Origin of the sequence: Terrabacter aeriphilus (assembly GCF_039542985.1) — a bacterium.
GTDB lineage: Bacteria > Actinomycetota > Actinomycetes > Actinomycetales > Dermatophilaceae > Terrabacter > Terrabacter aeriphilus.
The window spans coordinates 54,113-110,980 of sequence record NZ_BAABIW010000018.1; the positions used below are offsets into that span (position 1 = coordinate 54,113).

Annotated in this window: 50 protein-coding genes (1 of these 50 running past the window's edge); 19 read left to right on the top strand and 31 right to left on the bottom strand. The window is 74.2% G+C overall.

Going from position 1 to position 56,868, the window contains the following annotated elements:
• Positions 1 to 603, top strand: partial view of a signal peptidase I gene (locus ABD979_RS14165; RefSeq protein ID WP_345508132.1) — the 3' portion only. It extends 411 nt beyond the left edge of the window; only the last 603 of its 1,014 coding nucleotides appear in the window; its start codon lies beyond the left edge, outside the window; the stop codon is at positions 601 to 603.
• 2 nt (positions 604 to 605) lie between these two features.
• Positions 606 to 1,031, top strand: a complete 426-nt coding sequence (locus tag ABD979_RS14170) for a hypothetical protein (RefSeq protein ID WP_345508133.1) — start codon at positions 606 to 608, stop codon at positions 1,029 to 1,031.
• A gap of 118 nt (positions 1,032 to 1,149) precedes the next feature.
• Here the strand turns inward: ABD979_RS14170 and ABD979_RS14175 are convergent, their stop codons facing one another.
• The 3 genes from ABD979_RS14175 to ABD979_RS14185 form a co-directional block, all read right to left on the bottom strand.
• Complete coding sequence (locus tag ABD979_RS14175; RefSeq protein WP_345508134.1) at positions 1,150 to 1,695, bottom strand: NADPH-dependent FMN reductase; 546 nt, start codon at positions 1,693 to 1,695, stop codon at positions 1,150 to 1,152.
• Positions 1,696 to 1,860: 165 nt separating this feature from the next.
• Positions 1,861 to 5,355 carry a hypothetical protein gene (locus ABD979_RS14180; protein ID WP_345508135.1) on the bottom strand — a complete coding sequence of 1,165 codons (3,495 nt, stop codon included), beginning with the start codon at positions 5,353 to 5,355 and terminating at the stop codon, positions 1,861 to 1,863.
• An 85-nt stretch (positions 5,356 to 5,440) separates the two neighbouring features.
• Positions 5,441 to 6,262: a helix-turn-helix transcriptional regulator gene (locus tag ABD979_RS14185; protein ID WP_345508136.1), complete on the bottom strand. Its 822-nt coding sequence runs from the start codon at positions 6,260 to 6,262 to the stop codon at positions 5,441 to 5,443.
• 210 nt (positions 6,263 to 6,472) lie between these two features.
• On the opposite strand from ABD979_RS14185, the gene ABD979_RS14190 reads away from it, so the two are divergent.
• Positions 6,473 to 7,369: a hypothetical protein gene (locus ABD979_RS14190; RefSeq protein WP_345508137.1), complete on the top strand. Its 897-nt coding sequence runs from the start codon at positions 6,473 to 6,475 to the stop codon at positions 7,367 to 7,369.
• 63 nt (positions 7,370 to 7,432) lie between these two features.
• Here ABD979_RS14190 and ABD979_RS14195 read toward each other — a convergent pair whose 3' ends face one another.
• Entirely contained in the window at positions 7,433 to 9,247 is a 1,815-nt protein-coding gene (locus ABD979_RS14195) for a DEAD/DEAH box helicase (RefSeq protein ID WP_345508138.1), read from the bottom strand.
• Between the two features lie 62 nt (positions 9,248 to 9,309).
• Positions 9,310 to 9,645 carry a hypothetical protein gene (locus ABD979_RS14200; RefSeq protein WP_345508139.1) on the bottom strand — a complete coding sequence of 112 codons (336 nt, stop codon included), beginning with the start codon at positions 9,643 to 9,645 and terminating at the stop codon, positions 9,310 to 9,312.
• Between the two features lie 60 nt (positions 9,646 to 9,705).
• On the opposite strand from ABD979_RS14200, the gene ABD979_RS14205 reads away from it, so the two are divergent.
• Positions 9,706 to 10,947, top strand: coding sequence for an HNH endonuclease signature motif containing protein (locus ABD979_RS14205; protein WP_345508140.1), 1,242 nt, complete (start codon positions 9,706 to 9,708; stop codon positions 10,945 to 10,947).
• Between the two features lie 200 nt (positions 10,948 to 11,147).
• Here ABD979_RS14205 and acs read toward each other — a convergent pair whose 3' ends face one another.
• On the bottom strand, positions 11,148 to 13,142 hold the full coding sequence (acs, locus tag ABD979_RS14210) for an acetate--CoA ligase (protein ID WP_345508141.1): 1,995 nt from the start codon (positions 13,140 to 13,142) through the stop codon (positions 11,148 to 11,150).
• A 277-nt stretch (positions 13,143 to 13,419) separates the two neighbouring features.
• Here acs and ABD979_RS14215 point away from each other — a divergent pair, with 277 nt between their 5' ends.
• Positions 13,420 to 14,199, top strand: a complete 780-nt coding sequence (locus tag ABD979_RS14215) for a lysophospholipid acyltransferase family protein (RefSeq protein ID WP_345508142.1) — start codon at positions 13,420 to 13,422, stop codon at positions 14,197 to 14,199.
• Here ABD979_RS14215 and trpS read toward each other — a convergent pair.
• Positions 14,193 to 15,377 carry a tryptophan--tRNA ligase gene (gene trpS, locus ABD979_RS14220; RefSeq protein ID WP_345508143.1) on the bottom strand — a complete coding sequence of 395 codons (1,185 nt, stop codon included), beginning with the start codon at positions 15,375 to 15,377 and terminating at the stop codon, positions 14,193 to 14,195. The two genes, ABD979_RS14215 and trpS, sit on opposite strands and share 7 nt — an antisense overlap.
• Positions 15,378 to 15,619: 242 nt before the next feature.
• On the opposite strand from trpS, the gene ABD979_RS14225 reads away from it, so the two are divergent.
• The 8 genes from ABD979_RS14225 to ABD979_RS14260 all read left to right on the top strand — a co-directional run bounded on the left by ABD979_RS14225 (position 15,620) and on the right by ABD979_RS14260 (position 22,235).
• Entirely contained in the window at positions 15,620 to 16,507 is an 888-nt protein-coding gene (locus ABD979_RS14225; RefSeq protein WP_345508144.1) for a hypothetical protein, read from the top strand.
• A 663-nt stretch (positions 16,508 to 17,170) separates the two neighbouring features.
• Positions 17,171 to 17,950, top strand: a complete 780-nt coding sequence (locus tag ABD979_RS14230; RefSeq protein WP_345508145.1) for a nucleotide-binding protein — start codon at positions 17,171 to 17,173, stop codon at positions 17,948 to 17,950.
• A gap of 112 nt (positions 17,951 to 18,062) precedes the next feature.
• Positions 18,063 to 19,322: a TadA family conjugal transfer-associated ATPase gene (locus tag ABD979_RS14235; RefSeq protein WP_345508146.1), complete on the top strand. Its 1,260-nt coding sequence runs from the start codon at positions 18,063 to 18,065 to the stop codon at positions 19,320 to 19,322.
• Positions 19,319 to 20,287: a type II secretion system F family protein gene (locus ABD979_RS14240; protein ID WP_345508147.1), complete on the top strand. Its 969-nt coding sequence runs from the start codon at positions 19,319 to 19,321 to the stop codon at positions 20,285 to 20,287. Before ABD979_RS14235 ends, ABD979_RS14240 begins: the two co-directional genes overlap by 4 nt.
• A 212-nt stretch (positions 20,288 to 20,499) precedes the next feature.
• On the top strand, positions 20,500 to 20,934 hold the full coding sequence (locus tag ABD979_RS14245) for a type II secretion system F family protein (RefSeq protein WP_345508148.1): 435 nt from the start codon (positions 20,500 to 20,502) through the stop codon (positions 20,932 to 20,934).
• A gap of 127 nt (positions 20,935 to 21,061) precedes the next feature.
• Positions 21,062 to 21,340, top strand: a complete 279-nt coding sequence (locus tag ABD979_RS14250; RefSeq protein WP_345508149.1) for a DUF4244 domain-containing protein — start codon at positions 21,062 to 21,064, stop codon at positions 21,338 to 21,340.
• An 8-nt stretch (positions 21,341 to 21,348) separates the two neighbouring features.
• Positions 21,349 to 21,822, top strand: a complete 474-nt coding sequence (locus ABD979_RS14255; RefSeq protein ID WP_345508150.1) for a TadE family type IV pilus minor pilin — start codon at positions 21,349 to 21,351, stop codon at positions 21,820 to 21,822.
• Between the two features lie 38 nt (positions 21,823 to 21,860).
• Positions 21,861 to 22,235: an Rv3654c family TadE-like protein gene (locus tag ABD979_RS14260; RefSeq protein ID WP_345508345.1), complete on the top strand. Its 375-nt coding sequence runs from the start codon at positions 21,861 to 21,863 to the stop codon at positions 22,233 to 22,235.
• Positions 22,236 to 22,288: 53 nt separating this feature from the next.
• On the opposite strand, the gene ABD979_RS14265 is transcribed toward ABD979_RS14260, so the two are convergent.
• The 6 genes from ABD979_RS14265 to ABD979_RS14290 all read right to left on the bottom strand — a co-directional run bounded on the left by ABD979_RS14265 (position 22,289) and on the right by ABD979_RS14290 (position 29,204).
• On the bottom strand, positions 22,289 to 22,753 hold the full coding sequence (locus ABD979_RS14265; protein WP_345508151.1) for an RrF2 family transcriptional regulator: 465 nt from the start codon (positions 22,751 to 22,753) through the stop codon (positions 22,289 to 22,291).
• Between the two features lie 73 nt (positions 22,754 to 22,826).
• Positions 22,827 to 23,834, bottom strand: coding sequence for a sulfate/molybdate ABC transporter ATP-binding protein (locus tag ABD979_RS14270; RefSeq protein ID WP_345508152.1), 1,008 nt, complete (start codon positions 23,832 to 23,834; stop codon positions 22,827 to 22,829).
• Positions 23,831 to 24,637, bottom strand: coding sequence for a sulfate ABC transporter permease subunit CysW (gene cysW / locus ABD979_RS14275; RefSeq protein ID WP_345508153.1), 807 nt, complete (start codon positions 24,635 to 24,637; stop codon positions 23,831 to 23,833). Before cysW ends, ABD979_RS14270 begins: the two co-directional genes overlap by 4 nt.
• Complete coding sequence (gene cysT, locus ABD979_RS14280; RefSeq protein ID WP_345508154.1) at positions 24,634 to 25,575, bottom strand: sulfate ABC transporter permease subunit CysT; 942 nt, start codon at positions 25,573 to 25,575, stop codon at positions 24,634 to 24,636. The genes cysW and cysT overlap by 4 nt, the downstream gene beginning before the upstream one ends.
• 42 nt (positions 25,576 to 25,617) lie before the next feature.
• Positions 25,618 to 26,652, bottom strand: coding sequence for a sulfate ABC transporter substrate-binding protein (locus ABD979_RS14285; protein ID WP_345508155.1), 1,035 nt, complete (start codon positions 26,650 to 26,652; stop codon positions 25,618 to 25,620).
• 158 nt (positions 26,653 to 26,810) lie between these two features.
• Positions 26,811 to 29,204: a DEAD/DEAH box helicase gene (locus tag ABD979_RS14290; RefSeq protein ID WP_345508156.1), complete on the bottom strand. Its 2,394-nt coding sequence runs from the start codon at positions 29,202 to 29,204 to the stop codon at positions 26,811 to 26,813.
• Between the two features lie 149 nt (positions 29,205 to 29,353).
• Between ABD979_RS14290 and ABD979_RS14295 the strand changes: the two genes are divergently transcribed.
• The 5 genes from ABD979_RS14295 to ABD979_RS14315 all read left to right on the top strand — a co-directional run bounded on the left by ABD979_RS14295 (position 29,354) and on the right by ABD979_RS14315 (position 36,084).
• Positions 29,354 to 29,722, top strand: a complete 369-nt coding sequence (locus ABD979_RS14295; protein ID WP_345508157.1) for an anti-sigma factor antagonist — start codon at positions 29,354 to 29,356, stop codon at positions 29,720 to 29,722.
• Positions 29,719 to 31,341, top strand: coding sequence for a DUF7059 domain-containing protein (locus tag ABD979_RS14300; RefSeq protein WP_425583984.1), 1,623 nt, complete (start codon positions 29,719 to 29,721; stop codon positions 31,339 to 31,341). The genes ABD979_RS14295 and ABD979_RS14300 overlap by 4 nt, the downstream gene beginning before the upstream one ends.
• A gap of 167 nt (positions 31,342 to 31,508) precedes the next feature.
• Entirely contained in the window at positions 31,509 to 32,204 is a 696-nt protein-coding gene (locus ABD979_RS14305) for a TetR/AcrR family transcriptional regulator (protein WP_345508159.1), read from the top strand.
• Complete coding sequence (locus ABD979_RS14310) at positions 32,198 to 33,928, top strand: ABC transporter ATP-binding protein (protein WP_345508160.1); 1,731 nt, start codon at positions 32,198 to 32,200, stop codon at positions 33,926 to 33,928. The genes ABD979_RS14305 and ABD979_RS14310 overlap by 7 nt, the downstream gene beginning before the upstream one ends.
• On the top strand, positions 33,928 to 36,084 hold the full coding sequence (locus tag ABD979_RS14315) for an ABC transporter ATP-binding protein (protein ID WP_345508161.1): 2,157 nt from the start codon (positions 33,928 to 33,930) through the stop codon (positions 36,082 to 36,084). The genes ABD979_RS14310 and ABD979_RS14315 overlap by 1 nt, the downstream gene beginning before the upstream one ends.
• A 117-nt stretch (positions 36,085 to 36,201) precedes the next feature.
• Here the strand turns inward: ABD979_RS14315 and ABD979_RS14320 are convergent, their stop codons facing one another.
• The 4 genes from ABD979_RS14320 to ABD979_RS14335 form a co-directional block, all read right to left on the bottom strand.
• Complete coding sequence (locus tag ABD979_RS14320; protein WP_345508162.1) at positions 36,202 to 36,372, bottom strand: hypothetical protein; 171 nt, start codon at positions 36,370 to 36,372, stop codon at positions 36,202 to 36,204.
• Positions 36,373 to 36,450: 78 nt separating this feature from the next.
• Positions 36,451 to 39,576: an AfsR/SARP family transcriptional regulator gene (locus ABD979_RS14325; protein ID WP_345508163.1), complete on the bottom strand. Its 3,126-nt coding sequence runs from the start codon at positions 39,574 to 39,576 to the stop codon at positions 36,451 to 36,453.
• A 257-nt stretch (positions 39,577 to 39,833) separates the two neighbouring features.
• Positions 39,834 to 40,304: a hypothetical protein gene (locus ABD979_RS14330; RefSeq protein WP_345508164.1), complete on the bottom strand. Its 471-nt coding sequence runs from the start codon at positions 40,302 to 40,304 to the stop codon at positions 39,834 to 39,836.
• Between the two features lie 48 nt (positions 40,305 to 40,352).
• The gene (locus ABD979_RS14335; protein WP_345508165.1) at positions 40,353 to 40,940 is read right to left on the bottom strand and encodes a C39 family peptidase; all 588 of its coding nucleotides are present in this window, start codon (positions 40,938 to 40,940) and stop codon (positions 40,353 to 40,355) included.
• 215 nt (positions 40,941 to 41,155) lie between these two features.
• On the opposite strand from ABD979_RS14335, the gene ABD979_RS14340 reads away from it, so the two are divergent.
• The gene (locus ABD979_RS14340) at positions 41,156 to 41,725 is read left to right on the top strand and encodes a VldE C-terminal domain-containing protein (RefSeq protein WP_345508166.1); all 570 of its coding nucleotides are present in this window, start codon (positions 41,156 to 41,158) and stop codon (positions 41,723 to 41,725) included.
• 72 nt (positions 41,726 to 41,797) lie between these two features.
• Here the strand turns inward: ABD979_RS14340 and ABD979_RS14345 are convergent, their stop codons facing one another.
• The 14 genes from ABD979_RS14345 to ABD979_RS14410 all read right to left on the bottom strand — a co-directional run bounded on the left by ABD979_RS14345 (position 41,798) and on the right by ABD979_RS14410 (position 56,830).
• Positions 41,798 to 41,989, bottom strand: coding sequence for a hypothetical protein (locus tag ABD979_RS14345; RefSeq protein WP_345508167.1), 192 nt, complete (start codon positions 41,987 to 41,989; stop codon positions 41,798 to 41,800).
• A gap of 10 nt (positions 41,990 to 41,999) precedes the next feature.
• Complete coding sequence (locus tag ABD979_RS14350; protein ID WP_345508168.1) at positions 42,000 to 42,269, bottom strand: hypothetical protein; 270 nt, start codon at positions 42,267 to 42,269, stop codon at positions 42,000 to 42,002.
• 112 nt (positions 42,270 to 42,381) lie between these two features.
• Positions 42,382 to 42,813, bottom strand: a complete 432-nt coding sequence (gene soxR / locus ABD979_RS14355; protein WP_345508169.1) for a redox-sensitive transcriptional activator SoxR — start codon at positions 42,811 to 42,813, stop codon at positions 42,382 to 42,384.
• Position 42,814: 1 nt separating this feature from the next.
• Entirely contained in the window at positions 42,815 to 43,378 is a 564-nt protein-coding gene (locus ABD979_RS14360) for an AAA family ATPase (RefSeq protein ID WP_345508170.1), read from the bottom strand.
• A gap of 95 nt (positions 43,379 to 43,473) precedes the next feature.
• Positions 43,474 to 44,391 carry an FHA domain-containing protein gene (locus tag ABD979_RS14365; protein ID WP_345508171.1) on the bottom strand — a complete coding sequence of 306 codons (918 nt, stop codon included), beginning with the start codon at positions 44,389 to 44,391 and terminating at the stop codon, positions 43,474 to 43,476.
• Positions 44,388 to 45,677, bottom strand: a complete 1,290-nt coding sequence (locus tag ABD979_RS14370; protein WP_345508172.1) for a VWA domain-containing protein — start codon at positions 45,675 to 45,677, stop codon at positions 44,388 to 44,390. The genes ABD979_RS14365 and ABD979_RS14370 overlap by 4 nt, the downstream gene beginning before the upstream one ends.
• A complete protein-coding gene (locus ABD979_RS14375) occupies positions 45,670 to 46,935 on the bottom strand; it encodes a protein phosphatase 2C domain-containing protein (protein ID WP_345508173.1) in 1,266 nt (421 codons plus the stop codon). Before ABD979_RS14375 ends, ABD979_RS14370 begins: the two co-directional genes overlap by 8 nt.
• Positions 46,932 to 49,523, bottom strand: a complete 2,592-nt coding sequence (locus tag ABD979_RS14380; protein WP_345508174.1) for a serine/threonine-protein kinase — start codon at positions 49,521 to 49,523, stop codon at positions 46,932 to 46,934. Before ABD979_RS14380 ends, ABD979_RS14375 begins: the two co-directional genes overlap by 4 nt.
• A complete protein-coding gene (locus ABD979_RS14385; RefSeq protein WP_345508175.1) occupies positions 49,520 to 50,755 on the bottom strand; it encodes a hypothetical protein in 1,236 nt (411 codons plus the stop codon). The genes ABD979_RS14380 and ABD979_RS14385 overlap by 4 nt, the downstream gene beginning before the upstream one ends.
• Positions 50,752 to 51,810, bottom strand: coding sequence for a glutamate ABC transporter substrate-binding protein (locus ABD979_RS14390; RefSeq protein WP_345508176.1), 1,059 nt, complete (start codon positions 51,808 to 51,810; stop codon positions 50,752 to 50,754). Before ABD979_RS14390 ends, ABD979_RS14385 begins: the two co-directional genes overlap by 4 nt.
• Entirely contained in the window at positions 51,807 to 53,159 is a 1,353-nt protein-coding gene (locus ABD979_RS14395) for a hypothetical protein (protein ID WP_345508177.1), read from the bottom strand. The genes ABD979_RS14390 and ABD979_RS14395 overlap by 4 nt, the downstream gene beginning before the upstream one ends.
• Positions 53,156 to 54,814 (bottom strand): AAA family ATPase, encoded by a 1,659-nt coding sequence (locus ABD979_RS14400; RefSeq protein WP_345508178.1) that lies wholly within the window; start codon positions 54,812 to 54,814, stop codon positions 53,156 to 53,158. Before ABD979_RS14400 ends, ABD979_RS14395 begins: the two co-directional genes overlap by 4 nt.
• Before the next feature lie 3 nt (positions 54,815 to 54,817).
• Positions 54,818 to 55,381: a hypothetical protein gene (locus ABD979_RS14405; RefSeq protein ID WP_345508179.1), complete on the bottom strand. Its 564-nt coding sequence runs from the start codon at positions 55,379 to 55,381 to the stop codon at positions 54,818 to 54,820.
• A 189-nt stretch (positions 55,382 to 55,570) separates the two neighbouring features.
• Positions 55,571 to 56,830, bottom strand: coding sequence for a toxic anion resistance protein (locus ABD979_RS14410; protein ID WP_345508180.1), 1,260 nt, complete (start codon positions 56,828 to 56,830; stop codon positions 55,571 to 55,573).
• Positions 56,831 to 56,868 lie beyond the last annotated feature (38 nt).

Sequence of the window (56,868 nt, forward strand, 5' to 3'; positions counted from 1 at the left end):
GCCAAGGCCGACCCCTGGGTCGCGACCCTCGAGGGTGACACGGTGTGGCAGACGCGGGCCGTCATCCCGCACGCCGGCACGGTGATCCGGGCCCTGCGCGAGCCCTTCGTGCAGACCTACGTCTTCTGGGGTGCGCTCGCGCTGCTGCTCGTCGTCGCACTGCGTCGCATCTGGTCGCCCGTCCCGGTCCTCGACGACGAGGCGCTCGAGGAGCTCGTCGAGGAGCTGGGCAGCGCGGACGCGGCCCACGCCTTCGCCCGCACCTACACCGAGCTCATCGGGGCGCGCGTCGAGCGCATCGAGCACGCCGTGCTGCGCGACGACGTCCAGGCCGCCGTCGAGGCGGGGCTGAGCCTCGAGGTGACCTCGACCACCGTCGGTGCCGCACGGGTCGCCGCCCGGACGCACGCCGTGACCGAGGCCATGGAGGCCGGCCGCCCGCGTCGCGCCCGCCGGGCCCTGCGGGCGCTACGGCGCGCGACGGCCCCCACGGCACAGGCGCTGCGGCACGCTGCGTGCGACGGGCCCGCCGGACCCGCCGAAGCGATGCGGGTCGCGGACGGCCGCACCGTGGCTGCCGCGCACCGACGGGTGGGGGTGTGACCATGCGGTCCACCCGACGTGTCGTCGCGGCCGTGGTGCTCGTCCTCGTCGCCTACGGGGCGCCGTCGGCGGCGTGGGCAGCCTTCGGTGCCAAAGCATCCGGCAGTCTGCGCGTCTCCACGCTCACGCTCAGGGCGAGTGCCGACGCCTACGGCACCTTCACCTGCCCGTCGAACGCCAACAACGCCCCGCTGCCGCGCGGCGGCGTCAGCCTGACCGGGTGGGAGCCCGTCGCGGGAGCCGACTCCTACACCCTGGTCCTCGACCCGCCGCCCAACGCCAGCAACGTCGTGCGCACCGTCACCAGCCCGTCGCGCCTGACCATGACGCCGACCACGACCCCGAAGTCGGGGACGTGGAAGATGTCGATCGTCGCCAACGCGGGCACGTGGACCGGGGCGGAGTGGTCGCAGACCTTCACCTGCTGAGTCGGCCGCGCACGGCCGCCCGAGAGCACTCATGGCCCGACCCTGCGAAACGGGTCGGGCCATGAGGTCGTGCGGGCTCGGCCCCGAGGAACCGAGCCGTGGTGCGTTCGGAGGCGGGTCAGGCGCTGGCGCCGACCGGGGCGTCGACGCGCGCGGCGAGGTCGCGGAGCAGGCCGTCGAGCTCCACCCGGCGCTCGTCGGTGATCTCGATCTGACCCTCGGGGCTCACGTCCTGGGTGAAGACGAGCCCGACGTCGCCGACGACGTCGGCCTTGACGTGGCCGAGCACCTTGGTGAGGTCGGCCGTCGCGTCGGAGGCGCCCGTCCAGCCGTAGCCGACGAGCGCAACCGGCTTCGCGTCCCACTCGGCGAACAGGTAGTCGATGGCGTTCTTGATCGGCGCGGGGAAGCTCCGGTTGTACTGCGGCGTCACGACGACGATGGCGTCGGAGCCGAAGACCTGCGACGCCCACTCCTTGGTGTGCGGCTTGGCGTAGTTGCCGTTGCGCGGCATGTCCTCCTCGTCGAAGAACGGCAGGGACGACAGGTCGAGCAGCTCGACCTCCCACTCCTCGGTGGAGGCCTGCTCGGCCACCCACTGGGCGACCTTGGGCCCGATGCGGCCGGGACGGGTGCTGGAGACGACGATTCGAAGTTGCTTCACGATTCAACCAACTATCACGAGTCCCGGGTCATTCCCCGACCCGTCGTGCTCGTGGTGTGGCCGGTCTCACACGGCCCGGCCACCGCGCCTCTCGCCCGGTGGGACGCGGCCGGATGCGGTGTGCACCCTCGAGCGGACGGGGGCACACCGCATCCGGCCGGGGTGTCAGGCGCGCGGGTCCAGGACCTCGCTGTCGCAGGGGGAGCGGTCGAACGAGCCGAGGTAGTGGCCCTGGACGAGCCAGGAGTCGTCGAGGTCGCCCAGCTCGACGCGGGCGTCGCCACCGACGGCCTGGCCCTGCCGAACGACGCCCTTCTCCGGCGCCTCCTCGGGCCACACCGTGACGAGCACGGTTCCGTCGCAACCACTTCCGTCGTCGACGGCCTCGATGCGGCCGAAGGCGAGGCCGCCGTCGCGGCCGAAGCGCACCCAGCGGGTCGCGCGGGCGGAGCGCACGAGCACGTGCGCGCCCCCGGTGACGAAGCCCTCGCAGGTCTCGTGGTCGTCCGCGATGCCCGTCAGGCGAACACTGTTGGGCTCCTTGTAGATCCGGTCGCGGCGCTCGCGCGTCTGCGTGCCCCACGTGGGGTCGCCGACGAGCGACTCCGTGAGGAACATGACGTCGCGCTCCTCACCGGCCTGGAGGTGCACCCACGCGTGCTCGACGTAGGTGCGGGCGAAGTCGCTCGTCTGACGCACCTGGACGCGGCAGTCGGCCGCCCGGGGCAGGGGGTTGGTGACCTTGACGAAGCCGATCTCGCGGGTCGAGGGCGAGGCGCTCACCGAGATGAGCTGCGTGTGGTTGGACTGGGCCTCGTTGTTGTCCCGGGTGATCTCGCGGATCGTCGGGTCGACCGGGTCGTGGTACTCGGCGATGCGCGCGACGACGCAGTAGTGCGGCTGGACGTGGAGGAACGGCACGGCCGAGAGGGGCGGTGGCACCCACGCGACACTCGAGTGGAACTCCACGGTGGCGCCCGTGGGCACGTCGTGGGTGTCGCTGCCGAGGGCCGTCTCTGCGCCGCCGCCGAGGGTGAAGTCCTTGACGAAGAAGTCGACCCGCACGGTGCGCGCGTTGAGCAGTCCCGGGTTGCGCACCGTGGCGACGATCCGGTTGTCGTGGCCCTCCCAGGGGATGTCGGTGAACCGGCTGTCGGCGAGGTTGCGGGCGTTGGTCACGCGCAGGTCCGGGCTCTTCCAGTTCGTGCTCGGCGCCCACGGCCTGATCTGCGGGTCGGGCTTGGAGTCGCCGTACTGGATGCGGATCCGGGCCGAGTCGGCGTCGGTGCTCACCACCGACATGCGGAAGTCGTTGGGGTAGCCGGGATCCGAGGTGTCCTGCTCCCGGTAGTCGTCACCCGCCTGGAACTCGCCGGCGTCGTTGTCCGCGTCGTTCTTGATGCGCAGGATGTTGCGCCGGTCGGCAGGCTCGGCGCCGGAGCGGCAGTCGACCCCGACCACGGTGCGGTCGGCGGGCACGTCCTGGTCGCTCGTGGTGGTGGGCAGCTCGCGGCGGTACTCGAAGTAGTAGTTGAGCCCGTCGGCGATGCGGATCTCGGCCGCCGAGAAGCGGCCCGGGGGCGGGGGCCCGAGGTCCGACGCGTGCAGCACGACCTCCTCGTCGACCGGTCCGAGCGTCGCGAAGCTGAGGTTGCGCACGTGCGGGGCGTCGACCCAGCCGAGCTGCATCTTCTCCACCACGGTCGTCTGCGGGAACTGCTCCTCCCACGACATGAGCGACCAGCTCGCGCCGGCGGACGTCGAGCCGGCGAGGTCACGGTCCTTGGCCCACTGGGGGTGGCTCGAGCGGGCGTACTCGTCGGGCAGGCCGAGGTTGTGCCCGAGCTCGTGCGAGGCGGTCTCGCCGCGCACCCGTCCGCTGGAGTCACGGGCCTCCCAGTCGTCCGGCATGGCGAACATCTGGATCGTCCGGTTGATCGGCACCGTCACCTCGATCGATCCGAACGGCACCGGGACCGTGAAGGTCTGGCGGGCGACCTCGAACGCGAGCTGGTAGCCGCCCGGACGCGTCGCGCTCGGCCACACGAAGCGACCCGGGCTCGCGCCCGCGGCGGGCACGGAGCGCACGACGAGGATGATCGAGTCGACGCTCAGCAGGTCGAGCACGGGCGGGTCGCCGGCGGCTGCGGCCGCGTCGTTCCGGGTGCGCAGGTCGGCGATCGCGGCTCGTGCGAAAGCCTCCCAGCCGTCGGTCTTGCCGGTCGTGGCGTTGACGGAGGTCGCGTACGAGCCCCAGCCGTTCGCCAGCCGCAGGGGGCCGACGACGCCGGCGTCCGCGAGGTCGAGGCGGCCCTCCGACACGTCACGCCAGTAGGCACGGGTCGACTCGACGACGCCGCCGCGCGTGACGCCGTCGAAGACCTCGTCGCGCCACTCGGTGCGCAGCGCGCCCTGGTCGGTCGCCGACAGCGCTGCGGTGTCGGTCGTCTCGAGGATGACGACCCCGACGTTCTTCGTCCCGAGGGCCGGGGTGACGCCGAGGTTCTGCGGCTGGAAGGGGTCGCCACCACCCCAGGCCGGGTCGGGGGCGTCGACCCCGACCGCCCCGACGTGGCTCACGGGCGGGCCGTCGACGCCGTCCCAGACGTCCGTGATCTCGAAGGGCTCGGCGGCGAGCTCGTCGCCCGTCGCGGCGTCGTGCGCCACGAGCGTGTAGGAGCCGACCACGGCACTCGCCGAGAGCACGACCGATGGCCGGTGCGCGAAGGTCGCGTCCCGCGACTGCGACACGAGCCCGCCCTCGGGCGGCTCGACGCGGAAGACGAGGTCGTCGAGGCCGAGGCCGCCGGTGAGCGCGATGCCGACCCGCGCCCACCCGGAGAGGTAGAGCGGCTCCGCCGGCACCTCGAGCTGCACGCTCGGCGCCGGGGGCAGGTCGACGAGGGTGAGCGCGTCGCCGGTGCCCGCGACGAGGGCTCCCCCTCCGCCCGGGCCGGGGGTGGCCGACAGGTCGATCGACCAGACGCGGGGCAGGCCGTCCTCGAGCACCGTCGGCGGGTCGGCCGGCCGGCGCACGTCGACGAGCAGGATCCGCCCCGCGGCGTCGGCGACGGCGAGCTGCCCGCCCGCGACAGCGGCCCAGGTGACGCCGCGCGCCGTGCCGAGGCCGCCGACCACGTCGCCCGCCGCCCCCGTGCCGAGGTCGTATGCGGTGAGCTCGGCACCCGCGCCGCCGCGCAGCACCCAGGCGGCGGGGTCGCCCATCCGGCGGGCGATCGCGGTCGCCCTGCCGAGCCCGGTGGCGAGCACCTGCACGGTGCCGGTGCCGGTTCCGGTGACGGGGACACGGCACAGCGTGCCGCCCTTTCGAGTCGTCACGACGAGCAGGGACGCCGTCGCCACGTCGACGGCCAGACCGCGGGCGCCCTTGAGGGCGTGCAGGTTCCGCACCGCCGGGGTGGACCCGAACAGCACCTCCCACACGCCGGAGGATGCGCAGGCCGCGAGGACGCCGTTGCCGGTGGGGTGTGCGGCGAGGCCGCTCACGACCCCGCCGACCGAGGTCGACTCGATCGCCGCTCCGGCGTCGTCGTAGCGGGTGAGCAGCCCCGGGCCCGAGGCGACGACGAACGTCCCGTCGGGCAGGCCGCAGACCGCGGTCCCTCCGGTGATGCCGGTGGCGAGCTTGGTCACGGTCATGGTGCACCCACTTCGATCAAGGGGCCGCTCCCGCTTCTCGGGGTGGCTCGTCTCGAAGAGGTCCGAGCGACCGCCGGTGATACCGCTACGGGTTCCAGAGCGTCTGGTGCCGCTGGGCCCACCACGCCGCGGCCGCAGCGCGACTGCGCTGCCCTGAGCCCTCGTAGACCGACCCCAGGTGCTTGCGCACGGTCCGCTCGCTGATGCCGAGCCGACGCGCGATGCGGCGGTTCGTCCACCCGGCCGCCGCGAGGGTGAGCACCTCTGCCTCGCGGGCCGTCGGCCGGTAGTCCCCGCAGAGCGTCAGCAGCGGCGCGGCCCTCGCCGCGGGCGGTGAGTCACCCGGGCCGGCGGGCAGGCGTCCACCCCGCAGCAGCGCGGTGGTCTCGTCGAGGGCCGACCGGAAGGCGAGAGCCGCCACGAGCGGGCGCTGCACCTGCTCGAGGAGCCGCACGTCGTCGTCGTCGAAGTCGCGGCGCGACCGGTGCAGGCCGACGAAGAGCAGCCCGTCGGCGGAGCCGTGCAACAGGGCTGCGAGGGGGTAGCGGCCGTCGGCGTGACCGTGCATGCGCTCGTAGACCTCGGTGCACCAGAAGTCGGGCAGGTGCACGAGGTCGCTCAACCGCGTCGGGCGGGCCGTGGACAGGTGGAGCAGACCGGGGTGACGGCCCGCGACCTCGAGGGCGCGGCGACCCATCTCCTCGGTGAGCGGGGGAGCGCCGCTCACCCTCACCGACACCTCGCTCCGCTGGTCCCGCCGTACGAGTCGGGCGAGGCCGATCCCGGCATCGGCTCGGAGCACGTCGACGACGGCGGGCAGGAGCGGCTCGAGGGGCTCGGCGCGGGAGGCCGCGACGGCGAGGTCACGGGCGACCGACGCCGCTGCCTCCAACCGCCGTGCTGCCACGACCGCTCCTTCACCGGCGGGCGGAGCGCCCGCCGTCCCCTGCCGACGGATGGGTCGGTGCGGCTGCGTCAAGGTGGCGCAAGAGGCACTCGACCGTCGTGCGTTGCCCTCCCAGAATGGCACGGACGGCAGCGGTGGTGGGCGGTCGCGCCGGGCGACGGTGGTCCGTCGGCCGGCGCGACCGGTTCACGGGACAGCGGAGGATCGGACATGCACCGGAGGACGGGACGACTCGTGGCCACGGCCCTGCTCATCGCCTCGGGGGGTGGTGCGGCCCCGGCGCTGGCGGTGGGTGACGGCGGCGCCCCGGCATCGGGACCGCACCCCCACGGCGAGCCGGCGCGGGGGTCGCTGACGACCCACGAGTCCGGTTGCGTCGAGGTGGCGGTTCCACGAGCCGTGACGGCCGCCGGGGCACGAGCGCTCGTGCCCGCCCGCTACGTCCCGTCGGTCACGACGGTCCCGCTCGAGGCGTCGCGCTTCCAGATGTGGGACTACGTCTGCGACGACATCTCGGTCGACCGGCGCCACGGCGGGAACAGCGGGGACGACGGCGACCGGCGCGGTCACGGCGACCGGCGCGGTCACGACGACCGGCGCGACCGGCGTACGCAGGTCTCGATCGGTGCGGTGGCTCTCGCCTCTCGGGACGGTCAGGCCGTCGACGGTGCCTTCTACGTCACGTCCATCGCGACGGACGACGCCGGGCTCGCCGCCCGGTGGCGCGGCCTCGGGCTGCCCGCCCGTTTCGTCCCGGCGCTCGCGGCGACGGTGTCCGACCTCGCCGGGTCGCCCGTCACCGCCTCCCTCTCGGTGCCGCGGCCGGACGAGCACACCGTCTCGTCGGTGGCGCAGGCGGCGCCCACGGAGGTGCCGGCGGCGGGCGGACCGGTGCTCTACCACGAGGGCCGCGGCGGCGAGACGGTGCTGCGCTACGACAACGAGAGCCTCGGCTCCGTGCCGGCCGCCGTCACCGCGGACTACCGGGCGCACCGGACGGTGGCCCCGATCGTCGTGCTGCCGCGGCTCGTGCAGATCCTCGGCGTCACGTTCCCCGAGGGTCTGACGACCGGGAGCTGGTCGGCGACGGTGACCCGGAGCCGCTGACGCGCCCGGCAGGCGGCACGACCTGCCGACCCGGGGTGGGGTCGAGCTCGCCGCGCGTCGACGTCAGTCGCGCCCTCGCGTGTCGCGCGGTCCCCGCGAGGGCCCGCCCGCGCCGCGACCACGGTCCTCGGTCAGCTCGATGAGCTGACCGGAGATGCGGGTCGTCCGCAGCTTGTCCCACGTGCCCGGTGGCAGGGTCGCGGGGAGCTCGACGAGCGAGTGGTCGGTGCGGATGTCGATGTGGCCGAAGTCCGACCGGCCGAGGCCGCCCTCGTTGGCGAGGGCGCCGACGATCTGGCGCGGCTCGACCCGGTGGCGGCGCCCGACGGCGATCCGGTAGGTGGCCATCGGGCCGGACGAGCCACGGCGGGGCCCACGGTCGCCACGGTCGCCGCGGTCGTTGCGGTCACCACGGCCCGCGCGCGAGCCGTGGTCGTCGCGTCGGTCGTCGCGACGGTCACGGGAGCCGCGGTCGTCGAACGTCCGTGCGGGGCGGGCGGGCTCGGGGTCGAGCAGCATCGGCTCGTCACCCTGGAGCACGACCGCCAGGGCCGCTGCGACGTCGGCCTCGGGCACGTTGTGCTCGCTCACGTAGTGCGCGATGACGTCGCGGAAGAAGTCGACCTTGTCGGTGGAGAGGGCCTCGGTGATGGCGTCGTCGAAGCGCGTCAGGCGGGTGGCGTTGATGTCCTCGACGCTCGGCATGCTCATCGGCACGAGCGACTGGCGCGTCGCCTTCTCGATGGCCTTGAGCAGGTGGCGTTCGCGGGGCGTGACGAACGAGATCGCGTCGCCGCTCCGGCCCGCTCGGCCGGTACGCCCGATGCGGTGGACGTAGGACTCGGTGTCGGTCGGGATGTCGTAGTTGACGACGTGGCTGATCCGGTCGACGTCGAGGCCTCGGGCGGCCACGTCGGTAGCGACGAGGATGTCGAGCTTGCCGGACTTCAGCTGGTCGACCGTGCGCTCGCGCTGGTTCTGGGCGATGTCGCCGTTGATCGCCATGGCCGAGAAGCCACGGGCGCGCAGCTTCTCCGCCAGCGTCTCCGTCTCGTTCTTCGTGCGGACGAAGACGATCATGCCCTCGAAGTTCTCGACCTCGAGGATGCGGGTCAGGGCATCGACCTTCTGCGGGTAGCTGACGGTGAGGTAGCGCTGCGTGATGTTCGGGGCCGTCGAGGTCGTCGACTTCACGGTGATCTCGACGGGGTCGTGGAGGTACTTCTTCGAGATGCGGCGGATCTGGGAGGGCATCGTCGCCGAGAAGAGGGCGACGTGCTTGTCGTCCGGGGTGTCCGCCAGGATCGTCTCGACGTCCTCGGCGAAGCCCATCTTGAGCATCTCGTCGGCCTCGTCGAGCACGAGGAAGCGCAGCTCGCTGAGGTCGAGGGTGCCCTTCTCGAGGTGGTCCATGATGCGGCCCGGGGTGCCGACGACGATGTGCACGCCGCGGCGCAGGGCGCTCAGCTGGACGCCGTAGGCCTGCCCGCCGTAGACGGGGAGCACGTGGACGCCCTTGAGGTGGGCGGCGTACCGCTCGAACGCCTCGCAGACCTGCAGGGCGAGCTCCCGGGTGGGTGCGAGCACGAGCGCCTGCGGCTTCTTCTGCCGCAGGTCGAGCCGGCTGAGGATGGGCAGCGCGAAGGCCGCCGTCTTGCCGGTGCCGGTCTGGGCGAGGCCGACGACGTGACGACCGTCGAGCAGGGCGGGGATCGTCGCGGCCTGGATCGGGGACGGGTGCTCGTAGCCGACGTCGCGCAGGGCCTTGAGCACCTTGTCGTCGAGCCCGAGGTCGGCGAAGCTCGTGCGGTCGGGTGCCGGGTCGTCGCTGCCCGGGGCGGCGGGGGTGGTGTCGCTGGTGCTGCTGTCGTTGCTCACCCTGAAGACGCTAGTGCCTCGGGCGCCGGGGTGAATACGGCACGGACGTGGGGGCCGCGGGATCAGGTGGCGCGCTGCTGCCCGGCCGCGCGCTCGAGGGCGTCCACGCGCGCCTCGACCAGCGCGAGGCGCGCATCGACGCTCGTATCCGGGCGGGCGTGGAGGTCGGGCTCCGGGCGGAGGGCGGCCTCGAGGGCCGTGAGGTGGCTCGACGTGCGGTCGTGGGTCGTCGCCGGGGCGAGGGCCCGCCGCACGAGCGTGCGGGCGAGGGTCGACGGACCGATGCCGAGCTCGACGGCCCGTGACGAGAGCGCCGCGAACTCCTCCTCCGTCAGCCGCACGGAGAGGACCTTGGTGCGGTCGGCGGCGCCGGTGCCGGGTGGCTGCTGCTGGCTCACGATTACTCCTGCGTATGACGAAGTCATGCATTGTCGGTGGTCGACCCTATCGTGGTCTGCATGAGCACCGCACTGCACACCGAGGCCGAGCGCCCGGTCGCCGTGCTGGACGAGATGGTGTGCACGGTCCGGTCGCTGGCCCGCGGCTGCCCGACCTGGGCGCTGTCGGAGGGCGAGGTCTCCGCCCTCGTCGGGCGCGCCCAGGAGCTGCGCGAGCTGTGCCAGACCCTCACGGCCGTGCTGGCCAGCGAGGCGCACTCCCGCGGGCTGGGCGCGGACGACGGGTTGTCACGCGCCGACTGGCTGCGGGGGCAGGCCGACGGGCTCGGCGCCACGCGCTTCGACGGGGCCGCGGCTGCCGCCGTGGCCAGGGTGGGGGCGGCCCTGCGCGACAGCCGCTGGGAGCGCCTGGCCGAGCGGGTGGTGGAGGGAGAGGTGGGCGTGGGGGCGGCCGCGGCGATCCTGCGGTTCCACGACGACGTGGCGCCGGTCGCCGACCCCGCGCACCTCGCCGGCATCGTCGACGCGATGGTCGAGGCCGCCGACGTCCTCACCGCGCGTGAGCTCGCCCGCCTCGTCGCCCACGCGCGAGCCACGGTCAAGCCTCCAGCCGAGCGCGACGCGGAGGAGGCCGGGCTGCGCGCCGGGCGTTCGCTGAGCCGGGGGCGCACGACCGCGGCCGGGTTCACCGACTACCGGATGCGCCTGGACCCCGAGGGGGCGGCGATCGTCGAGGCGGCCATCGACCCGCTGTCCCGCCCCCGGCCGGACCTGTCGCCCGACGGTGTCGACAGCCGGTCGGCGGGCACCCGCCGGGCCGACGCCCTGATCGAGATCATCGGCCGAGGCGTGGCGGCGCCCGAGGGCGTGACCCGGTCGCCGCGCGCCACGCTCGTCGTGACGATGACCCTCGAGGCCCTCACGGACGCGCTCCGCGGCGTCGGGGTGCTCGACACCGGCGGCGTGGTGACACCGTCGACGGTCCGGAGGCTGGCGTGCGAGGCCGGCATCGTGCCCATGGTGCTCGGATCCCCGTCCGAGGTGCTCGACCTCGGCTACACCAGACGGCTGTTCGGTCCGGCCCAGCGCCGGGCCCTCGCCGCGCGCGACCAGGGCTGCAGCTTCCCGGGCTGCACGGTGCCCCCGGCGTGGTGCGAGGCGCACCACGTCGTGCACTGGCTGCACGGCGGGCGCACCGACGTCGGCAACGGGGCGCTGCTGTGCGGCCGCCACCACACCGTCGTGCACCGACGCCAGCTCACGGCCACGGTCACGGCGACGGGTGTCACCTGGCACCTCTAGCTGCCGCGCCCCGGTTCCCGACCCCTCCGTCGATGCGAGGGCGGGAGCAGGCGGCGTGCCGCCGCGATGCCGGCAGGACCGGAGCCGGTGGCGCGCTGCACGTGGGCCCACCACGTACGCCGCCCGCCTCCCCACGAGGGGGGCGGGCGGCATACGTCCTCGGGTGCGACGTGCGTGCGACGGGCGACGTGAGGCGTCGGTCAGCCGGAGGCCATGCCGGTCTTGATGAGGTCCATCACCGAGCTGTCGGCGAGGGTCGTCACGTCGCCGACCTCGCGGCCCTCGGCGACGTCGCGCAGCAGGCGCCGCATGATCTTGCCGGAGCGCGTCTTGGGCAGCTCGCTGACGATCATGATCGAGCGCGGCTTGGCGATCGGGCCGATCTCCTTGGCCACGTGGTTGCGCAGCTCCTTGACGAGGTCACCGCCTTCGCCCGGCTCGTCCGCCTCCTCGACGAACTCCTGGCGCAGGATGACGAAGGCGCAGACGGCCTGTCCGGTCGTCTCGTCGGTGGCGCCGACGACGGCCGCCTCGGCGACCTTCGGGTGCGACACGAGGGCCGACTCGATCTCGGCCGTCGAGAGCCGGTGGCCCGAGACGTTCATGACGTCGTCGACGCGACCGAGCAGCCAGATGTTGCCGTCGGCGTCGTACTTCGCGCCGTCGCCGGCGAAGTAGTACTTCTCTCCGAACCGCGACCAGTACGTCTCCTTGTAGCGCTCGGGGTCGCCCCAGATGCCGCGCAGCATCGACGGCCACGGCTTGGTCAGCACGAGGTAGCCGACCTGCTCCGGCGTCGTGAAGGGCTGGCCCTCGTCGTCGAGGATCTCGGCGCTGATGCCGGGGATCGCCTTCTGCGCCGAGCCCGGCTCGAGCGTCGTGACGCCCGGCAGCGGGCTGATCATGATGGCGCCCGTCTCGGTCTGCCACCACGTGTCGACGATCGGGGCGCGGCCCCCACCGATGTGCTTGTGGTACCAGAGCCAGGCCTCGGGGTTGATCGGCTCGCCGACCGAGCCGAGCAGGCGCAGCGAGCTCATGTCGAACTTCGCCGGGACGTCGGAGCCCCACTTCATGAAGGTGCGCACCGCCGTGGGGGCGGTGTAGAGGATCGTCACCTTGTAGTCCTGCACGATCTCCCACCAGCGACCCTGGTGCGGGGTGTCGGGCGTGCCCTCGTACATCACCTGCGTCACGCCGTTCGTGAGCGGGCCGTAGACGATGTAGGAGTGGCCCGTCACCCAGCCGATGTCGGCCGTGCACCAGTAGACGTCGGTGTCGCGGTGCACGTCGTGCACGACGGCGTTCGTGTAGGCGGCCTGCGTGAGGTAGCCACCCGTCGTGTGGAAGATGCCCTTCGGCTTCCCGGTCGTGCCGGACGTGTAGAGGATGAAGAGCGGGTGCTCGGCCTCGAAGGCCTGGGCCTCGTGCGTCGGCGCGGCCTTCTCGAGGGCCTCGTGCCACCAGACGTCGCGGTCGTTCCACGCGGTGTCCTGACCCGTCCGGCGCACGACGAGCACGTGCTCGACCGACGTGTCGCCGTGGTCGAGCGCCGCGTCGACGGCCGGCTTGAGCGCCGAGGGCGCACCGCGCCGGTAGCCGCCGTCGGCGGTGATGACGACCTTGGCCTGGGCGTCGTCGATGCGCGAGTGCAGCGCCTCGGCCGAGAAGCCGCCGAAGACGACGGAGTGCGGGGCGCCGAGGCGGGCGCAGGCGAGCATCGCGACGGCGGCCTCGGGGATCATCGGCAGGTAGATGGCGACCGTGTCGCCCGTGCTGACGCCGAGGTCGGCGAGCGCGTTCGCGGCGCGCTGGACCTCGGCGTGCAGGTCGGCGTAGGTGATGTCGCGGGTGTCGCCCTCGGGCTCGCCGACGAAGTGGATGGCGACCTTGTCGCCGCGGCCGGCCTCGACGTGCCGGTCGACGGCGTTGACGCACGCGTTGAGCTCGCCGTCGGCGAACCACTTCGCGAAGGGCGGGTTGCTCCAGTCGAGCGATTCGCTGAAGGGAGTGCTCCACGTGAGGTAGGTGCGGGCCTGCTCGGCCCAGAACCCCTCCGGGTCGGCTGCCGCCGCGTCGTAGAGGTCGGCCGTGCCGTTCGCCTGCGCGGCGAACTCGGGCGGCGGCGGGAAGGTCAGTCCCTCGTGGACGAGGTTCTCGAGCGGCTCTTCGCTCACGGTGTCACCCTTTCGCATCGACGATGGTGCGGTCGTGCCGTCCGCGCGTCAGGCAGTCAGGCGCGGCGGTCGCCACAACTCAAACGCAGGCTAGTTCGCCCTTCAAGGCCGGAGTGAGGCGGGTCTCATCCCTACCGGCCAGTAGCCGGTCCAGCGGTCCCGCTCCGAGGACGAGCGGTCAGGTGCCCCTTCGACCGCGGCCGTATGCCGGACGCGGGGTCGCGCTTGCCCGCGCCGTCCTCGGCCACGACGCCCGCCTCCCATCCGTGGGCGCCGTCGTCGTCGAAGATGAGGTGTGACCGACCTGACGTACCGCCTCGTCGTCCGGGCAGCCCGGGGACTCTTCCGGCTGCTCGGCCTGCGCATCGAGGTCCGTGGGGCCGAGCACCTGCCGACCCGCGGCGGCGCGGTGCTCGCGAGCAACCACGTGAGCTTCCTCGACTTCCTCTTCGTCGGTCTCGTCGGCACCCGTCGCGGACGGCTGGTCCGGTTCCTCGCCAAGCAGGGCGTCTTCACGCCCCCGCTCGTCGGCACCGCGATGCGCGCCATGGGCCACATCCCCGTCGACCGGGCCCACGGCGAGATCGCCCTGCGCCGCGCGGTGGCCGCCGCCCGGTCGGGCGAGGTCGTCGGGCTGTTCCCCGAGGCGACGATCTCGCACGCCTGGACGCTGCGCCCCTACCGTCCCGGAGCCGCCGCGGTGGCCACGTGGTGCGGCGTCCCGCTCCTGCCCGTGGTCGTCTGGGGCGGCCAGCGCGTGCTCACGGTGGGTGCGCGCGTCGGGCTGCGGCGCGGCACGCCGGTGACCGTTCTCGTCGGCGAGCCGCTGCACCCGGAGCCCGACGCCGACCCCCGCGTGGTCAGCGAGCAGCTGCGCGAGGCGACCGCCGCGCTGCTCGAGCAGGCGATGGACGACTACCCCGGTCGCCCGCGCTCCGCGGCCGACCGGTGGTGGCTGCCGGCGTCGCGCGGTGGCACGGCGCCGACCCCCGAGGAGGGGGCGCGCCTCGACGAGGAGGGGATGCGCCGGGCCGACCTCGCCGCGTCGGGGCGGGCCCGGCGCCGCGGTCAGTAGCTCATCCCCATCACCGCCCGCACGGTGGCGAGCGTCCGGTCGGCCACCGCCGCGGCCCGCGCGTTGCCCTCGTGCAGCACCGCGGTCACGTATGCCGGGTCGCGCGCCAGGTCGGCCCGTCGCCTCCGGTGGTCGGCGAGCGACTCGTTGACCGCCTCGGTCACGAGCTCCTTGAGCGCTCGGGCCCCGCCGTCACCCACCCGCTCGGCCAGCACCGCGGGGGACTCGTCGAGGAACAGCCCCGCGATGGTGAGCAGGTTGGCGACGGCCGGGCGGCGCTCGGGCTCGAAGGTGATGCGGCGCTCGCCGTCCGTCACGGCCGCCCGGATGCGCGCCGCCGTCTCGTCGGCGGTGTCGCGGAGGTTGACGACGTTGCCCCGGCTCTTGGCCATCTTGGTGCCGTCGGTGCCGAGCAGCAGCGGCACCTCGCCGAGCAGGGCCTCCGGCTCGGCGAACACGCCCTGGCCGCCGGCATACCTCTGGTTGAAGCGGCGGGCGATCGCCCGGGTCAGCTCGAGGTGCGGCAGCTGGTCACGCCCCACCGGGACGACGCGGCTGTGGCAGAAGAGGATGTCGGCGGCCTGGTGCACCGGGTAGGTGAGCAGCAGCCCCGACAGGGGGCGGCCACCGGAGAGCGCGAGCTCGTCCTTGACCGTCGGGTTGCGGCGCAGCTCGGCGTCCGTGACGAGCGAGAGGAACGGCAGCATCAGCTGGTTGAGCGCCGGCACCGCGCTGTGCGTGAAGATCGTCGTGCGGGCGGGGTCGATGCCGGCCGCGAGGTAGTCGACGACGAGACCGTGGACGTTGTCGCCGATCGCGCCGACGGCGTCGCGGTCGGTCACGACCTGGTAGTCGGCGATGACGACGAAGGTCTCGGCTCCCTTGTCCTGCAGGCGCACCCGGTTGCGCAGGCTCGCGAGGTAGTGACCGATGTGCAGCGGGCCGGTGGGGCGGTCACCGGTGAGCATCCGGAAGCGGGCGGGCTCCCGGGCGGCGTGCGTGTCGATGAGCTCGTCGAGCACGCGGCTGCGCTCGCGGGCCACGGCGTAGGTGGCGCTGGCCTCCGTCTCGGCCGCCTCGGGGCCGGCTGGGACGGCAGCGGGAACGGCGGGCGTCGTGGTGGGGACGGTGGTGGGGACGGTGGTGGGGGCGGTGGTGGACGCCGGGGTGTGGGACATGGGTCTCTCCTGTCAGGGTCGAGAGCCCACGGGAGGAGCCGGTGCCGGCCAGGGCACGCGCACGGAGCCGCCCGTGGGCGGCTCCGGATGTCGGGATGGGTTCGATGGGCCGCCTCAGCTGGGCAGCCACCACGCTCCGGTGAGGGCGGGTCGGGTCATCGAGCTCATGCCGTGAGTGTACTCACGCCCCCGGGGGCGCCGGGCGGTCCCGGACAGCGGACCGGCGCTCCTAGGCTGGGCTGGTGCCCGAGCCCAGCCCCGCCCAGACCGCGCTCCTCGACCAGCTCGAGCTCCTGCTCGAGCTGCCCGACGTGCGGGCGCGCGCCGACGACGCCCGCGAGGCGTGCACCCGGTTGCGCTTCCACGAGGCGCTGCGGCGACGGATCCCCGAGGCCGCGGCCGAGTCACGTGTGCGCGGCGCGCGCGCCAGCGCCGCCCTCGACGGCGCCGACTTCCCGGTCGAGCTGGTGCGGGAGCTGATGAGCGGCGCCCGGGACTGGCCGCTCGACCCCGACCCCGGCCTGCAGGTGCTCCGGGGAGCGATGGCGGCGACGGCCGAGAGCGAGCGGGTCGTCTCGCTCGTGCGGACGGCTCCGCTGCAGGCGCTCGCCCGGCTGCACGTCGCGGCCGCCGGCCCCGGCCTGACGGCGGGCTCGCAGGACGCCGCGGCCCTCGGCCGGCCGCGGGTCGGCGACGAGGGCTGCTCCGAGCTCGTCGACCTCGGGCCCGCCCCGGCCGCCGCGACGGTCGCGGCGCGGCTCTCCGGCCTCGCCGAGCTCGTCGTCGCGACGGCCGGCAGCAGTCGCGTGCCCGCCGTCGTGGTGGCTGCGCTCGTGCACGCCGAGGTGGCCGCGATCCGGCCGTTCGTGCACGGCAACGGGCTGGTGGCCCGCGCGATGGAGCGCGCGGTCGTGCAGGCATACGGCCTCGACCCGACCGGGGTGGCGGTGCCGGAGGCCGGCCACGTCGCCCACGGCGGGCCCGCGTACGTCGGCTCGCTGGCCGCCTACGCCGGCGGCGGCACCCGGGGCGTGGGCCTCTGGCTCGTGCAGGCGGGGGAGGCGCTGACGACGGCGGCGGGGGAGGGCGAACGGATCAGCGACGCCGTGCGCGCCGGTCGGCTGCGCTGACCCGACGATCCGTGCGGGGTGTCCACCACCATGGACAGTTTCTCGGCGCCGGACAGACCGGACAGCCCGTGGGGCTGTCGCCACGCCGACGCCGTGGAGTAGAACGGAACCAGGAACCACATCGCCGAGAGGCGTAGATCCGGATCCACGCAAGACAGAACGACTCGAGAAGAACCCGCGTACCCACGCGAGAGCAGTTCCCTTGGAACCGTCCACCCCCGGTCGCACAACCGGGGCGACACTACGAGATTGCACGCTTGGTAGCACGGTCCTTCTCTGGAGGCCTTCCGACCTCGGTCGGGAGGCCTCCGCTCGGTTCGGACGACGGCCCCGTGAGCCGGATCTGCGGGGTCCATTCGGGCGTGGCGACAATTCAGAAGAAATCACCGCGTGTCGGGACATCTCGGTTTGCAATCCGTGGGGGGAGCGTCCACAGTTGACGGTGGTGCTCCCCGTGAGGGTCGAGCGCCGCGCGATCTGGCTCCTCCCCCCCGGTGCCAGTCTCGTGAGGTGGCCTCCGTCTTCCCCCGGACGGAGGCCACCGCCATGTCCGGACGCTGCCCCGACGTGGTCGTCCACACCCCCTGGCGCGGAGCGCCGGTTGTCCACCGGTGCAGGCCCGTGGGTGTCGCCGCGCGGGTGCCCCGCGCCACCGTGGGACGCATGGGAAACGTCATGGTGTGCCTGCCCGCCTCCGGGGGCGTCGGCTCCACCACCCTCGCGGCCGCCGTCGCCGTGCGAGCCGCCGCCGCGGGCCTGGGCGTGGTCGCGCTCGACCTCGACCGGGCCGCGGGCGCCCTCGACGTCGTCTTCGGGGTGGAGCAGGACCCCGGCTGGAGGTGGGCCGACCTCGAGGACGTCTCGGGCGTCGTCGACGGGGCCGCGCTCGCCCGCCGCCTCCCGAGCAGCTGCGGCGTCGCGGTGCTGTCGGGTGCGCGGGACGACGGGTGGCGACCGCCCGCGGAGGACCCCTGGCTCGACATCGTCCCCGACGTCGTGGCAGGGCTGTGCGAGAGCCACGACCTGGTCGTGGTCGACCTGGCCCGCGACGTCGGCGTGCTCGCGGCGATCGGGCTGCTGGTCGACGCGGCCGTCGTGGTGCTCGGCTCGGGCGTCGCCGAGCTCGCGGCGGGAGCGGTCGTCGTCCCGGGCGTCCGGCGGGTGCTGGCGACGGCCCGCGACGCCGGCCGCCCGTGGCAGGAGCAGCCCCTGCTCCCGATCGAGCCGTGGGCCGTCATCCGGGGGCAGCGGGTCGAGCCCGACCTCGAGGAGCTCGTCACCGACGAGCTCGACGTGCCGGTCGTCGCCGTGGTCGGCAACGACCGGCGCCTGCGGGCCGAGCTGGCCCACGGCCTGCCGCCCGGGGCCCGCGGTCGCGGCGCGGTCGTCCGCGCCGCTGACGAGCTCCTGCTGCGGCTGACCGCCCAACGGGCCGCGGCATGAGCCGGGGACGCCGGTCCGGGCGTGGGGCTGGTCGCGATGGCGCTGACCTCGCCCGGGTGGGAGGGGTGGTCGCGATGGCGCTGACCTCGCCCGCGTGGCAGGGGTGGTCGCGATGACGCTCACCCCGGCGATGTGGCAGCGGGTGCGCGACGGAGTCGGCCCCGACGGGGCGGCGGTCGCGGGGGTGGCGGCCGAGGAGCTCGGGCCACTCGGCGCCCAGCGCGTGGCGGCCTCCCACGCTGCCCTGTCGTCGCGGGTGCTGGGTGCGGGTCCGCTCGAGCGCTGGCTCGTGGAGCCCGGCGTCACCGATGTCGCCGTCAACGGCGACGGCCGGGTCTGGGTCGACCGGGGCCACGGCATGGAGTGGGTGGGCGACCGACTCCGCCCCGACGAGGCGCGCACCCTCGCCGTGCGGCTCGCCGGCCTCGCCGGACGCCGACTCGACGAGTCGAGCCCGTGGGTCGACGGCCAGCTGCCCGACGGGGCGCGGTTGCACGCCGTGCTGCCCCCGCTCGTCGACGGTGGGCCGCACATCACGATCAGGGTGCCTCCGCGCCGACCCGTCGACCTGGCCGAGCTGCGAGCCGGGGGCATGCTCTCGCCCGAGACCGAGGTGGTGCTGCGGGCTGTCGTCCGCCACCGACTCGCCTTCGTCGTGTCCGGCGGCACGGGCGCCGGCAAGACCACCCTGCTCGCGGCGCTCCTCGGTTGCAGCGACCCGTCGCAGCGGATCGTCGTCATCGAGGACGTCCGCGAGCTGAGCATCGACCACCCGCACCTCGTCCGGCTCGAGGCGCGACCACCGAACGTCGAGGGCGCCGGCGAGGTCACCCTGACCACCCTCGTGCGGCAGGCCCTGCGGATGCGTCCCGACCGCGTCGTCGTCGGCGAGGTGCGTGGGGCCGAGGTGCGCGAGCTGCTCGCGGCGCTCAACACCGGGCACGAGGGCGGCTGCGGCACCGTGCACGCCAACGCCCCCGCTGACGTCGTGGCCCGGTTCGAGGCGCTCGGTGCCCTCGCCGGCCTCGGCCCCGGAGCGGTCCGGTCGCAGCTCGGGGCGGCGATCGACCTCGTCGTGCACGTGACGCGGGCCGAGGGCCGGCGGCGAGTTGCCGCGGTGGCGGCGCTCTTCCGGCGTGACGGCGAGCCGTGCGTCGTGCCGGCGCTGGAGTGGGACGGCCGAGGCCGGCCGGTGACGGGTGCCGCCTGGCCTGCCCTCGCGGCCCGGCTCGGGCTCCCGACCGACCCCGACCGGGTGCCGGCCACGGGCGAGGTGGGTGGGCGGGGTGAGGTGGACGTGGTGGCAGCCGGGGGCCGGGCGAGCGAGCCCGGGGCGGCGGGTGCGCCGTGGGACCCGGGGGCGACGTCGTGAGCGTGGGGCCGGCCGAGGTCGTCTCCGCTGCGCTGCTGGCCGGATGCGTGCTGCTCTGGCCGTCGCGCCCGCGGCCGTGGCAGGCCGGCGCGCTCGGCTCGCCCGGGCCGGTCGCCCGGCCGGACTCGGAGGAGCCCCCCGGCGGCTGGCGTCGCGTCTGGCACGAGGACCCGGTCGAGCTGTTCCGGCGCTGGCAGCTGCGGCGTCGCAGCGACGCCGTGACCGATGCCGTCGTCGAGCTGCTGCGCGGCATCGGCCCCGCGCTCGAGGCCGGACTGCCGCCGGCCCGGGCCCTGGCGCTCGCCGCCGAGGCGCTGCTCGGGCCGGGAGCCGTTGCGGGGTCGGGAGCTGTCGCGGGGTCGGGAGCTGTCGCGGGCTCGGGAGGTGTCGAAGGGTCTGGAGGCGTCGAAGGGGCGGGAGTCGTGGTCGGGCCGGGTGCCGGGCTTGGTGCCGGGGCGGGGTCGGGAGCCCCGGCCGGGGCGCATCGCGTGGTGGGCGGTGGACGAGCGGGGACGGGCCGCCCGGCAGAGGCGTCGGTGCGACTGCTCGTCACGGAGCTCGTCGAGGCGACCGGTCGCGGCGAGTCGGTGGCGGCGGTGTGGAGTGGGTGGGCGGCCCGGACCTCGTCGCCCTCGCTCGCCCTGGTCGCCTCTGCGTGGCAGCTGTCCGAGTCGACGGGCGCACCGCTCGCGCTGGCCGTCGAGCGGGCGACCCGTGGGCTGCTCGATGCCCGGTCCCGTCGTGGCCGCGTCGCCGTCGCCGTTGCCGGGCCCCGCGCCTCGGTCACGGTGCTCACGCTCCTGCCGCTCACAGGACCGCTCGTCGGCCTCGCGTGCGGCATCGACCCCCTCACGCTCTATCTCGGTTCGCCGCTGACGGTCGCCTCCCTCGGGCTCGGACTCGCACTCGTCGGAGCCGGCCGCGTGTGGTGCACCCGGATGATCCGCACGGCGGTACGCGCATGAGCTGGGCGGCCGTTCCGGCACCGGATGCCTGGGCTGTGGTTGCGGCTGGGCTCGTCGGCCTGGCCGTGCTCGTGCTGCTCGGCGGGCCGGGTCCGCGCTGGTGGCACGACGCACCCGGCAGGCAGGGCAGGCATGCCGCCGATGACACGGACGGCGCGGGGCGGCGGCCTCTGTCGGGCGCCCCGAGGTCGGGGCGCTCGGGAGCCCGGCCGGTGACGGACGACGAGGTCGCGAGCGCCCTGGCCCTGCTCGCGCTCGCCTACCGGTCGGGCCTGCCGACGTGGGACGTGCTGGATGCGGTGGCAGCAGGGTCCACGGGGCCCGCCCGGACCGACCTGCGCCAGGTCGCCACGGCGTTGCGCTGGGGAGCGACCGAGGCCGAGGCCTGGGACTCCGTCGGGCCGCCCTGGGCGGCGGCGGCGCGGGCGCTGGCCGTCGCGCACTCGGCGGGAGTGCCGCCGGGCCCGCTCCTGCTCTCGGCCTCCGACGACCTCCGAGCAGTCGAGCTGGAACGGGTCGAGGTTGCGGGGGCGAAGGTCGGCGTGCGGCTCGTGGCTCCCCTCGGGCTCGTGCTGCTCCCGGCGTTCTGCCTGACCACCGTCGTGCCGCTCGTGCTGGCGCTCGCGGGCGACCTGCTCCGGCCATGAGGAGCCGTGACGAGGGACGCGACGGGGAGGCAGGTCCGCCGGGGCGCCTCGCTCGCCCTCGATCGTGCCGCCGACGACGACCACCCGTTCCCGAGGCGAAGGGCCCCGGGACAGAGAGGAGAAACCGATGAAGCACGAACTGGCTCGGCTCGAGGTGGCGCTGCGCCGCCTCCGGGCGCGACGGCCCGACCGGACGCGGCGCCGCCACGTCGGGATGGGCGGTGGAGCGGGACGAGGAGGTGGAGCCCGCCGGAGGTGGGAGGCCGGGATGACGACGGCCGAGTACGCGGTCGGGATCATGGCGGCCTGCACGTTCGCCCTCGTCCTGCTCGGCGTCGTCCGGTCCGACGCGGTGCGCGGCGCCTTGGCCGGGATCGTCCAGAGCGCGCTCCGCCTGGCCGGCTGAGGCGCGCGATGGGCAGGAGGGCATCGGTCGCCGCGCGCCGGGGCCCCGTCGGGGCGCCGCTCGCGGCGAGGCTGGGGCACGGCAGGGCGGGGGCCCCGGTCCGGCGTCGCGAGACCGGGATGGTGACGGCCGAGCTGGCCGTCGCCATCCCGGGCGTCGTCCTCGTGCTGGCCCTGTGCCTCGTCGCGGTCGGGGCAGCGGTCGACCAGATCCGCTGCGTCGACGCGGCGCGGCTCGCCGTCCGGGCGGCGGCCCGTGGCGACACCGCTGCCCACGTGCGTGCGCTCGCGGTCGAGGCGGCTCCCGTGGGTGCGACGGTCGAGGTCTCCGCCCGAGCGGGTGCGGTGCGCGTGTCGGTGCAGGCGCGCGCCCGGTCGTGGGTGGGCCTGCCCACGTGGCAGGTCGTCGCCAGCGCCGAGTCGCCCGTGGAGTCCTCCGCGTCGGCCGTGCCTGCCGCGCCGGACCATGGTGGCCGGGCGTGAGGGCGGGTGCGACGGCTGAGTGGTCGGGGCCGTCGCCGGTGGCCGGGCGCAGCCGTTCGAGACCGCCGGCCTCGCGGCGTGACCGCGGCGCCGCGACCGTGCTGGCCGTCGCCGTCGTCGCCGTCGTCATGGTGCTGGGCACGGGCTGCCTCGTCATCGCGTCCGCCGTGCTGGCGAGCGGTCGGGCTCGGCTCGCCGCGGACGTGGCCGCGCTGGCCGGTGCGGGTGCGGCCCGCGACGGTGCCGACGCCGGCCGGGCGTGCGCGCTGGCCCGTCAGGTGGCGCGCACCAACGACGCGACGCTCAGCACGTGCTCGCTCGAGGGGGAGCGGCTCGACGTCGTCGTCACCGTGCAGCCGGTGTGGTGGCCGGCCGTCGCGGTCGCACGCTCCCGCGCCGGACCCAGGAGCTGAGGCGTCCCCGAGGGGTCAGTGGGTGTGCCGGGGGTCAGTGGTGGTGCCGGGGATCAGCGGTTCTGCCAGGCGTCGGGGGTCGTGAGCAGCTGCCGCACGCGGTCGGGCAGGGCGCCGGTGCGCAGGTCCTCGAGCGACGTCTCGTCGAGCACCTCGCGCAGGCTGGCCCGCACGGCGACCCACAGGCTGGGCAGGTGCGTCGCGACGCCGTGGTACTCGGTCTCGTGCGGTCGCAGGCCCCGCACCTCGGCGAGCGGGCCGTCGACGGCCCGGAACACGTCGCCGACGCTGATCGCGCTGCGTTCCCGGCTCAGCACGTAACCGCCTCGGGCTCCGCGGCGGCTGAGCACGAGGTCGCCCCGGCGGAGGTCGGCGAAGATCGCCTCGAGGAACTTCCGGGGAAGGTCCTGTCGCGTCGCGAGGGCGTCGATGCTGATCGGGCCCGAGCCCTCCGCATCCGCATCGGCGAGGATGAGCATCGCGCGGACCGCGTAGTCGACTCGTGCCGAGATGTCCACGACTGCAGTCTGCCGTACGGCCGTGTGCCGGCACGAACCGCCGGCACGAACCGCGCCGGGGCGTCGCCGCCCGTCAGATGGCGAGCGCCGCCGTCTCGACGACGCTCGAGCGTCCGATCGCCCGGGCTGCCACGACCTCACCGGCGTGCAGCTGCAGGTCGGCGGCGTCGCGGCGCGAGACCTGCGCTGCGAAGTGGGCGCCGTCCTCGGTGCGCAGGTCGACCCGGACCTCGAAGCCGAGCGGCACGACGCGCTCGACGACGGCCGTCACGACGCCGGGGGAGCCGGGCACGTCGGCGTCGAGCGCGAGCGCCGTCGCGAGGTCGCGCTCGATGACGATGTCGTGCGGACGCACGAGCTGGTCGCCGAGCCGCGAGACGGAGCCGAGGAAGCTCATCACGAAGTCGTTGGCGGGGCGTTCGTAGAGCGTCACCGGGTCCCCGACCTGCTGGATGCGTCCCTTGTCGAGCACCGCGATGCGGTCCGCGACGTCGAGCGCCTCCTCCTGGTCGTGCGTGACGAGCACCGTCGTGACGTGCACCTCGTCGTGCAGGCGGCGCAGCCACTGGCGCAGGTCGGTGCGCACCTTGGCGTCGAGGGCACCGAACGGCTCGTCGAGGAGCAGCACCTGGGGGTCGACGGCGAGGGCCCGGGCGAGCGCCATGCGCTGGCGCTGCCCGCCGGAGAGCTGCGCGGGGTAGCGGTTGCGGAAGCCCTCGAGCCCCACGATCTCGAGCAGGTCGTTCACCTTCGTGTCGATCTCGGCCTTGGGCCGCTTGCGGATCGAGAGCCCGAACGCGACGTTGTCGCGCACCGTCATGTGCTTGAAGGCGGCGTAGTGCTGGAAGACGAAGCCGATGCCGCGCCGCTGGGGCGGCTCGTCGGTGACGTCGCGGCCCTGGATCGTCACCGCACCGGAGTCGAGGGTCTCGAGGCCGGCTATCGAGCGCAGCAGCGTCGACTTGCCCGACCCGCTCGGCCCGAGCAGCGCCGTCAGCGAGCCCTTGGGGATCTCGAGGCTGACGTCGTCGAGCGCGGCGAACGAGCCGTAGTTCTTGCGGGCGTTGGTCACGGTGATCATCGGTCGCTCCTCTTCCGGTCGAGCACGGTCATCAGCAGCAGCACGACGAGCGCGATGCCCATGAGCAGGGTGGCGGCGGCATACGCGCCGTAGGTGTTGTGGTCGTCGATGTAGCGCGAGTGCACGAGCAGGGTCAGCGTCTGCGAGATGCCGGCGAAGCCGGACGACACCATGATCACGGCGCCGAACTCGCCGAGCGCGCGGGCGACGGTGAGGACGATGCCGTAGGTCAGGCCCCAGCGGATCGCCGGGAGCGTGATGCGCCAGAAGGTCTGCCAGCCGTTGGCGCCGAGCGTCGAGGCCGCCTGCTCCTGGTCGATCCCGATCTCGTGCAGCACCGGCTCGACCTCGCGGACGACGAAGGGCAGCGTGACGAAGATCGTCGCGATGACCATGCCCGGCAGGCCGAAGATCACCTTGAAGCCGGCGTTGTCGAGGGCCCCGAACCAGCCGGCCGAGCCCCACAGCATGATGAGCGCGACACCGACGACGATCGGCGACACCGCGAACGGCAGGTCGACGACGGCCTGGAGCAGGCCCCGGCCGCGGAACCGGCCGCGCACCAGGGCGAGCGCCGTGGCCACGCCGAAGACGACGTTGATCGGCACCGTGATCGCCACGATGAGCAGCGACAGGTTGAGGGCCGACTGGGCCGCCGGCGTCGACACCGACGTGAGGAAGGCGGGGATGCCGGGGGCGAAGGTGCGCCAGAGGATGACGGCGATGGGCACCCCGACGAGGACGAACAGGTAGCCGAGCGCGACGGCGCGCAGGGAGAGGCGGGTTCGGCGGGAGACCTTCATGCTGCACGCTCCTCACGTCGCTGGGTGCGGCTCGCGAAGGCCCGCAGGGCCAGCAGCGTCAGGAACGCGATGGCGAGGAGCGCCACCGACACCGCGGCCGCGGCCTGCGGGCGGTCGATCTCGATCTGCTGCTGGATGTACTGCGAGGCGACCTGCGTCTCGCGGGGGATGTTGCCGCCGATGAGCACGACCGAGCCGTACTCACCGATGGCCCTCGCGAAGGCGAGGCCGGTGCCGCTGATGATGGCCGGCGCCAGGGCGGGGAGCACGATCCGGCGGAACGTCGTCCAGCCGGTCGCCCCGAGGGAGGCCGCAGCCTCCTCGACCTCGCGGTCGGTCTCGATGAGGACCGGCTGCACCGAGCGGACGACGAAGGGCAGCGTCACGAAGAGCAGCGCCACGACGAGCCCCCACCGGGTGGCGTTGAGCTGCACCCCGATCGGGCTGTTGGGCCCGTAGAGCGAGAGCAGCACGATGCTGGCGACGATGGTCGGCAGGGCGAACGGCAGGTCGATGAGGGCGTTGACGACGCGCTTGCCGCGGAAGTCGTCGCGCACGAGCACCCAGGCCACCAGCGTGCCGAGCACGGCGTTGGCGAGGGCGACGAGCGCCGACACGAGCACGGTCACCCAGAGCGCGGCCAGCGCGGCCGGTGCGGTGATGGCCCGCCACAGGCCGGCCACCCCCTCGTCGAACGCGGCCACCGTGAGGGCCGCCAGGGGCAGCAGCACGATGACGCTGAGCCAGAGCGTGACGACCCCGACGCCGAGTGGCCGGGCCAGACCGAGACGCCTCCGTGGGCGGGACGTCGGTGGGACGTCCGGCCCGGCACCCGGTGCGGGGGTCGAGTCGTCGCGAGCGGGGCTCGCGGCGGGGGAGGCCGCGTCGTGCGACGCCGACGTCGCGACGACGCTGCGCTCGTCGGTGTGTGCACTCATGACGGTCTCCGGGTCGAGGTCGGTGTCAGTGGGCGGGGCAGGTCACTGGGTGGCCTGGTCGTAGATGACCGCGATGTCGCCGACGTCCTTCTTGAACAGCGTGCTGTCGACGCTCTTCCAGCCACCGAGGTCCGCGATCGTCCAGAGCTTCGTCGGCGTCGGGAACTTCGACGCGTAGTCGGCGGCCACCGTGGCGTCGACGGGCCGGAAGCCCGCCTCCGCGACGAGCTTCTGCGCGGCCGGCGTGTAGAGGAACTCGTCGAAGGCGGTCGCGGCCGTGAGGTTCTTGCTGCTCTTGAGCACGGCGGCCGGGTTCTCGATCTTGAAGGTCTGCGGCGGCGTCACGTGCTGGACCGGGTCGCCGTTCTTCTCGATGAAGAGCGCCTCGTTCTCGTAGCTCAGCAGCACGTCGCCGCTGCCCTGGAGGAAGGCCTCCGTCGCCTCGCGACCCGACTTCGGCTGGATCTTCACGTGCTGGCCGACGAGGGCCTTGATGTAGGCCAGCCCGGCGGCCTTGTTCGTGCCGCCCTCGCTCTTGACGGCATACGGCGCGAGCAGGTTCCACTTGGCCGAGCCCGACGAGAACGGGTTGGGCGTCACGACCTCGACGCCGGGCTTGAGCAGGTCGTCCCAGTCCTTGATGCCCTTGGGGTTGCCCTTGCGGGTCACGATCGTGACGACCGAGCCGAAGGGAATCCCCTTGTGCTCGTTGGAGTTCCACGACGCGTCGACGAGACCGGCGTCGACGAGACGCGTGACGTCGGGCTCGACGGAGAAGTTGACGAAGTCGGCCTCGGCGCCGGCGGCGACCTTGCGGCTCTGGTCGCCCGAGGCGCCGTAGCTCTGCTGGAACTGCACGCCCTTGCCGGCGGTCGTCTGCTGGAACGCGGGGATGAGCACGTCGAACGCGACCTTCGGCACGGCGTACGCGTAGAGGTTGATGGTGCTCGTCGCGGCAGCGGCAGCGGTGGACCCGGGCTGGGCCGCGACGTCGCTCGCGCCGCCGCCGGCGCACGCCGTGAGGCTGAGCGTCCCGGTCACGGCGATCGCGGCGAGGAGAAGGGGTGAGCGTCGCATCGACGGGCTCCTGACGGGTGTGGACGGACGGGCGCGCACGAGGCGACTGGCCCTGGAGAGCGGCTGCTTTCCTACGGAGAGAGTAGGAGTGTTTCCTACTGTCCATATGGGATTTTGAGGAAATCGGTCCGCAGGATCCAGTCGGGCCCGCCCGCGTCTCAGACTGTGGGCCCCGGGCCGGCGCAGCGCAGCGTCAGGTCGAGCAGCGCGATCGCGCCCTGCTTGTCGAGCGGCTCGTTGCCGTTGCCGCACTTGGGCGACTGGATGCACGAGGGGCAGCCGGTCGCGCACTCGCACGACGCGATCGCCTCGCGCGTGGCGCCCAGCCACGCGCGCACCCGGCGGTAGCCGCGCTCGGCGAACCCCGCCCCACCCGGGTGCCCGTCGTAGATGAGGATCGTCGGCAGGCCGGTGTCCGGGTGCAGCGCGGTCGACACGCCCCCGATGTCCCACCGGTCGGCCGTCGCGAAGAGCGGGAGCATCCCGATCGCGGCGTGCTCGGCCGCATGGGCCGCACCCGGTATGCCGTCCTCGGCCACCCCGACCGCGGCGAGCTCGTCGACGGGCATCGTCCACCACACCGCCTTGGTCGCGAGCGACCGCGGCGGGAGCTCGAGGGGGTGCTCGCCGAGCACCTCCCCGCCGGGCAGCCGGCGCAGGAACGAGGTCACCTGGTGGTGCACCGTCACGTGCCCGAAGGAGCAGCGCAGGGGTCCCCACGGCTCGTGCTCCACCTCGTGGACGATCTGGAAGTCGCTCACCGACTGCGCCTGCGTCGTCCAGCCGGGGTCGCCGCGCACGGCGAAGGCCGCGTGGTCGTCGAGGTCGAGCTCGGTGACGACCCACGTCTGCCCCTGGTGCAGGTGCACGGCGCCCGTGTGCACCTGGCTGTGGGCGGCCGCGTCGTCGACGGTGCCGACGACGCGCCCGGTCCGCGTCTCGACGATGCGGACCGGTTCGCCCGCCCCGCGGAGCGAGAGGTGGTCGGCCGGACGGTCCTCCCGGCCCCAGAACCAGCCGCGCGGGCGCTTCTTGAGGATGCCGCGGGCCACGAGCGCGTCGAGCAGCGCCCGCGTCTGGGGCCCGAAGACCTCGATGTCGGCCTCGGTGACGGGCAGCTCCGCCGCGGCGGCGGCCAGGTGCGGGGCGAGGACGTGCGGGTTGTCCGGGTCGACGACCGTGGCCTCGATGCCGCGGCCGAAGATCGCCTCGGGGTGGTGCACGACGAAGGTGTCGAGCGGGTCGTCGGCAGCCACGAGCACGGCCAGTGAGCGTTCACCCGACCGCCCGGCGCGACCGGCCTGCTGCCACAGCGACGACAGGGTGCCGGGCCAGCCGGCGAGGAGCACGGCGTCGAGCCCGCTGACGTCGACGCCGAGCTCCAGGGCGTTCGTCGCGGCGAGGCCGAGCAGCTCCCTGGAGCGCAGCGACCGCTCGAGCTCGCGCCGCTCCTCGGGCAGGAAGCCGCCGCGGTAGGCCGCCACGCGCCCCTCGTCGCTCGTCGACACCCGCTCCCGGGCGATCCGCGCCACCACCTCGACGCCGGCCCGGGAGCGCGCGAACGCCACCGTCTGCACCTGCTCGCGCACGCAGCCAGCGAGCAGCTCGCCCGTCTCGGTGATGGTGCTGACCCGCTTCGGCTGGCCCGTCTCGTCGACGAGCAGGGGCGGTTCCCACAGGGCGAAGGTCATCGACGCCCGCGGCGAGCCGTCGACCGTGACGGGCGCGACCGGCAGGCCGAGCAGCCGCGAGGCGTGCTCCTCCGGGTCGGCGACGGTCGCCGAGGCGAAGACGAAGGTGGGCGTCGAGCGGTAGCGGGCGGCCACGCGGCGCAGCCGGCGCAGCACCGCGGCCAGGTGCGAGCCGAAGACGCCCTTGTAGACGTGGCACTCGTCGACGACGACGTAGCGCAGGGCGCGCAGGAACGAGCTCCAGCGCTCGTGCCCGGGCAGCAGCGAGTGGTGGAGCAGGTCGGGGTTGGTGAGCACGAGGTTGGCGTGGTCACGGATCCAGCGGCGCTCGTCGGTCGGGGTGTCGCCGTCGTAGGTCGCGGGTCGCACCGCCGGCAGCGCGAGCGCGTCGATGCGGCTCAGCTGGTCGGCCGCGAGCGCCTTGGTGGGCGAGAGGTAGAGCGCGGTCGCCCCGCGGCCGTTCGGCGCGCTCGCGCCGGCGACGAGGTCGCTGAGGATCGGCAGGTGGTAGCCGAGGCTCTTGCCCGACGCGGTGCCGGTGCTGACGACGACGTGCCGCCCCGCGTGCGCGTGCCGGGCCACCTCGACCTGGTGCGACCACGGGTTCTCGATGCCGGAGGCGAGGAGGGCGCCGAGCAGGCTCGGGTCGACCCACTCGGGCCAGTCCGCGTGCACGGCCGCGCGGGCGGCGACCTCGTGGACGTGCACGAGGCGCTCCGGGTGGTCGCCCGCGAGAGCCTGCAGCAGGGCCTCCGGCGAGGTCCGGCCGGCCGGGGTGCGCGGGGCGCCGACGGCTGGGGCGAACCGTCCGCCGTCGGGGCTCCCCGACGCGGTGCCTGTGGGCGTGGGCTCCCCGTTCATGTGGAGCAACCGTATGCCGTCGGGGTACGGTAACCGTTGAGTGGGGCATGTTACCGCTCGGTCAGTCAGGCGGGGGGCTCGCGCCGGTCGGGGTTCGACCAGCCGTCGTTCGCGCGCACGGATGCAACCACGGACAGGAAGGGGCGCAGGTGGATCTCTCGATCACCCGGGCCGACCACGGCGACCAGACCGTGGTGCACCTCGGCGGTGAGATCGACGTCTACACCGCCCCCCTCGTGCGCGAGAAGCTCGACGAACAGATCCAGGCCGGGCGCATCCAGCTCGTCGTCGACCTCACCGACGTGACCTTCCTCGACTCCACCGGGCTCGGGGTGCTCGTCGGGCGACTCAAGCTGACGCGCACCCGCGGCGGGTCCATGCGCCTCGTCGGCACCGACGACCGCGTGCTCAAGGTCTTCTCCATCACCGGTCTCGACAAGGTCTTCGAGATCCACCCCGACCTCGAGCGCGCGCTCGCGGCGGGTGAGGACGCGTCCCGGACGGGCGCGGGCTCCTGAACGACACGCCGGTCGTCGACACGGCACGCCTCGGACTGCTGCGCGCCGACCTCTCCGCCGCCGCGTTCACGGTCGACGGCGTGGCCGAGCGGCTCGGCGACGTGGCGTCGGCGGCGCTGCACCGCGAGCAGCCGCTGCCCGCCCTCCGCGTGACCGAGGGGGCGACCGATGCGTGCGCGGTGCTCGTGCGCCTCTTCACGCTCGGCCGACCGGTGCCCGTCCCGGCGCTCGCAGCAGCCCTCCCCACGCTCGGGGTCGACGGCGCGGTGGCCCTCGGCCTCGTCACCGTCGGCGCGGCCCGGCACGACGCGGGCAGCGCGGCTCCGACGGGCGGGACCCCGGCGCACGACGCAGGGCGGGAGCCCGGCCGCTGGGCGCCGCCCGGCGACGAGGCGCTGGCGACCTGCGACCTGCGGCCCTACGGCGACGACGCGCACGACTGGTGGGTCGCCTCGGACCTCACCGGGCTCGCCGTCGGCGGTCCGCTGCGCCACGACCACGTGCTCGGCGTCGGCGGCGCGTCGACCACCCTCGCCTCGTGGACCGTCCGCCGGCCGGTCGGGCGGGCGCTCGACCTCGGCACCGGGTGCGGCGTCCAGGCCCTCCACCTCACCGCCCACGCGCAGTCGATCGTCGCGACCGACATCTCCCGCCGGGCGCTCGCGTATGCCGCCTTCAACCTCGCGCTCGCCGCGCACGACGCGCACGGGGCAGGCCCCGAGACAGACCTGCGTTCCGGTGATCTGCTGGAACCCGTTGCGCACGAGCGCTTCTCGCTGGTGGTCAGCAACCCACCCTTCGTCATCACGCCGCGGGGGCAGGGCCTGCCGCTCTACGAGTACCGCGACGGGGGACGCGCCGGCGACAGCCTGGTGCGAGCGCTCGTGCGCCAGGTCGGTTCGGTGCTCGAGCCTGGCGGCGTCGCGCAGTTCCTCGGCAACTGGGAGGTGCCGGCCGGCCGCACCTGGCGCGACGTGTGGGCCGAGTGGCTCGAGGAGCAGGCCCGTGACGGCGTGGCCCTCGACGCGTGGGTCGTGCAGCGCGAGTCGCAGGACCCCGCCGAGTACGCCGAGCTGTGGGCCCGCGACGGCGGTGCCCGACCCGGCAGCGACGCCCACTCCCGCATGTATGCCGCGTGGCTCGGCGACTTCGAGGCGCGCGGCGTCGAGCAGGTCGGCTTCGGCGTCGTCACGCTCCAGCGGCCGGCGACCGACCGGCCCGCCTGGCGCGCCCTCGACGAGGTGCACGGGCCCGTGGCCGCGCCGATGGGCCCGGCGGTCGACGCCGGGCTCCGCGCCCGCACGTGGCTCGCCGAGCACTCGGAGGACGAGCTGCTCGACGTCGCGTGGTCGTGCGCACCGGACGTCACCGAGGAGCGCCACGGGCGTCCGGGGGCCGAGGACCCCACCGTCATCGTCGTGCGCCAGGGCGGCGGGCTGGGACGGGCCGTGCGCGCAGGCACCCTGCTCGCGGCATACCTCGGCGTGGCCGACGGCGAGCTGACGGCGCGGGTGGCGCTCGAGGCGGTCGCGACGGTGCTCGACCTCGAGCCGGCGGAGGTGCTCGCGGAGGTCGTGCCCCAGCTGCGCGAGCTCGTCGCGGACGGCCTGCTCGTCTAGGACGGACCCCACCGCGACGGCTGGACGTGCGCCAGGGCGCGGTTCGCGCCGGCATACGGGCTGGTGGGCGACGCGAAGTGCGCCACGGCGCGGTTCGCGCCGGTCGGGGGTGGCGGCCTCCCGGGAAACCACTTGTGAGTGAGTGCTCACTCATTCACAATGGGCGGGTGGCAGAACGAGCGGGGCGCGCCGCCCCGATGCACCCGGACGACCGGCGGGAGGCGCTCATCGGCGTCTTCCTCGACCTCGCGCACCGGGAGGGCCGCCCGCCGACGACGAGCGAGATCGCACGGGAGGCGGGCGTCGCCGAGGGCACGATCTTCCGGGCGTTCCCCACCAAGGACGCGCTGCAGGAGGAGGCCGTGCAGGTGGCCTTCTGCCCGGCCCCGGTGCGCCGCTCCATCGCCGCCATCGGCACCGACCTCACGGTGCGCGACCGGCTCGTCGCCTTCACGACGATCATGCAGCGCCGGTTCCGCGAGGTCTTCGGCCTGATGGGCGCGCTCGGCCTCTCCGAGCCGCCCAACCGCGGACCGCACCTCGCCTGCTACGCCGCGGGTCGGCACCTGCGCGGTGCGAGCGACGACGGAGCCGAGGAGCTCGAGCCGCACCAGCCGCTCCTCGACACGGTGCACGAGCTGCTCGCCGACGCGGGCGAGGACGACTTCGTCGTGCCGGCCCGCGAGGTCGTGCACCGCATCCGGCTGCTGTGCTTCTCCGGCAGCCACCCCGGCATCGCCGACGGCCGCACGCTGACGCCGGAGGAGATCGTCGACACCGTGCTCTACGGCGTCCGCGCCCGCCCCACCGACCTGCCCACCTCCTCCCGCTCGACCACGAACCGAAAGGCGGCGACATGCTGATCCGGCTGCTCCGCAGTCACCTGCGCCCGTACTCGGGTCAGATCGGGCTCATCGTGCTGGCCCAGCTCGTCAGCACGATGGCCTCGCTCTACCTCCCGAGCCTCAACGGCGAGATCATCGACGAGGGCGTCGCCAAGGGCGACACCGGCTTCATCGTCAGCCACGGCGGCCTCATGCTCGCCGTGAGCCTCGTGCAGATCGCGGCGTCGGTGAGCGCCACCTACCTCGCGGCCCGCGTCGCCATGGCGATGGGTCGCGACGTGCGCGGCCGGTTCTTCGGTCGCGTGGTCGAGTTCTCGGCGCAGGAGGTGACGCGTTTCGGCGCGCCCACGCTCATCTCGCGCAACACCAACGACGTGACCCAGGTGCAGATGGTCGTCTTCATGGCGTTCGCCCTGCTCGTGACGACGCCGATCATGATGGTCGGCGGCATCATCATGGCGCTGCGCGAGGACGTCGGCCTCTCCTGGCTCGTCGCGGTGGCCGTGCCGCTCCTCGGCCTCGTCGTCGGGCTCGTCATCTCCCGCATGGTGCCGTGGTTCGGGCGCATGCAGACCTCGCTCGACGGCGTGAACCGCGTCATGCGCGAGCAGATCACGGGCATCCGCGTCGTGCGCGCCTTCGTCCGCGAGGAGCACGAGGAGGCCCGCTTCGCCGACGCGAACGGGCTGCTCACCGACGCCGGCCTGCGGGTCGGGCGACTCATGGCGCTCGTCTTCCCGATCGTCATGCTCATCTTCAACTTCTCCACCGTCGCGGTGATGTGGTTCGGTGCGCAGCGCATCGACTCCGGCGACATGATGATCGGCGAGCTGACGGCCTTCCTGTCCTACCTCGTCCAGATCCTCATGGCCGTCATGATGGCGACCTTCATGGCCACGATGATCCCGCGCGCGTCGGTGTCGGCCGGGCGCATCCAGGAGGTCCTCGACACCGAGTCGACCGTCGTCGAGTCGGTGCAGCCGCTGCCGCTCCGCTCCACGCCCGCCGGCCTCGAGCTCTCCGGCGTCGACTTCCACTACCCCGGCGCGGAGGTCGCGGTGCTGCACGACGTGACGTTCCGGGCCGAGCCGGGCCGCATGACCGCGGTCATCGGGTCGACGGGGGCCGGCAAGACGACCCTGCTCGGGCTCGTGCCGCGCCTCTTCGACGCCTCCGCCGGCACCGTGCGGGTCGGCGGGGTCGACGTGCGCGACCTCGCGCTCGACGACCTCTGGGCCCGCATCGGGCTCGTGCCGCAGAAGCCCTACCTCTTCACCGGCACCGTCGCGTCGAACCTGCGCTACGGCAACCCGGAGGCCACCGACGAGCAGCTGTGGGACGCCCTGCGCATCGCCCAGGCCGCCGACTTCGTCACGGCCATGGGCGGCCTCGACTCGGCCGTCGCCCAGGGCGGCACCAACGTCTCGGGCGGCCAGCGGCAGCGGCTCGCGATCGCCCGCGCGATCGTCAAGCGCCCGGACATCTACCTGTTCGACGACTCGTTCTCGGCCCTCGACCTGTCGACCGACGCCCGGCTGCGCCGGGCGCTGCGACCGGTCACGGCGCGCGCCACGGTCGTCGTCGTGGCCCAGCGCGTCTCGACGATCGTCGACGCCGACCACATCATCGTCCTCGACGACGGCCGGATCGTCGGTCAGGGCACCCATGACGAGCTCGTACGCTCCTGCGAGACCTACCAGCAGATCGTCGAGTCCCAGCGCAGCGCGGAGGAGGCGGCCTGATGGCCGAGGGAGTCAAGACCACGGAGGAGAAGGCGGCCGAGGCGCGCCGCGGTCCGGGTCGCCGGGGCGGTCCGCCGCACATGCAGATGGGGCAGCCGGGCGAGAAGTCACTGAACTTCGGCCCGTCGGCCAAGCGGCTGCTCGGGCGCCTGCGCCCGCACCGCGCCAAGGTCGTGCTCGTCCTCGTCCTCGCCGTCGTCAGCGTCGTGCTGAGCTCGATCGGGCCGAAGATCCTCGGCCGGGCCACCGACCTCATCTTCGCCGGCATCATCGGCCGCCAGGTGGGGCAGTCCGCCCCGCCCGGAACGACGAAGGAGCAGGTCGTCGAGGGACTGCGCGCCGCGGGTGACTCGACGAAGGCCGACCTGCTCGGCAACGTCGCCTTCACGCCGGGCCAGGGCATCGACTTCGACGCCGTGCGCGACGTTCTCGTGCTCGTGCTGGCGCTCTTCGTCGTCTCGTCCCTGCTCATGTGGATCCAGGGCTGGATCCTGCAGGGCGTGCTCGCACGCACGATGTTCGACCTGCGCCAGGAGGTCGAGGCGAAGCTCAACCGCCTGCCGCTGCCCTACTTCGACAACCAGCCGCGCGGCGAGCTGCTGAGCCGGGTCACCAACGACATCGACAACGTCGGCCAGTCGCTGCAGCAGACCCTCTCGCAGCTGCTCAACTCGCTGCTCACCGTCGTCGCGGTGCTCGGCATCATGTTCTGGATCTCGTGGCTGCTCGCGCTCATCGCGCTCGTCAGCATCCCGATCTCGATCGTCGTGACGAGCCTCATCGCCAAGCGCTCGCAGAAGCTCTTCGTCCAGCAGTGGCGCAACACGGGCGAGCTCAACGGCCTCGTCGAGGAGACCTTCACCGGCCACGGCCTCGTCAAGGTCTACGGCCGCCAGAAGGAGACCGAGCAGACCTTCCGCGACAAGAACGACGAGCTCTTCGAGGCGGCCTTCGGCGCGCAGTTCATCAGCGGCATCATCATGCCGGTCATGATGTTCGTCGGGAACCTCAACTACGTCGCCATCGCCGTGGTCGGCGGCCTGCGGGTGGCCTCGGGCACGATGAGCCTCGGCGACGTGCAGGCCTTCATCCAGTACTCCCGCCAGTTCACGCAGCCGCTGACGCAGGTCGCGTCGATGGCCAACGTGCTGCAGTCGGGCGTCGCGTCGGCCGAGCGCGTCTTCGAGGTGCTCGACGCCGACGAGCAGCAGCCGGATGCCGCCACGGTCGTGCAGATCGACGACCCCCGTGGCGCCGTCGCCTTCGAGGACGTCTCGTTCTCCTACGTGCCCGACAAGCCGCTCATCGAGGGGCTCGACCTGTCGGTCAGCCCGGGCCAGACCGTCGCCATCGTGGGCCCGACCGGCGCCGGCAAGACGACGCTCGTCAACCTCATCATGCGGTTCTACGAGCTCGACGGCGGCCGCATCACGCTCGACGGGGTCGACATCCGCGACCTGTCGCGCCACGGGCTGCGCTCGCGCATCGGCATGGTGCTGCAGGACACCTGGCTCTTCGGCGGCACGATCCGCGAGAACATCGCCTACGGCCGCCCGGGCGCGACCGACGAGGAGGTGCTCGCCGCCGCACGGGCCACCTACGTCGACCGCTTCGTGCACTCGCTGCCCGACGGCTACGACACGGTGCTCGACGACGAGGCCTCGAACATCTCGGCGGGCGAGAAGCAGCTCGTGACGATCGCGCGGGCGTTCCTGTCGGACCCGGCGCTGCTCATCCTCGACGAGGCGACGAGCTCGGTCGACACCCGCACCGAGCTGCTCGTCCAGCACGCCATGGCGGCGCTCCGCTCGGACCGCACGAGCTTCGTCATCGCGCACCGGCTCTCGACGATCCGCGACGCCGACCTCATCCTCGTCATGCAGGACGGCCGGATCGTCGAGCAGGGCTCGCACACCGAGCTGCTCGCGGCCGACGGCGCCTACGCGACCCTGTATGCCGCCCAGTTCGCCGGCGCGGCAGCCGACCTCGACGAGGCGGCGGGCGCCGGTGCTGCGGGTGCACCCGGTGCGCCAGGTGCGCCCGGGGAGGGCTCGGAGCTGGCCGGGGTGGGCGCGGCGGCGCCCGGCCCCGCCGGCGGCCCGGGCGCCCCGACGCCCGACAGCGCCGTGCCGGCCGACCGTCCCGGGAACGAGTGACGCGCCCTGACACGGAGAACGACGACACCCGACCGGGGCTCCGGTCGGGTGTCGTCGTACCTGCGCGCACCTGTCGTCGGACGGGTGCCCGCACGAGGGTGGGCCGCGGCGTCGAGCTCAGCTGGTGGGCGGGGGCCCGAACGGGCACGGGCCGTTGGTGCCCGGGGCGATGCGCATGCACCACACGTTGTGGTCCCCACCGGCGGCCGAGGCGGGCGCGGGTGAGGCGGCGACCGCGAGCGCGGCTGCGGCGGTGAGGGCGGCGAGGGAGCGGACGACGAGCTTCATGTGTGACCCCTGGTGTCGGGCTGGTGTCGAGCTGGGTGTCGGGCGGGTCGTCGGTCGACCCGGGCGTTCCCCCCGAGACTAGGCGCCCACGCCTAACGATCGGCTAACAGCGACCGCCGGGTCCGGGTAGGGCGGGCTCGGCAGGCGCAGGGCCTCCGGGCCGAGGCGCAGGTCGTGGAGGATCGCGCCGACCTCGCGCCAGGTGGGCTCCGGGTCGGTGTCGCCGGGGTCGGCCGTGCCGGCCGTCCGCGCAGCGGCGGAGGCCACCGCGGCGAGCCGCGCGAGGTCGGCGGCGAGGTCGAGCGGCACGTCGGCCCGACGCCTGCCGGCCACGAGGCGGCTCGCGAGCGGGGCGGCCCGTCCCCACGCCCCGCGGTGCACGGCCAGGTCGAGCTCGAGACGCAGCACCTCGAGGTCGGCCTCGTCGTCGGCGCGCGGGTCGAGCTGCCTCCGCGCCGAGGCCAGCTCCTCGTCGGCGGCGCCGAGGGCGCCGCGGGCGGCGTGCACGCGGGCGAGCGCGAGCCGGCAGTGGGCCTCGCCCACCTCGTCGCGCAGGTCGAGGGCGATGGCGAGGGCCTCGTCGAGGAGCTCCTCCGCCTCGTCCGCTCGCCCGAGGTCGACGAGGCCCTCGGCCCGGGTGACGAGCCAGATGCTGCAGTCGCGACGGGGGCCGTCCCGGCGTGACAGCGTCACCATCGCCTGCAGCAGCGGGTCACCCTCGGCGGCCCGCCCGACGTTGCGGAGCACGACCCCGCGCCGGGCCTCGGCGAGGGCGCGGCCCTGCACGTCGCCGCGGCGTTCGGCGAGGGCGGCCGTGCGGGCGAAGCCGTCGAGCGCCTCGTCGAAGCGGTGCAGCGCCATCGCCGCCCAGGCCGACTGCGAGAGCGCGCGCTGCTCGGCGTCCGGGTCGTCGATCCGCCGGGCGACGGCGAGCGACTCGGCGGCCACGGCGGGCAGGTCGGCGGGCCGGCGCCGCTGGGCCGTCACCGCGAAGAGGGCACCGAGCAGCTGCAGCCGGAGCGGGTCGTCGACGGTGCGCTCGGCATCCGCGGTGGGGGACTCGAGCGCCGCCCGCAGCACGCGCTCACGGTCGTCGTCGTAGGCCCGGACGGTGAGGAAGGGCCCCACGGCCAGGGCCACGCGGGCCGCGAGGAGCGGGTCCCCGAGCCGGGCCGCCGTGAGGGCCGCGCCGACGAGGTTGGTGCGCTCGGACTCGAACCAGTCGGACGGGGCCGCGGCCGCGTCGAGGGAACCGTCGCCCTCCGGCTCGGGCAGCGGCCGGCTGTCGCCCTCGAGGCGGGGCCCGGCAACCCGGGCGAGGTCGAGCCAGGCGCTGCTCAGGGCGTGCTCGAGCTCCCGGGCCTCATGGCCGGTCTCCTCGGCCTCGAGGTGCTCGGCCGCCAGCTCACCGACGAGGCTGTGCACCCGGTAACGGGGCTGGCCGGCGCCGTCGCGTCCCGTCGGCTCGACGAGGTGCCGGTCGATGAGCTCGTCGAGCGCGTGGTGGGCCTCGATCTCGCGTGCGACCCCGTGGAGCAGCCGCCGCGCGACCCACGCAGGCCAGTCGGGGCCGGGGGCCACGCCGAGGCGGCGGAAGAGCACCCGGGCCGCGCCGGGGAGGTCCTGCACCGACGACTCGATGCTGGCGCGCACGTCGATGTCGCCGGCCGACAGCTCGTCGAGGCGTGCGTGCTGCTGCGTGAGCCGGTCACGCAGCTCGGGCAGCTCGAGCGTGGGGTTCGTCGCGAGCTTCGAGCCGGCCACGCACAGGGCGAGGGGCAGGTGGCCGCAGAGCGCGGAGATGTCGGTGAGGGCCCCGGCGGCGTCGGCGCGCACGTCGCGCTCGGGCCCGGAGAGCTCGGCGAGCAGCGCCAGGCTGTCCTCGGGCGTCAGCGGTTGCACCGTGTGGCGGCGCACCCCGACGAGGCCCGCGAGCCGGCTGCGCGACGTGACGATCGCGCCCGAGCCGGGCGAGGTCGGCAGCAGCGGCCGCACCTGCGACTCGGTCGCCGCGCCGTCGATGACGGTGAGGAGGCGCCGGCCCGCGATCGTCGTGCGGTAGAGGGCGATCCGGTCCTCGCGACCCGCAGGGATCGAGGTGCCGTCGACGCCGAGGGCACGGAGGAACCGGGCCGCCACGTCGTGCGGGTCGACCGCGCCGGCACGCCCGCCGTCGAGGGACGCATACAGGGTCCCGTCGGGGTAGGCGTCGGCGAGCGCGTGCCCGGCGGTGACCGCGAGGGCGGTCTTGCCGACGCCACCCACCCCGACGAGCACGACGAGCGCCGGGGGGCGGGCGGCCTGGGCGGCCGCGGCGACGACGGAGCGCGAGCCCCTGCGGTCGTCGGGGGCCCGCGGCGCGAGCCGGGTCAGCACGGCGCCGAGGAGCGCCTCGCGGCCGACGAGGGTCCACGTCGGTGCGGGCAGCTCGCGCGGCACGACCCGGTGCCGCGCGACGGGCGCGACGAGGGGGCCGCCCTCCAGGATGCGCGTGTTGAGCTCGGCGAGCGACCGGTTCGGCGGCACCCCGAGCTCGTCGATGAAGCGGCGGCGCAACCGTCGGTAGGCCTCGGTCGCCTCCGAGCGGCGACCGGTCGCGGCGAGCGCCCGCAACCGGTGCTCGAGGAGGCGCTCGTTCCACGGGTCGTGCTCGAGCTGGGCCCCGGCCACCGTCAGCACGTCGTCGTGGCGGCCGAGTTGGTCCAGGGCGTCGACGAGCAGGTCGACGGCGGCCACGCGCTCGTCGTGCAGCGCCTGCTGGAGCGTCTCGGTCGACGCGTCCGCGGCGGGTGCGACGTCGCCGAGCGCCGCGCCGCGCCACAGCGACACGGCGTGCTCGAGGTCGCGCGCGGCCTCCTCGGGCCGGTCGGCGGCACGCGCGTCGGCGACGAGGCGCCGGAACTCGGCGAGGTCGAGCGTGTGCGGGCCCATCTGCAGCTCGTAGCCGAACGGACGGGTCGCGACGAGGTCGGGGGCGTGCGGTGCGAGGCGCCGGCGCAGCGAGGCGATGAGGTTCTGCAGCTGCTGCCGGGCGGTCGGTGGCGGCTCGTCCCACAGCGCGTCGATGAGGCGCTCGGCCGGCACGAGCCGGTCGGCCGAGACGAGCAGGGTGGCGAGCACGTAGCGCTCGCGGGCGCTGCCGAGACGCACGAGGGCGCCGTCGTCGTCGACGACCTCGAGGGGGCCCAGCACGCGGAACTGCACAGGCCATTGATACCCGACGGCACACGTGCGGGCCCAACGAGGCGTCCGGTCACCCGGTGCACCGGCGCGTCGACGGCGGTGGCCCCCGGGTCCACGCACCGCTTCGGGGCGTGGACCCGGGGTTTCAGGCAACCCCTGCGACCTGGAGTCGTCCGCCGGTGGTCGCCCCCTGTCGCGGCCACCGTGCGGACGAGCCGACTCTGTCGGGGCCGGCTAACAACCGGCTAACACGGGTCGTGCGGCAGGCGCGGGACCCCTCACTTGTGCCAGTAGTACGCCTTGCCGCCCTTGCTCGCCGCGTGCGCGTCGGGGTCGTAGGCGTGCTCACCGACCGTGTTGTGACCGACCCAGTTCGAGTCGACGACGCGGATCGTGGCCCCGGCCGGGTCGCCCGTGACGATGGCCGTGTGGATGCCGGTCGTGTGGGAGGAGGTGTCGGTCTCCTGGATGATGTCGCCCGGCACGACGGCGCTCTTGGCCACGAGGTGGTAGCCGGCGTTGACGTAGGCCGTCCAGTAGCCCGGCTGCAGGTCGTTCGCGTGGGTCTCGTTGTACATGCGCTGGACGAACTCCTTGCACGAGCCGCCCTGCTCGCCGATGTGGCTGCGGGCGTGCACGACGATCGCGGGAGCCGCGTCGGCCTGGCCGGCGGGCAGGAAGGCGAGGGCCGAGGCGGTCGCGATCCCGGCGGCGGCGAGACGGCGGCGGGTGAGGGTGGTGAGCGTCATGGTGGATCTCCTGGTTCGGGTGGGTGGTTGGTTCCGGTCGGCGGGCGGTCAGGCGCCGTAGGCGGTGAAGCGGTTGAGCTTGTTCCAGCGCACGATGTCGTCCTCGTCGCGCCAGACGCCGTTGCGCGAGGACGTCACCGGGTCGGCGATCTTGTACTCGCCCGCGCGGTAGCCGACGATCGCGATGTAGTGGCCGGAGGAGAAGACCGTGCCGTCGACCTGGTTCATGTTGATGACGACGGGGTAGCCGGCATCGATGCTGTGCACGACGCGGCTGCGCAGCCTGGCCTTGAGCGTGCCGGCGGCCGGCTGGCGGAAGTAGTAGCGCGCGCTGCGGCCGCCGATGCCGAGGCGGCTGTTGAGCACCGACGCGATGAGCGTCGCGTCCTGCAGGCCGTGGCCGTCACGCAGGCCCAGTGAGGCCGCGAGCGACGACTGCGACGGCAGGTGGTCGCGGGCGCTGAGGGCGATGCGCGAGCTGGCGGCCGAGCACCAGGACTGCGTCTGCTGGACCTGGTAGGTGTAGCCGACCGTCGCGGCCGACGACGGCCGGGCGAGGGCGACGGTGACGCCGGTGCTGAGCCCGAGCGCGAGGAAGCCGCGCCGGGCGAGGGCTGGTGGTGTGGTGGTGCTCATGGATGCCCCTGTTCAGGTGGAGGTGGCGGGGGCGGGTCGTCGACCCGTCACTCCCGACCGTCCTCAGGTGGCCTAACAAGCCGCTAACCCCGGCGACGGCGGCAGCGGCTGTTAGTCGACGGTTAGGCGGACGGTCGACGGTCGAGGGGCTGCACGACGCAGCTCGCCGGAGTCGTCCTCCACCAGGGCCCGGCGACCACGAGAAGGAGAGACCCATGACCCGGATCCTGCGACGAGCCACCCTGCCGGTGCTGACCGCCGGCGTGCTGGCCGCCCTCACGGCCGTCCCGTCCGGTGGCGTGACCGGCGCCGCGGCGCCCGCACCGGTCGACGCACCCGCGAGCACGCTCGTGGCCGTCGCGACGAACCCGTACGGCGCGAGCTCGGCGACGACGGGCTACACGGCCCGGGCCCGGTGGACGATCGACGTGCTGCGGGACAACCGGCCGATGCTCACCTCGTGCGCCCACGGCAACGACGGGTCGCACTCGGGCCACACGTCCGACAGCTACCACTACAGCGGCAACGCCGGTGACTGCTACGCGGGCAACACTCCCGGGCAGTACCCCGGTCCGATCGACAAGGACCAGCTCCAGCGGGCGGCGAACTTCGCCGTGGCCAACGCGGGGCCGCTCAAGGTCGAGCAGGTCATCTGGAACGGCCGGATCTGGACCTGGCCGCGTCGCAGCGAGGGCTGGCGCACCTACACCGGCGGCACCGGACCCGTCGGTGGTCACTACGACCACGTGCACGTCAGCATCGCGCGCCCCGGCGACGGCCGCTGACGTCGAGCGCGCGGGCCGAACACGACGGTGCCCCGACTCCGGCATGGAGTCGGGGCACCGTCGTGTGGGCGCTCAGCGGCAGCGCAGGACCTGGGAGCCGTAGAGGCACCAGCCCTCACCGCCGGAGCCGGGCGTGCACGGCACGTCGCGCGTGCACCACAACCGGGCCTCGGGCGGCGCGCTCGAGGCGGGGGAGGTGACGGTGAGCAGGGCGAGCAGTGCCACCGGCACGACGAGCACGCGGGCGCGGAGCGCCGACCTCACGCGGTCCACGTCAGTAGCACTTCACCGGGACGCCGCCGCCCTTGACGCAGAGGCCGGAGCCACCGCCGCCCCCCGGGCACGGCACGTCGCGCGTGCACCACAGCTGGGCCTGGGGCGCCGGGCGGCCCGGCTTGGGGGCCTGGTTGGCGCTGGCCGACGAGGCGCCGATCGAGGCCCAGAGGAAGACGAGGAGCGCGACGACGAGCATGGCGCCGGCGATGCCGGCGGTGCGCACCGTCGAGGGTCGCACCGCGGGGGCGCGCAGGGTGGTGGTGGTCATCTTCGTGAGTCCTTCCGACGTGGTTGTCACGGGCAGGACGGACTCTGCGCAGCAGCCCTAACAATCTGCTAACGAGCGAGGGCCCGGCGCGGTCGTCCACCGCCGGAGCTGGTCACGGCTCGAGCAGCACGGCCCCGGGCCCCCGCTGCGCGAGGGCGTCGGAGGGGTTGTTGAGCGCGCACGAGCGCAGGCTGAGGCAGCCGCACCCGATGCACGAGTCGAGCTCGTCGCGGAGCCGCTCGATGCGGGCGATCTGGTCGTCGAGCCGCTGTCGCCACGTGCGCGAGAGGCGGGCCCAGTCGGCGGCCGTCGGGGTGCGCGCCTGGGGCAGGGTGGTGAGCGCGGCCGCGATCTCCTCGAGCGTGAGCCCGACCCGCTGGGCGGCCCGGATGAACGACACGCGCCGGATCGTGCTGCGGTCGTAGCGGCGCTGGTTGCCGGCGGTGCGCACGGAGGTCAGCAGGCCGAGCTCCTCCCAGTAGCGCAGCGCGGACGTCGCGACGCCGGTGCGGTGCGCGACCTGCCCGATCGTGAGGGCCGCCACGTCAGGCGATCCTCGCCTCGGGCAGCCGGGCGATGATCTCGTCGACGGTCTCGTCCGGCGTCTGCTGCGAGCTGTCGAGCCAGAGCCCGATGTGGGGGGTCTCGGTGCGCACCTTGTGGTCGAAGTCGCGGATCGACCAGAGGTCGCCGTAGCCGACCTTGACCCGCTCGGACTCGCGCTGCATCACCGTGCCGACGTCGGGCGCGAGCATGACGAGGCTGAGCGGTCGGGCCGTGATGCCGTCGAGGAACGGCTGGAGGCTCGTGCCGACGAAGAGGTCCTGCACCACGACGGTGAAGCCCGCCCCGGCATACGCGTTCGCGGTGTGCGCCGTGATCGCGTGGCGCAGCGTGAGCTGCCGCTCGGCCTCCGGGTCACCCTGCGGCGTCATGTCGGCGCGGCCGCGCACGACGACGCGGCGGAACTCGTCACCGCGCAGGTGCACGGCCCGCGAGAAGCGCTCGGCGAGCAGCTGCGACACCGTCGACTTGCCCGCCGCCATGACGCCGGTCACGACGACGACCTGGGGGATGTCGGTGACGGTGTCGCTCGTCCGGTCGGTCACAGCGACCACCCTAGGCCGCCCGTCGGCCCACGTCGCCGCAGTTCACGTGACGTTCAGGTTCGCCGGACCGCCAAAGCCGTTCGGGCGAGGGTGGTTCAGCCGTAGGCCTCGACCTCGTCGGGGGTGGCGCGACGGACGACGACGCGCGTCCACGCCCCGACGTAGAGCCGGTCGTCGTCGCCGAGCTCGGTGCGCGGCCCGACGGCGATCGGCTGCTCGGGGAGGGGGCCCGCAGCCGGGCCGACGAAGGTGCCGTTCGAGCTGCCGAGGTCCTCGACGAACCACCGGCTGCCGTCCGTCGTCAGCTGGGCATGGCGACGGCTCACGCCCGGGTCGGACGAGAGGTCGATCTCCGGGTGGGTGTTGCGGCTCGTCGAGACCCGGCCGAGCAGCACGCTGCGGTGGCGCAGCGGCATGATCGCCGGCAGTCCGGGCGACGGGCACGGGTCCTCGGCGTGCTGCGTCTGGTACCAGTCGGGGTCGACCCACACCTCGGCGAGCCAGTCGAAGGTCTCGGTCGCGCTGCCGGCCGCGGGTGCAGGGGCGGTCGCGGGTGCTCCGCCCTCGGGTGCGCCGTCCGAGGCTCCCGCGGACGGGCCCGCGGACGGGCCGTCCCCGGCGCCCTCGCGCGGGTCGGGTCCGTCGGGTCCGTCGGCCTCACCGGCGCCGCCGGACGCGTCGCGCGGCATGGCGCCGGTCGTGAAGTCGTAGCCGCAGGCCTCGCAGAAGAGCGCGCCGTCGGGGTTCTCGGTGCCGCAGTTGGGGCACTCGAGAGCGGTCGGGGCCGTGCCGGGTGCCGGCGGCGCGGACGGCGCGGAGGCACCCGCTGCAGCGGACGGCATACCTGCTGGGTCGAGGTCGAGCGACGAACCTGCCTGCGGGGCAGGCGAACCCGACCCGGTTGCGGAGGCGGCCGGTGCCGGCGGCTGGGCCGCGGCGTCGATGGGGGAGCCGCACGTGTCGCAGTAGTCGTCGGCCTGGGACGTGTGCCCGTTCGGGCAGACTGCGCTCACCGGCGCACCCGACTCGTCTTCGTCGACGCCGTGTCGAGCGACATCTCGTCGATCTTCGACGCCCCCTTCTTGAGGCGCACCGTGCCGGTGTCGGCGTCGTCGATCTCGACCACCTTCTTCAGGCGCGTGGTCATCTCGTCGTTGCCCGTCGCGTCGGCGAGCTGCACGGCTCGGCCGAGCTTGGAGGTGGCGACGTCGTCCTGACCGGCGGCCTTGGCGGCGAGGCCCTCCTGGATGACGGTGGCGAGCTCGGCCTGGCCGGTGTAGGCGGCGACGGCCGGGTCGATGCGGGTCGTCAGCGCGTCGTCGCTGCTCCACTTGGCCTTGACGAGCGCCTGCGCGACGGGGTCGGCGCCGAGGGAGACCTGCACGCGTGCGGCGAGCTGCTCCTGGCCGAGCGTGCGCGCGGGCAGCCGCACGGCGACGTGGTAGTCGCGGCTCTCGTCCGACCAGGCACCGGTCGGGTAGGCGCCGGTGAGCGGGTTGACGACGGTGCGCCGGCCGGAGAGGTCTTCCAGGGTGGGCGAGACCTGCTTGACGAAGAGCAGCTCCGCGCCCTGCGGCACCCAGACGCGCAGCTCGACGTTGGCCACGCCGCGCGCCATCGACGCGCGCATCATCGCCTCGAACTCGGCCGCCATCTCCTCGGGCGCCGGGATGAGGTCGACGGTGCCGAGCAGGGCCGAGGCGATGCCGCGCACCTCCTCGACGCGCCACTGGTCGCCGACGCCGCGGCAGTCGCACTGGAAGGCGCCGACACAGCTCTGCACGGCCGCCGCGAGCGAGGCGGGTGTCTCGCCCTCGTTGACCCCGTCGGTGAGCAGGATCGCGTGCCGCTTCGTCACGTGCGGCACGGTCTCGAAGATCTGCCGCGCGAGCGTCAGCCACGTGCCCATGGCCGTGCCGCCGTTGGCGCGCAGGCCCTCGATGGCGCGGGTGGCCTCGCCCCGGGTGTGCGCCGACATCGGCACGAGGGCGCCCTGGTGGCTGTAGGGGTAGACGATCTGCGCGGTGCCGTTGCCCGCGACGATGGAGAAGAGCGTGCCGTCGACGATCTCGGCGAGGGCGGCCTTGGCGGCCTCGCCGGCGGCCGCGACACCGCGTCGGCCCATCGAGCCGGAGGTGTCGATGAGGATCACCTCGGCCGCCGAGCCCGGGTCGGTCAGGCCCACCGAGGCCGTCGCCGCGGAGGCGCCCGTCGAGCTCACCCGCACGATCGCGTGCACGTCGGTGCCGCCGTCGGGGAGGAACTCGTTCTGGAACACCTCTGCCGTGAAGTCAGCCATCGGCCTTGTCCCCTTCCACCGGCGCCGCCCCTGCGGCCGCCTCGTTCGTCGTGCTCGATCCTCGCCCAGCCAGTCTGGCGAGGGCAACCGTGATGTTGTCGCGTCCGCCCTGCTCGTTCGCGAAGTCGACGAGCGCCTGCGCGAGCGCCGTCGGGTCGGCGCCGGCCGCTCCGAGGCCGGCGGCCGAGCGGCGCAGCAGGTCGCGCAGCGCCTCCGCCTCGGAGCAGTAGTTCCACAGGCCGTCGGAGCAGACCATGAGCCAGCCGGGCGTGGTCGTCGTCGTGACCGTCGTCAGGTGCGGCGTCAGGTCGTCGGGCGCGTCGCGGCCGAGCCAGCGCGTGATCGAGTGCGCGTGCGGCCCGGTCTCGGCCTCGTGGCGCGGCACGCCCGCCGCCATCTGCTCCTGCGCGAACGAGTCGTCGCGCCCGAGCTGCACGGCGGGCTCCGCGGTGGCGTCGGGCAGCCAGTAGGCGCGGCTGTCGCCCACGGTGCCGGTGACGACGACGCCGTCCTCGACGACGGCCGCCGCGAGGGTGCACGAGGGCGGGTTGGGCACGTCGTCGACGACGGAGGCGGCCACCGCCTCGTTGGCGGTCGTGACCGCCGTCGTGAGGGCCCGGCCCGCGCCCGCCGCCCAGGAGCCGGGGGTGCCGACGCCGCGGGGCAGCGGTTGGTCGAGCACGACCCGCGCCGCCTGCGCGGCGGCGAGCGAGGCGATGTGCGAGTCGGTCGCCATCGAGACGCCGTCGCAGACGACGAGCACGGCGCGCGAGCCCGGGGCCGCGCCCGCGCTGAGCGCCATGGCGTCCTCGTTGCGGGTGTGCCGGCGCCCGATGTCGCAGACGCCGCCGACCCAGTCGGCCGGCGACTCGACGAAGTGGTCGCGCGGGTTCGGCGGCGGGGTGCCGCAGTGGTCGCAGTAGCCGTCGACGATGTGGCCCTGCCCGCAGGCGTGGCAGGCGGGCTCGTCGACCACGGCCGGGCCGGCGGGCACGGCTGCGGACGGCACCGCGCCGGTCCAGCCGACGTCGAGCGGCGACTCCTCGCCGACCGGGGCGGTCTGGGGCGGGGCGTCGACGGCGGTGGCCGCCGCGAGCGGGGCGGACGGCACGAGGTCCGCGCCGCACGCCTCGCAGAAGCTCGCCTCGGCGGGGTTGGCGACACCGCACGCCGCGCACGCGCGCTCGGCGCCGCCGGCGGGGGAGGCCGCGGGGGCGGCAGGGCCGGCGGGTGCGCCGGTCGTCGGCAGGTCGGTCACCAGAGGCTCCAGGGTCGGACGGCGTTGGCCTCGTCGACGAGGGGGACGCGCTCGGACAGGTCGGGGGTGCGCCGGGCCAGCTCGCGCAGGGCTTCCTCGAGACCGAGGCGCATGCCGTGGGGCGTACCCTTCCACGGCCCCAGCCGGACGTCCGCCTTATTGCCGCTCTTCTCCACGGTCACGAGCGCCTCACGGTAGATGAGCGTCGTCAGCTCGGCCCGGCGCCGCGCCGACATCGACGTGTCGTCGAGGGTGCGCAGGGCCTCGGCGAGATCGGGCAGCCCGCGGTTGGCGCGCGCGAGCAGCTCAGCGAGCCCGGCGCGCGCCGTGCGGTAGGCGCTCGACTGCGGCGGCACGAGCCGGTATGCCGCGACGGCGCCGTCGATGTCCGCGCGGCCCGCGCGGATGCGGGCCAGGCCGAAGGCGGCCATCGGGACGTAGGTCGCGTCGGTGCGCGCGCAGGCGATGTAGAGGTTCTCGGCCACGGGGCCGTCGCCGGCCTGCTCCGACGCCTGCGCGAGCGCGAGCTTCGGGGCGAGCTCGCCCGGCACCTGCCCGTAGACGGCGTTGAAGGCGGCCTGGGCGGCGCGCGAGTCGCCGCGCTCGAGGGCGGCGAGGCCCTGGATCCACACGGCCCGCCACTCCCACGGGTCGGCGGCGAGCAGGGCCGTGGCCGTGGCCTCGGCGATGTCGCGCTTGCCGGCGTCGAGGGCCGTGCGGGCCCGCTCGAGGAGCACCTCGGTCGAGGTCTTCGGCGGGTTCATCAGCCGGTCGAGCCGCTCGTCCGGCGTGCCGCTCACCGTCTGCAGCCAGCCGACGAGCGCGTCGTGCGGGTCGCGGCGCAGCGTCGGCAGGTTGCGCCAGTCGTCGGGCTCGACCCCCGGCGTCGGCACGTCGAAGAGGAGCGAGCCGACCGTCGTCGTGGCCGCGCCCGAGCCCCGGTCGAGCGCCACGACCTCGCGGAGCACGCCCACCATCTGCGACCGCAGCTCGTCGGCCGACACGAACCGGTCATCGCGGTTCGGGGCGCAGGCCTTGGCGACGAGCCGGTAGAAGGAGTCGTAGCGCTGGAAGACGGGCACGGTGTCCTGCGCGGGCAGGGTGTTGAGGTAGGTCGTCTGGTAGCCGCGGAACTCCATCGTCAGCACGACGAGGGTGCGCCCGATCGTGTAGATGTCCGATCCGACCGAGACGCCGAGCTCGGCGACCTCCGGGGCCTGGTAGCCCACCGTGCCGAAGATCGCGGAGTCGTCGTCGTCGGCCCTGCGCACGCCGCCGAGGTCGATGAGCTTGACCTCGTCGCCGACCTGGATGATGTTGTCGGGCTTGAAGTCGCAGTAGACGAGGCCGAGGTCGTGGAGGTACTGGAACGACGGCAGGATCTCGAGGATGTAGGCGAGCGCCTGGTCGACGGGCAGCGGGTCGTAGCGCCCGGCCGCCTGCAGGCGCTGCTTGAGGATCGACTTGAGCGAGGTGCCGCCGACGTACTCCATGACGATGTAGCCGGCGTCGTCGTGGGTCACGAAGTTGTAGATCTCGACGATGCTCGGGTGCGAGACCTGGGCGAGGAAGCGCTGCTCGGCGATGGCTGCCGCGAGCGCGTCCGGGTCGGCCGAGTTGAGCAGGCCTTTGAGCACGACCCAGCGGTCGGAGACGTTCTTGTCGCGCGCGAGGTAGATCCAGCCCAGGCCGCCGTGCGCGAGGCAGCCGGCGACCTCGTACTGCCCGGCGACGAGGTCGCCCGCGCGCAGCTTGGGGTCGAAGGAGAACGGGTGGCGGCACTTGGGGCAGAAGCCCGTCGTGCGCCCCGGCCTGCCGTCGCGGCCCCGGCCGACCGGCTCGCCGCACTTGGGGCAGTAGCGCTTGTTCTCCGGCACCGAGGGGTCGGCGAGCAGCGCCTTCTCGGCGTCGATCTCGGGGGCGGGGCGCACGGTCGTGATGCCGCCGCCGAGGCGCGCGGCGCGCAGCCGCTGGGAGCCGCTCGTGCGCCGGGTCGCGACGGAGCCGGACTCGCGGGCGCGCTTGGAGCCCAGGGCCGCCGATGCGAGGTTGCTCGAGGCCGCGGAGCGCGTCGAGATCTCAGGGCCCATGCCGCCCGTGGTGGCCTGCGTCGCGGCCGTGGCGCCGCCGCCGTCGGCCGCCGAGCTGCCCGCCCCCCTGGGATGGCCGGGCGACGCGGCCGTTCCGGGGGTGGCCGGGGCGTAGGCGGCCACGCCCTGCTGGTCGGCGGGGGTGCCGCACACGTCGCAGTAGCCGGCGTCGATGGTGCCCGTGCACCCCGGCTGGCGGCACGCGCCGCCCTCGGGAACGGTGGTGGATCCGTGCGGCGTCGAGCCGGACGGCGTGGGACGGGACGGGGCGGCAGGCCCACCGGGCGCGCTCCCGGAGCCGACGCCGATCCGGGTGCCGGCCGCTCCGGCCGCTCCGGCCGCTCCGGCCGCTCCGGCCGCTCCGGCCGCTCCGGTGGCGGGAGCAGCGGTGGCGGCGTGCGTTCCGGTGACGGGTGGCGCCGAGCCGGCGGCCATGCCGCAGACGTCGCAGTAGCCGTCGACGATGGTGCCGGTGCAGCCCGGCTGCGTGCAGGTCATGAGGGGCGCCCCTGGGCGGTCGTCGGGACCGTGCGGGCGGAGCCGCCGGTGCGGGTCTGGGGTCGGGTGGCCGCGTCGACGTAGGCCGAGAACGCGGCCGCGAGCGCGCGGGCCCGGGTGAGCGGCAGCGGCCGCGCGGCGAGCGTCTCGTCGAGCCGCGCGCGCAGCTCGGCGACGTCGCCGGCGGCCTCCGGGGTGAGCGCGGTGGCGGCTGCCATCGCCGAGACGGCGCCGACGAGCCCGACGACCTCGTCGCGCTCGGCCAGCCCGGCCGCATACGTCTCGTGGGCGAGGTCGAGGGCGCGGGCCACGCGCTCGAGCCGGCCCCGGTACGCCGCAAGCTCGGCGGGTGCCTGCGGCACGGGTCCCAGCGCTCGGACGTTGGGCACCGCGAGGTGCGGAGCGGGCGTGATCGCCGCGAGGCAGGCGCGCTCGAGCTTGCGGATCGCCGCGGCGCGCGCGTCGAGCTCCTCGACCTGCTGCTGCGTGCGCACCCGGCTGCGCGCGGCCGACGCGCGCTCGGCGGCGGCGACGATGAGATCGCGCTCGAGCACGGCCACGTCGATCTCGAGGGGCCCGATGACCCCGCCGACGTCGGCGCCGCGCCGGGCGCGCTCGACGAGGTCGGTCATCCGCCGGTCGAGGCGAGCCAGCTGCTCGCTCGCTCCGTCGCGCTGGGCACCCGCGGGCACGAGCGAGAGCTGGTCACGCGTGCGCTCGATGCCGGCGCGCACCACGGTGATCCGCTGGCTGGCCTCGGCCGCGCCGGGCGCGAGCGAGGCCCGGGCCTGCAGCGTGCGGGTCAGCGAGTCGAGCAGCCGGCAGGCCTCGGGCAGGCTGACCGCGAGCGAGCCCGACGACGGCAGCGACAGGTGCTCGGTCGTGTTCGAGTCGAGCCGCCCGTGGATGAGCGTCGAGAGGCGCTCGGCCTCGACGGGGCCGACGCGACCTCCGTCGAAGGTCGTCTCGAGCAGGGTGAGGCGGTCGCTGACGGCCTTCCAGAAGGTGAGCGCGACGGTGAGGTCGGTCGTGATGGCGACCTGCTCGGCCGGGGTCAGCCCGAGCACGGCCCGGTCGACCTCGCCGAGGTCGGCCCGGCGCTGGGCCACCCAGTCACGCAGCAGGCCGAGGTAGGTCTGCGCCTCCCCGGCCTGGACGGGCACGCCGAGGCGGCCCGGCGCCGTGGGGGCGACGGTGCCGGGCTCGGGGTGCGGCGCCGCGGCGGCGGTCATCGGCCGTAGACCGGGGTCGGCGGGGCGGGGGCGGGCCCGAGCGGGGCGGCCAGCCAGCGGTCGTAGATCGCCTTCCAGCGGCCGTCGGCCTCGAGGTCGGCGATGACCCGGTTGACGTAGCGGGCGAGGTACACGTCGTCCTTGTTGAAGCCGATGCCGTAGGGCTCGGTCGTGATCGCCCTGGCGCTCGTGATGACGGTGTTCGGGTCCTGCGCGGCGAGGCCGGCGAGCACCGTGTCGTCGCCGGTGATGGCGTCGGCCTTGCCCTGCTGGAGCAGCACGAGGCAGCCCGTGTGGTTCGGCGCCGTGACGACGTCCGAGCTGCCGAGGACGCTCTGCAGCTTGGCCAGCGACGTGGTGCCGGTGGGGGCGCAGACCCGGCGGCCCTTGAGCTCGGCCAGGGTGAGGCCCGCCGCGTCCGGCACGTTCTTGCCGACGAGCACCTTCTGGCCGGAGCGGTAGTACTCCGCCGAGAAGGCGATCTTCGTCCACCGGTCGCACGTCATCGACATGTTGCGCACGACCATGTCGACCTGCTTGTCCTGCAGCAGCGGCAGCCGGTCGTTCGCGGTGATGACGCGGAAGGAGATCTTGCCGGGGTCGCCGAAGATCGCCTGCGCCACGGCCCGCGCCATGTCGATGTCGAAGCCCTCGAGCTTGCCGGTGAACGGGTCGCGGGCGCCGAAGAGGTAGGTGTCGGCCGAGACGCCCACCCTGAGGTAGCCCTGGTCGACGATGCGCCGCATCGTCGCGTCGCTGATGCTCGAGACGTTCGACTGCCGCGGCGCGCTGGGCAGCGGGTCGTAGGACTGCCTCGCGTTGTCGCACGCCGGCGCCGTGGTGGGCGAGGCCGGGCTCGTCGCGCGGGGCGTCGCCGCGACGGGCAGCGGCGTCTGGTCGTAGGTGACGCCCGAGCAGCCGGCCACGAGGGCGAGCGCCGCGACCGAGACGAGGGCGCCGAGCCGGCGCGCACGAGTGCGCGTGCCGGTGCTCGTCCTGGTGCGGGTGCTGGTGCTGGTGCTGCTGCCACGGGTGCTCGTGCTGGTGCGTCTCATCGGTACTCCTCGATCCGCTGGCCGACTCCCCGGACGACGAGCCAGGCCGCGACGAGCGAGGCGAGCGCCACGAGGGCGGCCCAGACACCGGCGCTGCCGGCCGTGCCCTCGAGCGTGCCGACCGCGGCCTTGCGGGCGGTGTCGCGGTCGCTCGCCACCCGGTCGTCGAAGGCTGCGTAGGCGCGTGCGGCGCCGTCGCTGCCGGTGCTCGTCGAGAGGGTGACGGCCTGGTCCCAGCTGCCGTTGTCGTCGAGCCGGCGCACCTGTGCGTGCACGTTCGCGTAGCGCGTCCAGAGGTCCGCCAGCGTGCTGCCCCGGCCGAGGTCGGACAGGCGCTGGTCGACCCGGGCCCGGTCGGCCTTCCAGGCCTTCTCGTTGTCGGCGCCCGAGCCCCGGCTGATGAGGGTGAGCGACTCGTTGGAGCGCGCGTCGTTGGCGGCCGTCGTGATGTCGGCGAGGGTGACCGCCCGCTGGTAGTCGCCGCGGCTGACGTCGCGGGTCGCGGTGGCGACCCCGGTGATCTGCGTGGCCGCCACGACGAGCGCCGCGAGGAGCACGACGACGGCGCCGGTGAGCGACGGGTTGAGGTAGCGGTGGGTGCGTCGCGCGAGCCACACCGCCAGGGCGATCAGGCCGAGCACGCAGACGACGCCGACGAGCAGCTGCAGGCTCGAGTTGCTCCGGTCGAACTCGTCCTGCGAGCGCTGCTCGTTGGCCGACACGACCTGCTCGACGATCGGGATCGCGTCGGTGCGCAGCCCGGCGCTCGCCTGCTTGAGGTACTGCGCCCCGACCGGCAGGCCGAGCCGGTTGTTCGCGCGCGCCTGCTCGACGAGGGCGGCATACGTCTGCACCCGCCTGGCCAGCTCGCCGAGGGCGTTGCCGTCCGCGGGCTGCGCAGCGGCGGCCTCGGAGAGGCCCGACGCCACGCGGCCCAGGGCCTCGTCGTAGGACGTGCGCGACTCGGCGGACTCGAGTCCGCCGACGAGGAACGCGTTCGTCGCGACGGCGTCGGCGCGGAGCAGGTCGACGTGGATCGACTGGGCGCGCACCACCTGGGCCGTGTTGTTCGCGGCGCGCTCGACGGCGGCCTGCGAGGCGAGGAGGGCGTTGGCGCTGACGCCGCCGAGCAGCACCGCGGCCACGGCGCCGAGGAGCGCGAAGAGGCGCATCCGCCCGGGCGTGCCGTGGAGCAGCCGGCCGGCGATGCTCCGCGCGCCGGGGAGCGACCCGGCGATGGTGCGCGGCCCGGCCCCGCCCGGTCCTGCGGCGCCGACCCCCGTGCGCGCGCCCGACGACGAGCCCGCCGGGACGGCGACGGGGATGTTCGTCGTGGGTGTGCTCGTCATGCGGGGTCCTCGTCGTCGGTCACGCCGGTCGGCCGGTGCTCGTCCGAGACTGCCTCACCGGCGGCCGGGGAGCCATCAGGGTCTGCCCTGACCGGCACCGGACCCGCGGTCTGCGGGGGAGCGCCGGCGTCAGGGTCGCCCTCGGGCTCGTCCGGCCGGTCGATGACGTCGTCTGCGGTGAGTAGACGCAGCTCGTCACGCGTGGGATCCGTCGCGTCGCGAAGTCGCCACGCGTGCCGGCCGACGGCGTGCTCGAAGAGGTTGCGCGAGAAGCGGCCGTTGCCGAAGGCGGGCGTGCGGGCCGTGGCCTCGAGCAGGTGCCGCACGCGGGTGCGCGCCTCGTCGGTCAGCTCGTAGTCGTTGCCGGAGGCGATGGCGTCGAGGATCGCGAGCAGCTCGTCGTCGGAGTAGTCGTCGAACTCGATGGTCGTCGTGAAGCGGCTCGCGAGGCCGGGGTTCTGCGCGATGAACCCCACCATCGGCTCCGGGTAGCCGGCGACGATGACGACGAGGTCCTCGCGGTGGTCCTCCATCTCCTTGACGAGGGTGTTGACCGCTTCCTGGGCGTACTGGTCGCCCGTCAGCCCGTAGGCCTCGTCGATGAAGAGCACGCCGCCGACGGCGCTCGCGACCACCTCGGCGGTCTTCATCGCCGTCTGCCCGACGTAGCCGGCCACGAGCTCGCTGCGGTCCACCTCGACGAGCTGGCCCTTCGGCAGCAGCCCGAGGGCGCGGTAGATGGCGCCCACGAGCCGCGCGACGGTCGTCTTGCCGGTGCCGGGGTTGCCGACGAAGACGAGGTGGCGGCTCATCGCGGCGGCCTTGAGGCCCGCCTCGGAGCGCATCTTCTCGACGGTGAGCAGGGCCACCTGGCGGTGGATCTCCTTCTTGACGCGCGCCAGCCCGATCATCGCGTCGAGCTCCGCGAGGAGCTCCTCGACCGAGCGCTCCGGCTCGGCGGGCTCGGCAGGCTGCGCCGGCTCGGTGGGTGACGTCGGGTCGCCCTGGGTCGCGCCGGGAGCGTCCCGAGCAGGTATGCCGTCCGCGCCCTCCGCTGGGCCCGCCGGCACCGCGCCGGGCGAGGGAGAGTGGCCCCACGCCCGCAGCACGGCGTCGGTGCCCGGGCCCGGGGGGAGCGGCGGCAGCCCGCCGGACCAGGCGGTCGGGCCGGTGGTCCCGAACGGGCCGGCTGGGTCAGGCGCGCCGGTGGAGCCGGCCCAGGCCGTCGGGCCGGTCGCGCCGACGGCCGCCAGGTAGGTGGCGGAGGTGACCGACGCCCGGGCGATGGCGTCGATGGGTGCGGTGCCGAGCATGACGGCCGAGGAGGCGACCTCGGTCAGGGCCTCGGCGTACTCGGCGGCGAGCGAGTGGCGGGCCGCGATGAGGGCGCCGAGCAGGTCGGTCGGCGCGGCGCGCCACCGGCGGCCGCGTGACGCGGCGTCGAAGAAGGCCTCGTGGATCCGGGCGGTCTCGGTGAGGCCCGGGTGCGCCACGAGGGCCCAGCCGGCCGGGGCGCCGGGCACCGACTCCGCGAGGGCGGCCGCCACGCGCAGGCCCTCGTCGCGGGCGGCGGCCGGGTCGAGACCGGCCTCGGCGGCGACGTCGGTCAGCTGCTCGAGGCTCTCGGCGAGGCGGGACTCAGTGGCGCGGCTCATGCATCACTCCGGTGGGGCGAGCGGGTTGACCGACGGGGCAGGGGCGCCCGCGGACCCCGGGGACGCGGGGGACGTGGGGGACGCGGGGGTGGGCGGCGGCGCGACGACGCCGGGGTCCGGGCCGAGTCCGAGCACCCCGCCCGCCGAGGCCTGGCCGAACTTCTCCTCGAGGAAGGCGCCGTGCACGATGATCGCCTCGGCGTCGGCGCGGTTCACGGCGTCGTAGACCTTGTCCATCGTCGTGCCGAGCAGGTCGAGCTGGTCGACGAGCAGCATGACCGAGCTCTTGCCGGCCGCGATGGGGCGGGTGTCGGCCCAGTCGCGGGGCAGGCGCAGGTAGTTGCCGATGGCGACCGGGAGGTAGTCGGTGACGGTCGCCATGACGCTGTAGCCCTGGCTGCTGCCGATCCCGAGGTTCGCGAGGCGCGGCAGCGTCTGGCGCACGATGCGCGTGACCCGCAGCAGCCGTGACAGCACGACGCCGGGCACGTGGCCCTCCCGGGCCTGCGCCTCGATGGCGCCCAGCGCCTCGAGGAGCGCCTCGGTCGTCGGCGGCCCGGGGCGCACGGGCTCGGGTGCCTCGGGCCTGTCCAACCCGAACCACGACCGGATTCCCACTGCGGTGTCCCCTCTGGTGTCCCACGCGCCGACTGCTGGTCGGTCACGTCCATCCTGCTGCACCGGCCGCGCGCCGGTGACGGCGGCTCGGCCGCCGCCCACGGGGACGACCCCCGACCGTTGCCCGGGCGGCCCGGGTCAGCGTCCCGAGCCGAGGTCGAGCAGCCCGGGGGCGACGTTCTCGGCCCGGCGCGCGTCCTGCTTCGACACCCGGTCGAGGTACGAGCGCGACTTGGCGACCTCGGTCTCGAGGGTGCCGATCGAGGCGGCCATGTTGTCGAGCGCGCGCACCTTGAACTGGTCGATGGCATCCATCGTCTCGTAGATGTTCGCGAACGCCTTCTGCAGCGACTCGATGGAGAGGGTCGAGCTCGCCGACTGCTCCTGGATGCGCGCCGAGTTCTGCTTGAGGGCCTCGGACGTGCGCTCGATGATGCCCGACGTCGTCGTGTTGAGGGCCGTGATCTGGTCGAGCACGAGCTGCTGGTTGTTGAGCGCCTGGGCGACGATGACGGCCGTGCGCAGGGCCGAGACCGTCGTCGTCGTGGCGCGGTCGACGCCCTTGATGAGCTCGATGTTGTTCTTGATGATGATGTCGATCGCGAGGTAGTTCTGGATCGACACGGCGAGCTGGGTCAGCAGGTCCTGGTGCTTCTGGCGGACGTAGAAGAGGACGTCCTCGCGCAGCGCCTTGGCCTTCTCCGGGTCGGTCGTCTCGAGCGTCGCCACCTGCGCGGCGAGCCGGGCGTCGAGGCGCTCCGCCACGTAGACGTACTGGTTGAGCCGGCCCATCGACTCCCAGAGGTTCTTCTTCTCGAGGTTGAGGGCGACGTTGTCCTTGACGAGCTCGTCCTGGCCGGACTGGAGCGAGTGCAGGATCCCGTTGAGGTGGCTCTGGGCCGACTGGTACTTGCGGAAGTAGTCGGTGACCTTGTCGCCGAAGGGGATCATGCCGAGGAACTTCTTGGCCCCGCTGGCCTGGCCCGGGTCGAGGTCCTCGACGGTGCGGCGCAGGTCGAGCAGCGTCTTGCCCACCTTGGAGTTGCCGGAGAGACCGCCCTCGTTGAGCGCCTTGACCGGCATCTGGAGCATCCGGTTGCTCGACTCGGCGGCGAACTTCACCTCGTCGTTGCCCATGCTGCGCACGTCGGCGGCCTTGGTCTCCCACTCGGGCGAGCGGACCTCGGCCCGGGTGAGCGAGTCGAGGTAGGTGTCGACCTTGGCGTCGAGGCCCGGCAGCGCCGCCTCGGGCACGGCCGGCGCCATCTTGGGCGCGGCGGTCTCGGCGACCGCGGCCGTCGGCGCGGGCGCGGTGAGGACGAAGGCATCGCTGGGCGGCGCGAGCGGAGCGACCTGCGCGGCGGTGGGGGCCGGCTGGGCGGCGGGCTGGTCGGTCATCTGCGAAGGGTCCTTCCCCGTGCGTGCCGGTCACGTCG

Excerpts from the sequence above, each read along its gene's own strand:
- ABD979_RS14170 (WP_345508133.1), top strand. The coding sequence starts at position 606 with ATGCGGTCCACCCGACGTGTCGTCGCGGCCGTGGTGCTCGTCCTCGTC.
- ABD979_RS14320 (WP_345508162.1), bottom strand. The coding sequence starts at position 36,372 with ATGAAGCTCGTCGTCCGCTCCCTCGCCGCCCTCACCGCCGCAGCCGCG.
- ABD979_RS14255 (WP_345508150.1), top strand. The coding sequence starts at position 21,349 with ATGGGCAGGAGGGCATCGGTCGCCGCGCGCCGGGGCCCCGTCGGGGCG.
- cysW (WP_345508153.1), bottom strand. The coding sequence starts at position 24,637 with ATGAAGGTCTCCCGCCGAACCCGCCTCTCCCTGCGCGCCGTCGCGCTC.
- ABD979_RS14380 (WP_345508174.1), bottom strand. The coding sequence starts at position 49,523 with ATGACCTGCACGCAGCCGGGCTGCACCGGCACCATCGTCGACGGCTAC.
- ABD979_RS14290 (WP_345508156.1), bottom strand. The coding sequence starts at position 29,204 with ATGAACGGGGAGCCCACGCCCACAGGCACCGCGTCGGGGAGCCCCGAC.
- ABD979_RS14330 (WP_345508164.1), bottom strand. The coding sequence starts at position 40,304 with ATGACGCTCACCACCCTCACCCGCCGCCGTCTCGCCGCCGCCGGGATC.
- ABD979_RS14395 (WP_345508177.1), bottom strand. The coding sequence starts at position 53,159 with ATGACGAGCACACCCACGACGAACATCCCCGTCGCCGTCCCGGCGGGC.
- ABD979_RS14400 (WP_345508178.1), bottom strand. The coding sequence starts at position 54,814 with ATGAGCCGCGCCACTGAGTCCCGCCTCGCCGAGAGCCTCGAGCAGCTG.
- ABD979_RS14315 (WP_345508161.1), top strand. The coding sequence starts at position 33,928 with ATGGCCGAGGGAGTCAAGACCACGGAGGAGAAGGCGGCCGAGGCGCGC.
- ABD979_RS14335 (WP_345508165.1), bottom strand. The coding sequence starts at position 40,940 with ATGAGCACCACCACACCACCAGCCCTCGCCCGGCGCGGCTTCCTCGCG.
- ABD979_RS14270 (WP_345508152.1), bottom strand. The coding sequence starts at position 23,834 with ATGATCACCGTGACCAACGCCCGCAAGAACTACGGCTCGTTCGCCGCG.
- ABD979_RS14235 (WP_345508146.1), top strand. The coding sequence starts at position 18,063 with ATGACGCTCACCCCGGCGATGTGGCAGCGGGTGCGCGACGGAGTCGGC.
- acs (WP_345508141.1), bottom strand. The coding sequence starts at position 13,142 with ATGCGAAAGGGTGACACCGTGAGCGAAGAGCCGCTCGAGAACCTCGTC.
- ABD979_RS14230 (WP_345508145.1), top strand. The coding sequence starts at position 17,171 with ATGGGAAACGTCATGGTGTGCCTGCCCGCCTCCGGGGGCGTCGGCTCC.
- ABD979_RS14370 (WP_345508172.1), bottom strand. The coding sequence starts at position 45,677 with ATGGCTGACTTCACGGCAGAGGTGTTCCAGAACGAGTTCCTCCCCGAC.
- ABD979_RS14410 (WP_345508180.1), bottom strand. The coding sequence starts at position 56,830 with ATGACCGACCAGCCCGCCGCCCAGCCGGCCCCCACCGCCGCGCAGGTC.
- ABD979_RS14310 (WP_345508160.1), top strand. The coding sequence starts at position 32,198 with ATGCTGATCCGGCTGCTCCGCAGTCACCTGCGCCCGTACTCGGGTCAG.
- ABD979_RS14285 (WP_345508155.1), bottom strand. The coding sequence starts at position 26,652 with ATGCGACGCTCACCCCTTCTCCTCGCCGCGATCGCCGTGACCGGGACG.
- ABD979_RS14390 (WP_345508176.1), bottom strand. The coding sequence starts at position 51,810 with ATGAGACGCACCAGCACGAGCACCCGTGGCAGCAGCACCAGCACCAGC.
- ABD979_RS14250 (WP_345508149.1), top strand. The coding sequence starts at position 21,062 with ATGAAGCACGAACTGGCTCGGCTCGAGGTGGCGCTGCGCCGCCTCCGG.
- trpS (WP_345508143.1), bottom strand. The coding sequence starts at position 15,377 with ATGTCCCACACCCCGGCGTCCACCACCGCCCCCACCACCGTCCCCACC.
- cysT (WP_345508154.1), bottom strand. The coding sequence starts at position 25,575 with ATGAGTGCACACACCGACGAGCGCAGCGTCGTCGCGACGTCGGCGTCG.
- ABD979_RS14385 (WP_345508175.1), bottom strand. The coding sequence starts at position 50,755 with ATGACCGCCGCCGCGGCGCCGCACCCCGAGCCCGGCACCGTCGCCCCC.
- ABD979_RS14340 (WP_345508166.1), top strand. The coding sequence starts at position 41,156 with ATGACCCGGATCCTGCGACGAGCCACCCTGCCGGTGCTGACCGCCGGC.
- ABD979_RS14205 (WP_345508140.1), top strand. The coding sequence starts at position 9,706 with ATGAGCACCGCACTGCACACCGAGGCCGAGCGCCCGGTCGCCGTGCTG.
- ABD979_RS14350 (WP_345508168.1), bottom strand. The coding sequence starts at position 42,269 with ATGACCACCACCACCCTGCGCGCCCCCGCGGTGCGACCCTCGACGGTG.
- ABD979_RS14190 (WP_345508137.1), top strand. The coding sequence starts at position 6,473 with ATGCACCGGAGGACGGGACGACTCGTGGCCACGGCCCTGCTCATCGCC.
- ABD979_RS14180 (WP_345508135.1), bottom strand. The coding sequence starts at position 5,355 with ATGACCGTGACCAAGCTCGCCACCGGCATCACCGGAGGGACCGCGGTC.